At 53.3% G+C, this 55,942-nt stretch carries 54 protein-coding genes (1 of these 54 only partly in view); 30 read left to right on the forward strand and 24 right to left on the reverse strand.

The annotated features are described in order from the left end of the window. Positions 1-163 carry the 3' portion of a DUF4278 domain-containing protein gene (locus tag DYY88_RS07605; RefSeq protein ID WP_084607151.1) on the forward strand. Its footprint begins 14 nt before the window's first position, so only the last 163 of its 177 coding nucleotides appear in the window; its start codon lies off the left edge, out of view; the stop codon is at positions 161-163. Positions 164-305: 142 nt separating this feature from the next. After that, the gene (locus DYY88_RS07610) at positions 306-485 is read left to right on the forward strand and encodes a DUF4278 domain-containing protein (protein WP_084607259.1); all 180 of its coding nucleotides are present in this window, start codon (positions 306-308) and stop codon (positions 483-485) included. A 235-nt stretch (positions 486-720) separates the two neighbouring features. Here DYY88_RS07610 and DYY88_RS24045 read toward each other — a convergent pair whose 3' ends face one another. The 5 genes from DYY88_RS24045 to nthA (DYY88_RS07630) form a co-directional block, all read right to left on the reverse strand. Next, positions 721-882 carry a hypothetical protein gene (locus tag DYY88_RS24045; protein WP_160299596.1) on the reverse strand — a complete coding sequence of 54 codons (162 nt, stop codon included), beginning with the start codon at positions 880-882 and terminating at the stop codon, positions 721-723. An 856-nt stretch (positions 883-1,738) separates the two neighbouring features. Further along, positions 1,739-2,077: a nitrile hydratase accessory protein gene (locus DYY88_RS07615; protein WP_052288598.1), complete on the reverse strand. Its 339-nt coding sequence runs from the start codon at positions 2,075-2,077 to the stop codon at positions 1,739-1,741. Positions 2,078-2,082: 5 nt separating this feature from the next. After that, positions 2,083-2,451, reverse strand: coding sequence for an SH3-like domain-containing protein (locus DYY88_RS24795; protein ID WP_052288597.1), 369 nt, complete (start codon positions 2,449-2,451; stop codon positions 2,083-2,085). 7 nt (positions 2,452-2,458) lie between these two features. Further along, positions 2,459-2,764 (reverse strand): SH3-like domain-containing protein, encoded by a 306-nt coding sequence (locus DYY88_RS24800; protein ID WP_084607150.1) that lies wholly within the window; start codon positions 2,762-2,764, stop codon positions 2,459-2,461. An 11-nt stretch (positions 2,765-2,775) separates the two neighbouring features. Further along, positions 2,776-3,393, reverse strand: a complete 618-nt coding sequence (gene nthA, locus DYY88_RS07630; RefSeq protein WP_039728644.1) for a nitrile hydratase subunit alpha — start codon at positions 3,391-3,393, stop codon at positions 2,776-2,778. Positions 3,394-3,547: 154 nt separating this feature from the next. On the opposite strand from nthA (DYY88_RS07630), the gene DYY88_RS07635 reads away from it, so the two are divergent. The 4 genes from DYY88_RS07635 to DYY88_RS07650 all read left to right on the forward strand — a co-directional run bounded on the left by DYY88_RS07635 (position 3,548) and on the right by DYY88_RS07650 (position 7,214). After that, positions 3,548-4,204 (forward strand): cysteine hydrolase family protein, encoded by a 657-nt coding sequence (locus tag DYY88_RS07635; protein WP_039728641.1) that lies wholly within the window; start codon positions 3,548-3,550, stop codon positions 4,202-4,204. Positions 4,205-4,513: 309 nt separating this feature from the next. After that, complete coding sequence (locus DYY88_RS07640) at positions 4,514-5,560, forward strand: ABC transporter substrate-binding protein (RefSeq protein WP_052288595.1); 1,047 nt, start codon at positions 4,514-4,516, stop codon at positions 5,558-5,560. Between the two features lies 1 nt (position 5,561). Next, positions 5,562-6,374, forward strand: coding sequence for an ABC transporter permease (locus tag DYY88_RS07645; RefSeq protein ID WP_052288594.1), 813 nt, complete (start codon positions 5,562-5,564; stop codon positions 6,372-6,374). 66 nt (positions 6,375-6,440) lie between these two features. Further along, positions 6,441-7,214 (forward strand): ABC transporter ATP-binding protein, encoded by a 774-nt coding sequence (locus DYY88_RS07650; protein ID WP_052288593.1) that lies wholly within the window; start codon positions 6,441-6,443, stop codon positions 7,212-7,214. A 9-nt stretch (positions 7,215-7,223) separates the two neighbouring features. Here the strand turns inward: DYY88_RS07650 and DYY88_RS07655 are convergent, their stop codons facing one another. Next, entirely contained in the window at positions 7,224-7,799 is a 576-nt protein-coding gene (locus tag DYY88_RS07655; protein WP_052288592.1) for an Lrp/AsnC family transcriptional regulator, read from the reverse strand. Between the two features lie 244 nt (positions 7,800-8,043). Between DYY88_RS07655 and DYY88_RS07660 the strand changes: the two genes are divergently transcribed. The 9 genes from DYY88_RS07660 to DYY88_RS07700 all read left to right on the forward strand — a co-directional run bounded on the left by DYY88_RS07660 (position 8,044) and on the right by DYY88_RS07700 (position 14,748). Beyond that, positions 8,044-9,000, forward strand: a complete 957-nt coding sequence (locus DYY88_RS07660) for a CobW family GTP-binding protein (RefSeq protein ID WP_039728639.1) — start codon at positions 8,044-8,046, stop codon at positions 8,998-9,000. Between the two features lie 30 nt (positions 9,001-9,030). Continuing rightward, on the forward strand, positions 9,031-9,540 hold the full coding sequence (locus tag DYY88_RS07665) for a DUF1097 domain-containing protein (protein WP_039728637.1): 510 nt from the start codon (positions 9,031-9,033) through the stop codon (positions 9,538-9,540). 94 nt (positions 9,541-9,634) lie between these two features. Continuing rightward, entirely contained in the window at positions 9,635-10,381 is a 747-nt protein-coding gene (gene nthB, locus DYY88_RS07670; protein WP_039728636.1) for a nitrile hydratase subunit beta, read from the forward strand. Between the two features lie 12 nt (positions 10,382-10,393). Continuing rightward, the gene (gene nthA / locus DYY88_RS07675; protein ID WP_039728635.1) at positions 10,394-11,017 is read left to right on the forward strand and encodes a nitrile hydratase subunit alpha; all 624 of its coding nucleotides are present in this window, start codon (positions 10,394-10,396) and stop codon (positions 11,015-11,017) included. A gap of 73 nt (positions 11,018-11,090) precedes the next feature. After that, complete coding sequence (locus DYY88_RS07680) at positions 11,091-11,447, forward strand: nitrile hydratase accessory protein (protein ID WP_039728634.1); 357 nt, start codon at positions 11,091-11,093, stop codon at positions 11,445-11,447. A 3-nt stretch (positions 11,448-11,450) separates the two neighbouring features. Further along, complete coding sequence (locus tag DYY88_RS07685) at positions 11,451-12,098, forward strand: HupE/UreJ family protein (RefSeq protein WP_039728633.1); 648 nt, start codon at positions 11,451-11,453, stop codon at positions 12,096-12,098. Between the two features lie 529 nt (positions 12,099-12,627). Further along, positions 12,628-12,879 carry a hypothetical protein gene (locus DYY88_RS07690; protein WP_039728632.1) on the forward strand — a complete coding sequence of 84 codons (252 nt, stop codon included), beginning with the start codon at positions 12,628-12,630 and terminating at the stop codon, positions 12,877-12,879. 354 nt (positions 12,880-13,233) lie between these two features. Then, entirely contained in the window at positions 13,234-14,442 is a 1,209-nt protein-coding gene (locus tag DYY88_RS07695; protein ID WP_163685985.1) for a phospholipase D-like domain-containing protein, read from the forward strand. A gap of 123 nt (positions 14,443-14,565) precedes the next feature. Then, positions 14,566-14,748 carry a CsbD family protein gene (locus tag DYY88_RS07700; RefSeq protein ID WP_039728631.1) on the forward strand — a complete coding sequence of 61 codons (183 nt, stop codon included), beginning with the start codon at positions 14,566-14,568 and terminating at the stop codon, positions 14,746-14,748. A gap of 572 nt (positions 14,749-15,320) precedes the next feature. Here DYY88_RS07700 and DYY88_RS07710 read toward each other — a convergent pair. The 5 genes from DYY88_RS07710 to DYY88_RS07730 form a co-directional block, all read right to left on the reverse strand. Continuing rightward, positions 15,321-16,364 (reverse strand): AI-2E family transporter, encoded by a 1,044-nt coding sequence (locus tag DYY88_RS07710; protein WP_044151370.1) that lies wholly within the window; start codon positions 16,362-16,364, stop codon positions 15,321-15,323. A 105-nt stretch (positions 16,365-16,469) separates the two neighbouring features. Further along, positions 16,470-17,012, reverse strand: coding sequence for a DUF421 domain-containing protein (locus DYY88_RS07715; RefSeq protein ID WP_039728628.1), 543 nt, complete (start codon positions 17,010-17,012; stop codon positions 16,470-16,472). Positions 17,013-17,070: 58 nt separating this feature from the next. Continuing rightward, positions 17,071-18,831 (reverse strand): alpha-glucosidase, encoded by a 1,761-nt coding sequence (locus DYY88_RS07720; protein WP_039728626.1) that lies wholly within the window; start codon positions 18,829-18,831, stop codon positions 17,071-17,073. 21 nt (positions 18,832-18,852) lie between these two features. Beyond that, complete coding sequence (locus DYY88_RS07725) at positions 18,853-21,345, reverse strand: phosphoketolase family protein (protein WP_044151369.1); 2,493 nt, start codon at positions 21,343-21,345, stop codon at positions 18,853-18,855. A gap of 62 nt (positions 21,346-21,407) precedes the next feature. Continuing rightward, on the reverse strand, positions 21,408-21,806 hold the full coding sequence (locus tag DYY88_RS07730) for a hypothetical protein (protein ID WP_039728625.1): 399 nt from the start codon (positions 21,804-21,806) through the stop codon (positions 21,408-21,410). Positions 21,807-22,567: 761 nt separating this feature from the next. On the opposite strand from DYY88_RS07730, the gene DYY88_RS07735 reads away from it, so the two are divergent. Together DYY88_RS07735 and DYY88_RS07740 are read left to right on the forward strand one after the other, a co-directional pair. Continuing rightward, complete coding sequence (locus DYY88_RS07735) at positions 22,568-23,731, forward strand: baeRF7 domain-containing protein (RefSeq protein ID WP_039728624.1); 1,164 nt, start codon at positions 22,568-22,570, stop codon at positions 23,729-23,731. Positions 23,732-24,002: 271 nt separating this feature from the next. Continuing rightward, positions 24,003-24,425: a BON domain-containing protein gene (locus tag DYY88_RS07740; RefSeq protein WP_130199366.1), complete on the forward strand. Its 423-nt coding sequence runs from the start codon at positions 24,003-24,005 to the stop codon at positions 24,423-24,425. A 456-nt stretch (positions 24,426-24,881) separates the two neighbouring features. Here the strand turns inward: DYY88_RS07740 and DYY88_RS07745 are convergent, their stop codons facing one another. After that, the gene (locus DYY88_RS07745) at positions 24,882-25,136 is read right to left on the reverse strand and encodes a response regulator (RefSeq protein ID WP_367889290.1); all 255 of its coding nucleotides are present in this window, start codon (positions 25,134-25,136) and stop codon (positions 24,882-24,884) included. 305 nt (positions 25,137-25,441) lie between these two features. Here DYY88_RS07745 and DYY88_RS07750 point away from each other — a divergent pair, with 305 nt between their 5' ends. Then, positions 25,442-25,624 (forward strand): CsbD family protein, encoded by a 183-nt coding sequence (locus tag DYY88_RS07750; RefSeq protein ID WP_039728623.1) that lies wholly within the window; start codon positions 25,442-25,444, stop codon positions 25,622-25,624. 227 nt (positions 25,625-25,851) lie between these two features. Then, the gene (locus DYY88_RS07755; protein WP_039728622.1) at positions 25,852-26,655 is read left to right on the forward strand and encodes an SDR family NAD(P)-dependent oxidoreductase; all 804 of its coding nucleotides are present in this window, start codon (positions 25,852-25,854) and stop codon (positions 26,653-26,655) included. 102 nt (positions 26,656-26,757) lie between these two features. Here DYY88_RS07755 and DYY88_RS07760 read toward each other — a convergent pair whose 3' ends face one another. Continuing rightward, positions 26,758-27,474 carry a phosphatase PAP2 family protein gene (locus DYY88_RS07760; RefSeq protein ID WP_201279065.1) on the reverse strand — a complete coding sequence of 239 codons (717 nt, stop codon included), beginning with the start codon at positions 27,472-27,474 and terminating at the stop codon, positions 26,758-26,760. A 246-nt stretch (positions 27,475-27,720) separates the two neighbouring features. Here DYY88_RS07760 and DYY88_RS24050 point away from each other — a divergent pair, with 246 nt between their 5' ends. The 6 genes from DYY88_RS24050 to DYY88_RS07785 all read left to right on the forward strand — a co-directional run bounded on the left by DYY88_RS24050 (position 27,721) and on the right by DYY88_RS07785 (position 33,174). Further along, positions 27,721-27,882: a hypothetical protein gene (locus tag DYY88_RS24050; protein WP_160299594.1), complete on the forward strand. Its 162-nt coding sequence runs from the start codon at positions 27,721-27,723 to the stop codon at positions 27,880-27,882. An 11-nt stretch (positions 27,883-27,893) separates the two neighbouring features. Beyond that, positions 27,894-29,237: an MFS transporter gene (locus DYY88_RS07765; protein ID WP_039728621.1), complete on the forward strand. Its 1,344-nt coding sequence runs from the start codon at positions 27,894-27,896 to the stop codon at positions 29,235-29,237. A gap of 289 nt (positions 29,238-29,526) precedes the next feature. Beyond that, positions 29,527-29,832 carry a DUF1816 domain-containing protein gene (locus DYY88_RS07770; RefSeq protein WP_163685983.1) on the forward strand — a complete coding sequence of 102 codons (306 nt, stop codon included), beginning with the start codon at positions 29,527-29,529 and terminating at the stop codon, positions 29,830-29,832. A 266-nt stretch (positions 29,833-30,098) separates the two neighbouring features. After that, complete coding sequence (locus DYY88_RS07775) at positions 30,099-30,881, forward strand: hypothetical protein (RefSeq protein ID WP_039728619.1); 783 nt, start codon at positions 30,099-30,101, stop codon at positions 30,879-30,881. A gap of 167 nt (positions 30,882-31,048) precedes the next feature. Further along, the gene (locus DYY88_RS07780; RefSeq protein ID WP_039728618.1) at positions 31,049-31,450 is read left to right on the forward strand and encodes a rhodanese-like domain-containing protein; all 402 of its coding nucleotides are present in this window, start codon (positions 31,049-31,051) and stop codon (positions 31,448-31,450) included. Positions 31,451-31,656: 206 nt separating this feature from the next. Further along, positions 31,657-33,174, forward strand: a complete 1,518-nt coding sequence (locus tag DYY88_RS07785; RefSeq protein ID WP_039728617.1) for a GMC oxidoreductase — start codon at positions 31,657-31,659, stop codon at positions 33,172-33,174. Positions 33,175-33,693: 519 nt separating this feature from the next. On the opposite strand, the gene DYY88_RS07790 is transcribed toward DYY88_RS07785, so the two are convergent. Further along, on the reverse strand, positions 33,694-33,969 hold the full coding sequence (locus DYY88_RS07790) for a GlsB/YeaQ/YmgE family stress response membrane protein (RefSeq protein WP_039728616.1): 276 nt from the start codon (positions 33,967-33,969) through the stop codon (positions 33,694-33,696). Positions 33,970-34,413: 444 nt separating this feature from the next. Here DYY88_RS07790 and DYY88_RS07795 point away from each other — a divergent pair, with 444 nt between their 5' ends. Together DYY88_RS07795 and DYY88_RS07800 are read left to right on the forward strand one after the other, a co-directional pair. Further along, complete coding sequence (locus DYY88_RS07795; protein WP_242517587.1) at positions 34,414-34,986, forward strand: GAF domain-containing protein; 573 nt, start codon at positions 34,414-34,416, stop codon at positions 34,984-34,986. Positions 34,987-34,988: 2 nt separating this feature from the next. After that, a complete protein-coding gene (locus tag DYY88_RS07800; protein ID WP_039728615.1) occupies positions 34,989-35,729 on the forward strand; it encodes a DUF3891 family protein in 741 nt (246 codons plus the stop codon). 42 nt (positions 35,730-35,771) lie between these two features. On the opposite strand, the gene DYY88_RS24645 is transcribed toward DYY88_RS07800, so the two are convergent. The 8 genes from DYY88_RS24645 to DYY88_RS07840 all read right to left on the reverse strand — a co-directional run bounded on the left by DYY88_RS24645 (position 35,772) and on the right by DYY88_RS07840 (position 45,996). Next, entirely contained in the window at positions 35,772-36,158 is a 387-nt protein-coding gene (locus tag DYY88_RS24645) for an ATP-binding cassette domain-containing protein (protein ID WP_052288587.1), read from the reverse strand. Positions 36,159-36,306: 148 nt separating this feature from the next. Then, positions 36,307-37,389, reverse strand: a complete 1,083-nt coding sequence (locus tag DYY88_RS07810) for a DUF3616 domain-containing protein (RefSeq protein ID WP_039730305.1) — start codon at positions 37,387-37,389, stop codon at positions 36,307-36,309. Positions 37,390-37,446: 57 nt separating this feature from the next. Next, positions 37,447-38,850, reverse strand: coding sequence for an MBL fold metallo-hydrolase (locus DYY88_RS07815; protein ID WP_039730304.1), 1,404 nt, complete (start codon positions 38,848-38,850; stop codon positions 37,447-37,449). A gap of 347 nt (positions 38,851-39,197) precedes the next feature. Beyond that, positions 39,198-42,290 carry a hypothetical protein gene (locus DYY88_RS07820; RefSeq protein ID WP_039728614.1) on the reverse strand — a complete coding sequence of 1,031 codons (3,093 nt, stop codon included), beginning with the start codon at positions 42,288-42,290 and terminating at the stop codon, positions 39,198-39,200. 557 nt (positions 42,291-42,847) lie between these two features. Further along, the gene (gvpU, locus tag DYY88_RS07825) at positions 42,848-43,309 is read right to left on the reverse strand and encodes a gas vesicle accessory protein GvpU (protein ID WP_130199367.1); all 462 of its coding nucleotides are present in this window, start codon (positions 43,307-43,309) and stop codon (positions 42,848-42,850) included. A gap of 76 nt (positions 43,310-43,385) precedes the next feature. Further along, positions 43,386-43,892, reverse strand: coding sequence for a universal stress protein (locus DYY88_RS07830; RefSeq protein WP_039728612.1), 507 nt, complete (start codon positions 43,890-43,892; stop codon positions 43,386-43,388). Between the two features lie 47 nt (positions 43,893-43,939). Continuing rightward, positions 43,940-44,155, reverse strand: a complete 216-nt coding sequence (locus tag DYY88_RS07835; RefSeq protein ID WP_039728610.1) for a hypothetical protein — start codon at positions 44,153-44,155, stop codon at positions 43,940-43,942. A 302-nt stretch (positions 44,156-44,457) separates the two neighbouring features. Beyond that, positions 44,458-45,996, reverse strand: a complete 1,539-nt coding sequence (locus tag DYY88_RS07840) for an FAD-dependent oxidoreductase (RefSeq protein ID WP_039728609.1) — start codon at positions 45,994-45,996, stop codon at positions 44,458-44,460. A 636-nt stretch (positions 45,997-46,632) separates the two neighbouring features. Between DYY88_RS07840 and DYY88_RS07845 the strand changes: the two genes are divergently transcribed. Both DYY88_RS07845 and DYY88_RS07850 read left to right on the forward strand, forming a co-directional pair. Beyond that, positions 46,633-47,349 (forward strand): response regulator, encoded by a 717-nt coding sequence (locus DYY88_RS07845; RefSeq protein WP_039730303.1) that lies wholly within the window; start codon positions 46,633-46,635, stop codon positions 47,347-47,349. Positions 47,350-47,555: 206 nt separating this feature from the next. Beyond that, a complete protein-coding gene (locus DYY88_RS07850; RefSeq protein ID WP_039728605.1) occupies positions 47,556-47,777 on the forward strand; it encodes a hypothetical protein in 222 nt (73 codons plus the stop codon). A 54-nt stretch (positions 47,778-47,831) separates the two neighbouring features. Here DYY88_RS07850 and DYY88_RS07855 read toward each other — a convergent pair whose 3' ends face one another. Beyond that, a complete protein-coding gene (locus DYY88_RS07855) occupies positions 47,832-53,261 on the reverse strand; it encodes a PAS domain-containing protein (RefSeq protein ID WP_052288586.1) in 5,430 nt (1,809 codons plus the stop codon). Positions 53,262-54,027: 766 nt separating this feature from the next. On the opposite strand from DYY88_RS07855, the gene DYY88_RS07860 reads away from it, so the two are divergent. Then, positions 54,028-55,095, forward strand: coding sequence for an IS4 family transposase (locus DYY88_RS07860; RefSeq protein ID WP_039726301.1), 1,068 nt, complete (start codon positions 54,028-54,030; stop codon positions 55,093-55,095). Between the two features lie 44 nt (positions 55,096-55,139). Here the strand turns inward: DYY88_RS07860 and DYY88_RS07865 are convergent, their stop codons facing one another. Then, positions 55,140-55,541: a phage holin family protein gene (locus DYY88_RS07865; protein WP_039728604.1), complete on the reverse strand. Its 402-nt coding sequence runs from the start codon at positions 55,539-55,541 to the stop codon at positions 55,140-55,142. Positions 55,542-55,942 lie beyond the last annotated feature (401 nt).

Here is a 55,942-nt window from a genome sequence, read left to right on the forward strand (position 1 = left end):
CCTCGGCCAATCCTATGAAGCTTCCAACCCCGCGATCGCGGCTACCGACACAGGCGAAACCCTGACCTTCCGGGGTAAGTCTTACAGCCAAAAGCAATTCAATGTTGCCCTGCGTCAACCCACCGAAGAACTGACCTATCGTGGCGTTCGCTATCACCGCTAAAGCACCGCGCACAACCCGTTACATCGCCTAGTGCTTAACTTGCTTAACTTGCCTGGTGCAAAGCCGCCCGGCCCTCGAAACTAAACACATCAAGCCGGTACTCGCCCGGCTAATCACCCTCAACTTAACCGGAACCCAGATCATGAGACTTTCCTTCCTCGGCCAATCCTACGAAGCTTCCACTCCTGCGATCGAAGCCACCGAAATGAGTGAAACTGCCACCTTCCTCGGCAAACCTTACGCCCGGAAACAGTACAACGTCAGCCAGCGTCAACAACCGGCTGCCGAACTGACTTATCGCGGCGTGCGCTACACCGCTTAAGCTCAAAATTTTTCTCCTCCTGCTCAACGCAAACCAGACAACCCTCGCCCCTTTACTGTGATCAGTGAAGGGGTATTTTTTCTGCGCCTCCCAGATTGGTAAAACTCGGGTGTTAATCATGAACGACGGCTGCGCTATGGCCCAGCCGAATGAAGCGAAAACTTTGGGTATCAAGATAGGCGCTCTGGTGTTCCCGAGCCAGGAGCTGAAGGATGGAGGGACGGTTGCGACTGGGTCAAAAACTGGGCGAGGCGATCGCCCCCGCCACCAGCTTCGACCGCACCGCCAGATATAGCGCCGCGTAGATAGCTCCGGACATCCCCATGCTGCGGAACAAGGGGCTTAGTATCTGTTTAGCGTCAGGCTTCCCTAAATCTCCCTTAACAAGGCTATCCATTAGGCATAAGTAGTCAAAACTATGCCAGCAAGGAATTCTAGACTCCGCTTGGGCGACTCAAACCTCACCGCCTGCGGCACCTCTCCTTCCCAAGGCTACTAAGTACACACATCTCGGTTACTCCCTCCCATGCTAGATTTGCCCCCCTTTATCCCCCCAATTCTGGGGGGAGACCGGAGTTCCAAGTCCCCAAAAGTTGGGGGATTTAGGTGGCTAGATCACTGGCTGGTCATTACGGACAGCTTGTGTGTACGTAGTAGCCTTCCCAAGGAGAGGTTTATTCGCATCCTGGGAAAAATTTAGCCCGAATCTGACAGGGTTTCCGATGCCTCTCCTTGTCAAGGAAAGGTTAGGTGAGGTTCTACAGCCCGTAAAACTGCCGCAACCGATTTCTGAAACCGCTGTCCGACAACGGATATAGCAACTTATGCCTAATGGATAGCTTAACAAGGGGGACTTCGAGCCGGGATATTCTGAGCCCCCTTGGCAAGGGGGCAGCGACAGCGGGGAATCTCAAACTCCGCTAAACAGATACGGGGCTGAAGCCCCTTGCCTGTTGGCACCTTACTGCGGACTGCTATACCACTGCAGTGGAGCTAGCGACGCATGGCCGCTAATCTCCTGAATTACGCGCAACGGCACTCCCGCATTGGATCGGTTTTGGGAAAGACTTGATATTGCGCAGTTCTAGATGGAAGAAGGTGAAAACCGAGAACCTGAATGAGGGTAAATCTGCCTGAATGAGAACACATGAGTAGAGAGCCTGGAGGCTTGCGGCTCACCCATGGAGGCCACGATCCCGATTGACAGAGTCAAGAAATAACCTTTTGGATGTCGTGATCTACAGTTCGTGGTGTTAATGACGATGCTCTGTTTGTTGTTCTGCGACTAACTCGTGAATTTTTTGCTCGATCGCCTGCTCGTCCAGCAGTCCTTTATCGGCCAGTAATTTTTCACAAGCCATCACCCACTGTTCGTAATAAGTCATTGCGCCAGGATTTTCTTGTTCTGTAGTGGCGATCGCCGCTGCCAGATATTCCGTCCATTCTGGCCAGGTGCAGTGCTCCAGCGTCGCTAGCTGATTCACGATGGCGAAAGCCGTAGCTTCCCACGGTGCCTTAAATACAGGCTCCGCTGTCTGGCTGAGCGTGACCGGACGGGAGGTGGTGGAATCAAGATCTGGGATTGGTTGCATGGGCTTTAGGTCGCGTCTAAATGATCGTCAAACAGGTCGAGATAGAGGCCATCCTGGGCCGCGGCTTCTGGTCCCCAAAGTTCCTGCGCCGCAAAGCGCACGCTGTAAACGTATTGAGGTTTGGTTTCCAGCCGCTGGCCTACCGTGTCTGGAAAGACATAAACTCCATGCACCTTAGTGACAGTGCCAATTTTCCCGCGCACATAGCGGGGTAAGCGAGTATAGGTGATGGGATGGATGACCTTCGCTCGGACTTTATCCCCTGTCTGAAACCGAGGCGGATGGTCGCCGACGCCACGACAGTCAACGCCCTGCTGCAGAAGGGCTTGAGCTTGGGCAACACTCATACATTCATTACTGGTTTCAATCGCCATATCGTGACTACTCTCCTTGTGCCAGCTCAGCCATCCGTTGCTCAATTTCTGCGGGGGTGACCAGGTTGTGTTCAGTAATCAAGAGTTCCAAGGCATAGAGCCACCGCTCGTAGTAGGCAGAACTGAGATAGTCTCCGGGTGGCATCCGTTCTGAGGCATGGCGGGTTTCATCGACTGGAAAAAAATGGCAAAAGGTGGCAAAGCTCATGGCAAAGACCTTCGCTTCCCATTCTGTATGAAAGACAGGTTCATCCGGTTCGATGGGAATCGGGCCCATGCCGTGCATGCCACCCATGTCGTGGGGACCGTTCATGATGCATCCTCCTAAGCTGCAAGGGTGGAAGGTGGCTCGGGAGGCTGAACCTGCGCTGTGCCAATCATGGCGTTGCGGGTCACTAAACCAGCTAAAGCCGCTTCGGACAGTCCCTCGGTTCCCGCCGGTCGTTCTGGCAGGACCAGGTATCGCAAGTCGGCATTGCTGTCCCACACTCGAATTTCGACGTCATCGGGAATGTCTAACCCAAATTCTTGCAGGACCTTGCGCGGTTCGATGACGGCCCGCGATCGGTAGGCAAAGGACTTATACCAGGTGGGGGGTAAACCCAAAATGGCCCAGGGATAGCAGGAACAGAGGGTACAAACAATCAAATTATGGACTTGAGGCGTATTTTCCACCACGATCATGTGCTCGCTAGAGAACCCGGTGAGGTTGAGTTCCGCGATCGCACTCGTACCGTCGGTTAGCAACCGCTGCTTATAGTCAGGGTCGACCCAGGCTTTGGCCACAATACGAGCCCCGTTATGCGGGCCGATTCGATGCTCATAGGCATCAATGATCGTATCAAGCGTAGCCGGATCGACGATGCCTTTTTCGACGAGCAATGACTCAATCGCTTTGACGCGAAGAGCAATATCAGACTCTGGACGGTGAGTATGGACCATGACCTCGCAAAAAGAAACGTACGTTAATCGAAAAATTAGCGGACAAGAATTGTCTGATTAAAGCTAGACGTTTATTGATAAATGGCACATGAAATACGATAAAAAATTGGAGTAGAATTCCAAACTAAAGCAACTAGAATTTCCACGAAAAATTATGACAACAATTAAAACATACACCCATCCATTTGAGCTTCCTATAGAGCAAACAGCTCTGCTCATTATTGACATGCAAAATGACTTCTGTCATCCCGACGGCTTTAATGCCAGTCAGCTTAATCTTAACTTGAAATCAATAGAAGCCATCATTCCCTCAATTCAGACTTTGCTTAATTGGTCTCGAAGCTTAGGGTTGATGGTTGTTTTTACCCGTGAAAGTCATTCACCCGATTTGTCTGATGTCACCTCTAGTAAACAACGACGATATACCAATGCCGGTTCGCCAATTGGCCAGCTCGGCAAGATGGGACGATTTTTAGTTCGGGGAGAAAAAGGCGTTGAAATTATTGATGAACTGGAGCCTCTACCCCATGAAATACAACTAGATAAACCAGCCCATTCTTGTTTTGTCAACACCCAACTTGACCATAAGCTCCGCAGTCAAAATATCACTCACCTTCTCATTACGGGGGTCACCACTCAATGCTGTGTGTTGGCAACCTACCGCCATGCGAGTGATCTGGGCTATCACTGCCTGTTGTTAGATGACTGCTGTGCGGCGTTCGAGCGTGCCGACCATGACGCGACTGTTCGTATCCTGCAATCAGAAGGAGGCGTATTAGGTTGGGTTGCGCATTCCTCAATGCTTTACTAGGCCTCGCTTCCCCCTCTGGACCAAACGCTATACAATCACTCCACTGAGAGGAAAATCTCAGTAATCGGCAGCCAAGGTTGCGCAATCCGCAGTTGATTGGCGTTTTGTTTGCTCATAAAGCAATTGTCTGTAGTATTTCTTGCGTAAGTTGTACCCTTCACTACAAAACTCCTGAGCGGATGCCTTTACTCTCAAAGCCAGCTAGTTGCGATGTCTATGCCTGACGAGAGTTCGGCGTTTGAGGATGGCGACCAGCCGTTATTCCTGTGAGTCTCGTTAACCTTATTGGCGATCGAGGTGTGTGTTCCTATGCTGTCGAAGCGGTTTTTTGTTCTGTCTGTATTGGGTACTTTCTTTCTGGGAGCCTGTGGCGCGTCGCCACCCGAAGAAACTACTGAAACGCCCTCACCTGAAAGTGCTGAAACAGTGCCTTCAGATGAATTGATTCCAGTCAAAGCGGGGCATCTAGTGGCTCTAGATATGGCTCCGCTGTTCGTAGGGGTCGAATCGGGTTGTTTTGAGCAGCATGGGTTGGCGGTTGAGACCGTGTTTTTCACCAATCCCGGCGATAACAATGCTGCATTGGCTGGCAGCCAGATCGACTTCAGTACTAATCCTTTCACCTTGCCGTTCTTTGCCGCCAATAGTGGTGTCCCCATCAAAACGGTCGCAGCCGCCGGGGGATGGGGGGTGATGCAGGTGATTATCGACAGTGAATATGGAGTTGAGTCCATCGCCGACCTGAGCACCTTCGTGGCCGAAAATCCTGACCAGCCGTTGAAAATTGCCACCCTGCGGGGTGACACGCTGGAGTTGATTTTGGTGGACGGCTTTGAACAAGCTGGCATTGACCCCGCCGCCTTTGAAATGGTCTATTTCGACGATCTGCTGGCAATGGTTGATGCCTTTCGGTTAGGCGAGGTGGACATTCTGAGTCACATCAAGCCTTACACCACACAGTTTGTCGTCGCTGGTGATGCCAATGCGATTACCGACAACGCTGAGGTCTGGTCACCGACCACGCCGAACACCGTGGTGAGCGTGCTGGAGAAAACCCTCAACGAGCGTCCTGAGGTGGTGAAAGCTTACATTCAAGGGCTGCAATGTGCGGCTGAGATTATTAATACCGATCCAGAACAAGCCATTGAGCTCCTCGCGGGGGGCAACTATTACCGGGTTGAGGATGACGTGTTGTTGACTGCTTTCAATACTCAACCGTTCCCCATTACCTTTACTCCAGATTTGGAGGCGGTACAAACTGTGGTCGACAAGATGGTGCAGCTCGACTATATCCAGGCGGATGTACCCGCTCAGGACATCTTTGATGTTTCGATTGTGAAAGAGCTAGAGAAGTAGCATGGTGAAGGGCAACTCTGGCTGGTCAAGTGCTATTTCGCGATCGCTGCTACCGATGCTTTGCGGCTTCGTGTCTTGTGCCGTTTTTGTGGGCATTTGGGAAGCGATTGGGGCTAATCCCGAAAACCCCATTGCTCAGGTTTTGCCGCCACCCTCCAAGTTTCTGCCAGTCCTCTTTGAAAGCGACTTCAAAATTGGCCTGGGGTCGCAGTCGGCATCCATTTATCAGTCAGTCACCGTTACCCTGATTCGGGTCATTTTAGGCATGACGGTGGCGTTTGTCGGGTCAATTATATGTGGTTTGCTCATTAGCCTTTCAAAGTGGTCAGAGCTGTTTATTCTGCCGATTTTGGGCCTGATTGCGCCCATTGCGCCTATTGCCTGGGTGCCCCTGGCTTTAGTGGTATTTGGGGTCAGCAATCTGACGGCAGTTTTCATTGTCTTTATGGGGGTCTTTTTTACCCTGACGATCGCGACCGTAGCGGAAATTAAAAGAATCCCCGAAAACCTATTAATCACAGCCGAAAATCTCGGGGGCGGCAATTTTGCTCGCTGGCGGTTTGTCATTATTCCCGCTGTCTTACCGGGGGTGTTTACCCTGCTGAGACTGAACTTTATTGCGGCTTGGATGGCCGTATTAGCGGCTGAAATGACGGGCCTGCGGGATGGCCTGGGCACCGTGGTCATGACTGGACGCAATCTCTTCAACAGCAACCTGATTTTGTTGGGGATTTGCATTATTGGCATTACCGGCTTTGCAGTTGATCGAATGCTGTTGCTGATCCAAAAGAAGTTTTTCTGGTGGCAAATTTAACCGATGAGCAGCCATTCCTCAGTCCATCACGGAAGTTACCAGCCGCCGGTTCTGGCCTGTCAGAATGTGGCAAAAGCTTTTGGGAATCATCCCAAGTCTGCTTTCACAGCCCTAGCCGGCATCAATCTGGACGTGGCCCGGGGAGATTTTGTCACGATTCTGGGTCGTTCGGGCGGTGGTAAGTCAACTCTACTGAAGCTGCTGGGTGGTTTCATCCCTCCCACCTCAGGACAGGTGTTATTTCATGGCGTACCGTTGCGAGGCATCACCCCCAAAATCGGCATGGTGTTTCAGGAAAATACCCTGTATCCCTGGTTAACCGTTGAGCAAAATATCGGGTTTGGCTTCAAAGTCCGAGGCCAGCAAAAACGTCAGTATGCGCTGCGAGTTGAAGCGGTCATGGAACATGTCGGTTTGACTCCAGCGCGGCATTTTTACCCGCACCAGCTTTCGGGAGGCATGAAACAACGGGTTTCGATTGCGCGATCGCTGGCGATTCAGCCCGATGTGCTACTGCTGGATGAACCCTTCTCAGCGCTGGATATTCAACTGCGGCGACGGTTACAGAAATTTTTGCTGAATATTTGGCAAGAAACCGAGGAAGCGACGATGGTACTGGTCACCCACGATGTGGAAGAAGCGATATTGCTGGGCCAGAAGCTCATAGTGGTGGGTGGGCACCCCGGACAAATTCTTGAAGCGATCGATATTTCGGCTTCGGTATTTAGCGATCGGTATGACCGACAGTTTTTAGATCTTCAACAACATCTGGAAGGGGTCGTTGGTGAAGAAGGCGACATCAGAGAAAATCTTTCTCCATTAGCAGTGCTTCAGGGTTAGAACAAGGAACTATTCCTGACTAACACGGGCGGGGTATTGGGCTTTATAAATTTTCAGGATATTCCTGGATTTTAAGTCTGTGACAACCTCTTTTTGTTTTAGCCAGTTGATGAATGCGAGTAGGTCTTCATTATCTTTATAAATGTATTCCAGCATGATATCGAATTCGCCAGTGACAGCAGACAGGTAACTAATACTTTCCATATCAGTCAATTGGTCGAGGGTCGTCTCGAAAAAGGCAGGCTTAACTTTGATTTCTATGTAGGCTACCTGTTCATGTCTGACTTTGCCAGTGTTGATGAAAGCACTGATAGTAATGACTCCATCATCTAACAGTCGCTTCATTCGGTATCTAACCGTTGCCTCGGGAGCATTAATTGAACGAGCGATGTCTCGGTAGGGAATTCTGCCGTTATGTTGTAAAAGTTCAATGATTTTCAGGTCAAGACTATCAATTTCAGGATTGTCTAGAGTCTCTGTGGTCGTATTGACTGGGATTGTCATTGCAATGTTTTTGGGGATTTTGAGAGCTAGTATAACAGGCCCCTTTACTTGGCACAGCGCATACTCTTTAGCGACTGACATATGCATCTGAGATAAATCAAAAGAACAAGTGATATATGCCCTTTTGTGTTTTCAAATATACGGTTTCAAGACTGACTTTGAATTAAATTTTTTAGGGTGAGTCGTTGAGCTGATTAGCCAGAGGAATCGTTGATTTTATTCATTTCCTGATTCCTTTCTTTCGAATTATCTTTTCTGATGAAAATTTTTGTGTTAATTAGATTGGTGACATTAAGGCTAGGCGAGTTTTGGTGGAGGTTGATTTTTGCAGAATCTGATTCCAACGACGGTATTGACTGGATATTTAGGGGCGGGTAAAACCACGCTACTAAACTATATTTTGACGGCCCAGCATGGTAAGCGAATCGCCGTTATTGTCAACGAGTTCGGGGAAGTTGGCATCGATAATCAGTTAGTGATTGATGCTGACGAAGAAATCTTTGAAATGAATAATGGCTGCATCTGCTGCACCGTGCGAACTGATCTGATTCGCATTGTCACTACCTTGATGGAGCGTTCTGAAGATTTCGACTACCTCATGATCGAGACGACGGGGCTAGCCGATCCGGCCCCGGTGATTCAATCCTTTTTTATGGATGAGGTGATGCGATCGCGGCTGATGTTAGACGCCATTGTTACCGTCGTCGATGCCAAATACATTTGGGAGCACTGGGACAGTAGCGAAGCCCAGGAGCAAATCGCGTTTGCCGATGTGATTTTGCTGAATAAGGTCGATCTGGTATCGCCCCCCATTCTGGAAGAGTTGGAGCAACGCATTCGCAGCATGAATGCGATCGCGAAAATTCACCAGACTCAGCACTGCCAAGTGTCTCTCGATGCCGTGCTGGGCGTCGGAGCCTTCGACTTGAAAAATGCCCTCAGTGTCGATCCTGAGTTTCTCGACGAAGAGGCCCACGACCACGACGAAACCGTTTCCTCAATCTCGATTCAGGAACCCGGGGTGGTCAATGGCGACCAATTTAATCGCTGGCTCTACCAGCTCGTGCAGGCCCGTGGGCCTGATCTCTTTCGCATGAAAGGCATTCTCGACATGGATCATGCCAGCCGCCGCTTTGTGTTTCAAGGAGTCCACATGACCCTGGATGGTCGGCCTGGACGCCCCTGGCAACCTGGCGAAACCCGGCGTAATGAGCTGGTCTTTATTGGCCGTGATTTGGACAAAGCGGAACTGCAGCGTGGTTTTAGCGAGTGCCTGATGTAACCCCAACATAAATTCAGAACGGAATTTGCCATGAAACAATCCGAAGCTTTAACGATCAGCATCGGCGTACTCGGTGGTGTCGATGTTTTCTTGACCGCAACGGTCATTCCGGTGCCGGTGTGGGTCACGTTTACCGCCTGGGCCTCTTTCTTTATTGTCGGCGGTGGCGTCCGGGGCTTTGTTAAGTCCATTTCCTGCAACATCACTGGCATTATCATTGCTGCCCTCTCGTTGCTAGCCATCGACTTGATTGGTCCGAGTCCCCTGGTGGCGGCCATTTGTGTCGGCATCGGGAGTGCCGGCATGGTGCAGGCCTCGAAATTACCCTTTACCCACGGCATTACCCCAGCGATTGTGTGGGGATTTTCACAAACCGTGGGGACAGTGGCGGTGACGGGATTGCCAGTGACCGCCGCCCTGCCCAACAACCCGGTACTCATTGCGATCGCCGCCATGATTCTGGGCAATCTCTTCGGCTATCTGTCCGAAGCTTGGGGCAAGGCCATGACCACCTCTGCCGTCGCCGCGACGAGCGAGTAAATCATCGGGAAACATCCACAGTTAACCCGATCGCTGATGCCATCGTCAGCTCACTTCTCCATTTTTTCAATCAGACCAAGGAGCGATAACGCCGATGAAACTCCAGCACAATCTGGGGGGTTTAGAAGGGCTAGACCCCGTCAATACCGAGACTCAAGTCTTTGTTGAACCCTGGGAACAGCGCATTTTTGGCATTCACACCGCCATGATGGCCCTCAGCAATCACCTGGGGGACTCGTTGCCCGACTATGCGATCGAGGAAGTCCCGACTGAGTTCAAAAGCTTCTGGACGTGGGGCCACCTGCGCATGGGGGCCGAAGGCATGCACCCCTTTGACTACTTCCGCTTGCGCTATTACGAAAAGTGGCTGGGGGGGATTTCGGGCTTCTTTGTCTCCGAGGGCTACATCACCCAAGAAGAGTTAGATGCGCGCACGGCGGCCTTTTTGGAAGATAGCGAACAGGCGGCAGCGCCTTTGCCGACGGGGGGCGACCCGGCCATTGATGCGCAAGTGCTGAAATACCTGCAAAAGGGCGATTCACCCAAGCGGCCCTTGCCAGCACCGCCCAAATTTAGTGTGGGCGATCGCGTCCGGGTGAAAAACGTCTCACCGGGTGAACACAGTCGCCTGCCCGGTCATCTCAAAGGCCACACGGCGGAAGTCGTCTTGGTTTATGAGGGCGCGTTCACCTATTTTTTCAAGACTGAAGATGGCATTGGTGTCCCGATGCCGGTGTACAGCCTGGCCTTCAAGAATGAAGAGATTTGGCCCGAATCGTTGACTGAGCCGAATTCGCTCTACTACAACGACATTTTTGAAGTGTATTTAGAAGCCGTTTAAGGGGAAAGCCTAATGCCTAGTAACTATCCAGGATTTAAGTACGGAGCCGATCGCGAAACCGTTAGCGCGGCTAAAGTCAAAGCCCTTGAGTCATTGTTGATTGAAAAGGGCGTGATCACGGGCGACACCGTGAATAGCATTCTCGGCTATTTTGAAACGGAAATGGGGCCGTTTAACGGAGCCAAACTAGTCGCGCGGGCTTGGGTTGACCCCGAGTTTAAGGCCCGGCTGCTGGCCGATTGTAATGCCGCTTGCGAGGAAATGGATTTCCCGGAGGGCATGTCTGGGGCCGAAGGTGAGCACATGCGCATTGTGGAAAACACGCCTGAAGTCCACAACATCATTGTTTGTACGTTGTGTTCTTGTTATCCCTGGCCCACGTTAGGTCTGCCGCCTTACTGGTTTAAGGATCCGACCTTTCGCGCCCGAGTCGTGCGAGAACCGCGCAAGGTTTTGTCCGAATTTGGCGTCGAGCTAGACGACTCTGTTGAGGTGCGGGTGTGGGACAGCAGCGCCCAGATTCGCTGGTGGGTGTTGCCCATGCGTCCTGAAGGCACTGAAGGCATGAGTGAAGCGGAACTCGCTGGACTCTTGACGCCGGAAGCCATGATGGGGGTCGCCACCGTTAAGGTTTAAGTCACTGCAGATGCGGAGTCGAGGGGCTGCCCTCAGCCCAGACTCCGCCTATGGATAGCGAGAAACACCAACGATGTTTACCAAATTCGAGCATTTTGCGGCGACCAGTTTAATGGGAGATCCCGAAGAAGCGCCGCCGCGCAAGGATGGTCACCTACATTTTGATCGCGATTGGGAAAAGATGGCGTTTGGCGTCGCGATCGCCCTTTCCAAGCAGGGCTATTACGAGTGGGAGGACTTTCGCCAAACCCTCATGGCCACCATCAAGGAATGGGAAAACACCCATGAGTTGAATGACCCGGAATGGGACTACTACCAATGCTGGGTGGCCGCTTTAGAGAAAGTCGCGGTCGCCTCGGGTGTGGTGAAAGCCGGTGAACTGGAAACGCAAATGGCTCAACTATTGAACTGTAAGAATTCGGAGACCTGATTGATGAACCGTAACCCTCATTTCACCCCGATGACCAAACTCGGAATCGCCGGAGTTGTTGGCCTGAGCAGCTTAGCCCTGGCAGTTCCGGCATTAGCGCATCATCCCTTTGGCGGGAGCACGCCGACCACTGCGATCGCCGCCTTTTTATCGGGCTTAGGCCACCCCGTAATTGGCTTAGATCACTTGGCGTTTGTCATCATTGTTGGTCTGCTGGCCGCCGTCATGGGGTTGGGATTGATGATTCCGATCGCCTTTACCGTGGCTGCACTCGTGGGGACTGGACTGCATCTGATGGGCCTCAACTTACCCTTGCCAGAAGTGATCATCTCGGCTTCAGTCTTGTTGTTTGGCGTTTTTCTGGCGCTCAAGCAGCAGCCCTCGACTTATTTAGTCATGGGGCTGACCGCGATCTCGGGGCTGTTTCATGGCTATGCCTATGGGGAGGCCATTGTCGGAGCGAATATGGGGCCGCTGTTCGCTTACCTCCTGGGCTTTGCTTCCATTCAAATGGTGATTGGTTTAGCCGCCTACACCATTGCCAAACGGTTGCAGCCTCAGACTGAAACGGGTGCTCTCAGCCTGCGGTTTGCTGGCTTTACGTTCGCTGGCATCGGGCTGGCATTCCTTTCGGGCGTGATTTTGGCGTAGCGCAGGGGGACGCCTGGGCTGTAATTGATCAGAAAGTCTTGCCACACGTCCTTCATGCTCAAAAGTATTAGCTAGGTGGGTCTTCTAATCGGAATCTAGCTTTTAGGGGCGATGTGTCGCCTGACGGGGAAGGATTTTGATCGCCGCGATCGCCCCCTGACACCCAAGCCATGACTCATGTACGTGTTTAGCGTCGATTTAAGCAGCGCGATTTTGCCGCACCATGGCTTGGGCGACTTGTTCGATGAACGAGTCGCCTCGTTGTTGNNNCCTATCAGCGCGATAGTCACTACCTTAAGCCTCCTTTTCTCTGCTGGGAGGAATGACAACCGAACACAGACGCTAAACACGTACTGACTCATCGAGTCATGGCTTTTTTTATGACCGATGAAATGAGCGATGTTTGAATATCGCCATCAGATGCCAAAGAACACGGTCAAGACGGCAAAGATCACCCCCAGGTGGGAGGTGGCGATCGCTGACGAATGATACTTTCAGCTCATAGGAACAAAATATTCAGGTTTTATTGATGGCTAGTTCATCTCCTTTAGAAGGTGTCATCCTCGTCGATTGTGCCAAAGCAAACATTGAAAACGGTGTAGAAACGGCTGCGGTGCAGTGCGGCTATGGCACCGATGTCGCGGCATTTCAAACTGCCCTGAAATCAGCTTGTGCTGACATGAACATTGAGCTGAAAGAATTTGCTGACCTCTCCGTTGATAAGCGGGTGAATCATCGCAACGGCATTGAAGTTTATCCAGATACTCCCTCGGATCTCTAACATTCTGCGCTGAGCACCAATTTCTCATCCCGATTCCCTATGACAGACAATGCTATTAGCGTCCCCTTCGACTCTGCTCAGAGGATGCTGGCTGAGCAGAGTCGAAGTCGGCAATAAATAGTATTGAAGTATTTACTGAAAGATTGGTGTCAGGCCACTTTAGAGCTCTGAGCCTCCAGCTGGAACAGCTTTGGTTCGCATCCGTGACATGCGGCGTTACGTTCTGATCGCATGGTCAAAACTGGCTTTGAAACAGTTCACTTAATACTTCTGAATATGATTGTTGTTCCGGCCTGGGGAATCTTCCTTTTTGTCCTTTTCACGATAGTTTTTATTATCTTCTCCTGGCTGTACTTGGCAGGCACTTTTCAGCGGCAGCGACCGTATCATTTAACCGGCATCGGCGCTAGCGAATCCCACTTTCTCACCACGATCGCGAGCATGTCTGATTCGCTGATCACTGCTGGCTATCCCCTCGCCTTTTGGTCCGATATTGATACCATTCAGGCAGCTCGCCTAGAACTCATCGACCAGGCCCAAACGCTGATTCAGTTTGAGACTTTTAAAATGTCTCCGGGCAAGCGTGCGAAGGATTTTGCTGATGCGTTGTGTCGGCAAGCGATCGCGGGAGTCACGGTGCAAGTTTTAGCCGATAGCTATGGGGCGAAAGAACTGCCCGCTAGCTATTGGCAACGGCTGCAGAATGCGGGCGTACAGGTGCTCTTTTTTAATCCATTCTCAGGGCGATCGCCGCTAGATTATTTACGCCGCAATCACCGCAAACTCCTCATCGTTGATCAAACCATTGCCATGGTTGGAGGAGCGGGCATTTCTGACCTTTGGGATGGCAAAGATGGCAAATCTGAACAACCCTGGTACGACTTTGAAATCAAATGGCAAGGTGATGCCGTCGGTATGCTCACCGGATTTTTCTGGCAGCATTGGTTGACCGCTGGCGGTCACGTTGACCTAAACCAGCATCACCCTGGTCGCTCCCAAGCCGCCACACCATCGCCCGTGCTGATCACCCCTGGGGAAGAACCCAGCACCGGCGATTCGCCGATTCGCAGCTTATTTCAACTCTGCATTACGTCCGCTCAGCGGCGATTATGGCTGGCGAGTCCCTATTTACTGCCCGACCAAATCACCTGCGAAATGCTCGACCAAGCCTGCCGCCAAGGCGTGGATGTGCGCATTTTGACGATGGGGCCTAAAAGCGATAAAGCCTACGTTTATTACACGTCTCGCCAGCGCTATGGGCCGCTACTACGCAGCCAAATCCAGATTCATGAATATCAGCCCAGTATGATGCACGGCAAAATTGTACTGATTGATGATGACTGGGTCAGTTTTGGCAGTGCCAATCTCGATCCACGCAGTTTCTTTCACAATGATGAGCTCAATCTCTGCACCAACAATGCTCAACTCATTTCCCAAGTCGCGGCGTTTTTTGAATCTGGGTTTGAGCAAAGTGAGGTAGTGCAACTAGGACCTTGGCAACGGCGGCCTTGGCAAGAGAAATTAATCGGTCGTTTGGGCAATTTTTTCTACTGGCAACTATAACTTGATAGAGATAATCGATCAGCAAAACTCTACCTTTGTGGCCGCAGTCGTCTGCCTGTAGCAGGAATGCAATTAGCCTCATTATTCCTAGACTGTAAAGGTAGTCTTTAAGGACAAAACTATATGGGTATTGAAGAACGGGTAGAAGCCACCGCTAAGAATGTTGAAGGTAAAGCGCAAGAAGCTATTGGCGAAGTTACTGGCGATCCTAAAGATAAGGCAGAAGGCCGCGCCAAGCAGGTTGAAGCCGAAACTGAGCATGCCAAAGAGGATGTCAAAGACAATCTCAAGCAGCAAATTGACTAATCTAGCAGCTGCCTTCCAGACGATTGTTTGGAGTTGCTAAAACAACGCAACATAGCACGCTATTAAGGTGGTCAATGGCCACCTTTTTATTTGAAAAGTTTCACGCCCGCGATAGATACTTGAGCTTGCTAGTTTGATTTCAGTAAGCTTGAGTTATAAAACGCACTGTGAAACTTAGAAATTCATTCTTTTTTTGCTGTTTCACAATCAACGGAAATTATGCTAGTCAAACATCAGAAAGACCACACCCTTATTCAGGTAACGGATACTCAAGAACTCATCGATCCCTTTCAGAAGAGCATTCAGGGACGAGAAAAAGCGGGAGAAGAAGTGCAACCCACTCAAGCATTTGAGAAATCGACACTAATTTTTCCCTCGGGTGAGCCTTTACCACAATGTTGGACAGATCCAGAATATCAGTCGAACTAAAACGCTGATATTGGAAACTAATTTCTCCGCAGGAGTGTCGCGATCGCGACACTCCTGCGGAGTTAGGAGGCTGAAGTCATCCAATATCGATATCGGGCAACGAGCGATCGCCGGTCACATCATCTACCAGTAGCGCTCACCCATTACTCCGAACTGCCCAGCATGATGGCAATGGGCCGACTGGATTCAAATTCGTTAGCGAACAGGACGATCGCGGCGGTCATCGGGACGCCAATAAACGCGCCGGGAATGCCCCATACCCAGCCCCAAAAGACGATGGAGAGCAGCGCCACAAAGGGCGACAGCTTCAGGTACTTGCCCTGCAGCTTGGGATCGACAAAATTGCCGAGAATGGTTTGGATGATGGCTAAGCCGATCAGCGTTGCTGCCCCGATCCCGGGACCTTGGAATAGAGTCGCAACCAGGGCCGGGACGATCGCGGCAACAATGGATCCCAACGTCGGAATAAAGTTCAAAATGAAGGCGAGCAGCCCCCAGGTAAAGGCTAAGCCCACCCCCAAAATGATGCACCAGCCCCAGGTGAGGAGACCGGTCATCAAACTAGTCAACGCGACCACTAAGAAATAGCGGCGCAGCTTGGAGCCCATGCTGTCAACGGCGTGGACGATGTGCTGGCCAGCCTGATCAGGGAATGCTCGCAGGGTGCGATCGCGATAGTCGTTCACCTCCAGCAGCAACAGTGCCAAAAACGACGCCACCAGCACGAGTAGGCTGACGGCTTTGAGCAAAGACTGGACACCACCGATCGCTTGCTGAAACAGTTGCGAAATTGCCCCGTCCGATTGACTGCCACTGCCGGTAGGCAGACCGTAGCTCGCCAGCCAGGCTTGAGCCGAGTTGATCAAGGACTGGAGGCGATCGCCATATTCTGGCAGTCTGGGTTCGATGAGTTCCAGACTGAGTTCGGCGGCGCCAACAAAGAGGCCCAGAATCCCTGCCAGCACTAGCAATACACCGATCATCGCCACCCACTTCGGCACATGTTGGGCTAAGCGCGTCTGCAGGGGTTCAGCCAGGACCGCAATAAAGAAGGCAAAGGCCAGGGGCATGGTCACTGGACGTGTGATCTGCAGGGCGTACACGCTCAAGAGCACGGTGATGATGATCAAGAGGATGGGCACGAGTTGCCCGGTGGCTTTGGTGAGTTTGGTCTGGTCGAGCGGCATCGTTCGGGTCCGTAAGGGGTAGCAGGGTGGTTGGGTGATTGGGTGGATATGCTCGGGCGTCCCGCCTGTTGTCGCTGGGGCAAGGTGGCAGGGTGACAGGGTGGCTTAGGACGAGAGGGCATTGGCGCGATGTGCAAGGCGGCGGTAGCCTTGTACGTCGGCCATGGCGGTGTCGGGTCCCGGTGTGGGAGAAAGAATCACGCTGAAGCTGCCATCGGTTTCGAGGACGACGGCGTGGACGGCAGCGAGGGCGGTGACGCCTTGGGCTCGGATGGCGGCCTTGATTTCACCTTCAGTAACCCGTTCTTGTTTGAGGGCATCGACCAAAAATTCGCCCTCGAATAGCAGCAGTTGCGGCTCGCCTTTGACTAATTGCTGAATGAGGGGCGTGCGGACGGAGAACCACGTCAAGAGAAACTGCAGCGCCACCAGGACGGCAATGCCCAAGAGACCTTGCAACAGCGACGTATTGAGGGAGAGTACCGTGGTGGCCAAAATCGAGCCATACGCAACGGTGACAATGAAGTCAAAGGCATTCCATTTGGACAGGGTGCGCTTACCCGAAAAGCGGATCAGCACCACGACGGCGAGATAGGACAAGCTGCCGATTAGCAGAGTATGGGATAGGGCAGTCAGGCTATTAAACACGGTTTAGTCAGTCAGGGTAGAACGTCTGGAGGGCAGCAAGGTGGGGCGATCGCGGACATCACTCAGACTCAAGATCGCGCGCCATGCTGGCGAAGAAGACCCCGTAGGCAGGTAACACGACCTCGTCGCCATCTAAGCTGAAGTCAAAGTTGAGGTGACTCACGACTTGGTAATCGGAAAACTCGCTCAAGCTGTAGTGGGCGGGTTTATCACCCATGTTGAAAATGCAAAGAATGTGTTGCTCGGCATAATATCGACTGAATGCCAGGATGGTGTCTTTGGTTTCCAGCAGATCGAGGTGTCCGGCTTCGATCGCAGGCTGGTTTTTACGCCAGTGCAGCATCCGTCGCCAGGTATTCAACAGCGAACTGGCGTCGCAATGCTGAGCTTGCACAGACCGCTCTAAATGCTCGTCAGGAATCGGTAACCAGGGTTTTTCGCCAGCGGTAAAGCCGCCGCAAGGAGGCTGTGAGGTCCACGGCATAGGGGTCCGCGAGCCATCGCGACCGACCACATCGGGATAGAGAGCTTGACCAAAGGGGTCTTTGATTTCGTCGGGCGCAATGTCACCCGGGATGTCGGCGATCGGGAGTCCCAATTCGTCTCCCTGCCATAAGCAAAACGCCCCCGGCAACGACAGCAGCAGCGCCACCATCATGTGGTAGAACGCCTCGGGATAGGGATTGCCGTTGGCGTCTTTGCCGGTCCAACGACAGTGCAGGCGGCCGTAATCGTGATTGCCGACAATCCAGCAGGTGCCGCCGTCGGGAAAGCAGTTGGTGACCTTGCGGAGCATGCCGCGCATCAGCTCAGCAGTCATCGGTTGATCGACCAAAAGACCGCTGTGGTAGGCCAGGTGCAGGCGATCGCAGCCCCGCGTGTATTGTCCGGCGAGCTCAATGGAGTCTTCGCACAGGGTGGTCTCGCCCAGGGTCACAACGCCCGGATATTGATTCACCAGTTCGCGAATGGGACGGATGCGCTCCAGGGTCTCAGGGCGATTGAAACTGTATTTGAGGACTTGCTTATTCAGGGGATTACCCTTGGGCACCCCATCTGGCAGGTCGGCATCCTCCGGTCGTTGGGGATTATCCCGCAGTTGCGGGTCGTGCAAAAAGAAATTCACCGCATCAATGCGCAGTCCATCCACCCCCCGGTCGAGCCAGAACGTGGCCCGCTCCAGAATGGCGTCGAGCACATCATCGTTGTGCCAATTTAAATCGGGCTGACTTTTCAGAAAGCTATAGAGGTAATACTGTTCGCGTTGGGGCTCCCATTCCCAGGCGCACTCGCCGGTAAAGGAGGAGAGCCAGTTGTTGGGGGGCGAACCATCGGGTTTAGGATCGGCCCACACATACCAGTCGGCTTTGGCGTTGTCACGGCTCGACCGACTTGCTTGAAACCAAGGATGCTGATTGGAGGTATGGTTCCACACCTGGTCGATGATGACCTTGAGTTTCATCGTGTGGGCGATGTCTAGCAGACATTGAAAGTCTTCCATAGTGCCAAACTCATCCCCGATCGCGCGCATATCGGTGATGTCATAGCCCAAATCATCCATTGGCGACTCGTATATCGGCGTCAGCCAGATGGCATCCACCCCCAAACTGATAATGTAGTCGAGCTTTTCGACCACGCCGTTAAGATCACCCTGACCATCGCCATTCGTATCAAAAAAACTCCAGGGCGAAATTTGATAAATGACGGCATTTTGCCACCACTCACCGTTTTGGGTGGCGTGATGATCATCTTCCCATTGCCAATCGCGGCGGTTAATGGTGGGTGTCCGCCACCACGTTTTGTTGGCAACTTGTACCATGGCGGGTCTCCTTCTCTATGTTCAAATCAAAATTCCGTGGGGCGCAGTGCGTCCGTGCAGAGCATCGCACTCTGGCGGGCTGAACCACTCCTCTAGCAAGGCTCCGGTAATCTGGGCGACTTCCGCCACAATGTGTGCCCAGGTGCAGCGGTTGATGAATAACATGCCGTCTTTGTCGAGGGTGCCGCCCTGATTCACAAAGCCGAGGCAGCGGGTTTGCCGAAAGCCCGTGTGCAAGGACTGCAAGGTGCCCAGCATCGGGGCCGGTCGCGTATGGGTGACGAAAATGCGGGCCAAGACGTTGGCGGGATACAGCGACTGCACCGTCTCAGCGGCGGTGACGTGGGCCAGTTCGCCCGCATCGCGGGGAATGCGGAAGCGACCGGGCTCCAGCATATAAACGACAGAGTGGGGCAGCTGGCGATCGCGCATCCGTTGCGACGCCTTCAGCACTTCCTCTAGCTGATAGCTGCCGATCGCCGTCAAAATCAACTCGGCGCGATCTGGTTCGTATCCCGCCCAATCTAGACGCAGCGCCCCCTGGTCAAGCAGCTGAGCCGTTTCTTCGGGCGTCAACAGGTCCGCCACGTCGCGCTTCGGCACCACCATCGACCAAAACTGGCCGTGGGTTTGATAGGCCTGGTGGGTCAGCGCCCGGGCGGAGTTATAGTCCGCCGCAAACAGGACGCGAGACACGTCGCTGGCCTCGTTCAGCATGGCCTCCGCCATCATGGGGTCCTGGTGGGACTGTTCATTTTTGCCGTTTTCCCAGGTGTGAGAGGTCAGCACCAGGGGAATCGAGAGCCAGCCGTTGTCGATGCCCAGCTCCTGGCGGTGCTTGGTGAAAATAATTTCCTGGCGCATCGCCCCGTGCATCTTGGCGGCAAAGGCTTCGTAGCTGGCGATCAGGCTGATGCCGCCTTTGTTGGCGAGGGCAGCGCAGGCGATCGCTTCCTCATTTAACGCCGTAATCACGGCCCCATCCAGGGTTTCGGGAATGCCGTCTTCGGGCTCTGTCACCCGAAACTTGAGATAGTCCAGCGTTTGCTGCAGTCGGTTGGACTTCATCTCGTCGGGATTGCCCACCCGTGGCCGCAGTTGGGGATTGGCCTTGACCGTCGCCAGGAATTGGGCATCCACCGCTTGCATGGGTTGGGCCGTCTGCCAGGTGTCGGGATTGGCGCGATCGCCCGCAATTGATCGATACTCCGGCTCTGGCACTTCGGACAGACTGACCTGACGATGCACCAGGGGATGATCTTTCTCTTGGGGACGCTGCTGCTGCTCGTGAGTTTGCAGTTGCGCGATCGCGCTTTCCAATTCCGCTAGCGGCACCCACAGCTTACGGGTGTGCTCATTGAAAAGCTGGGCCATTTCCGCATCTTGATGGGGATTGCCGCCCAGGGGCAGATTGTGGGCCAGATTTTCCCCCGCGTTAAAGAAGCCTGCGCCCTTGTCCGCGACCGCAATGCCGTAGGGGAGATTGGCGGGATAGGTCGCTTCATCCAGGGCGATCGCTTCGGTTTCCGCTGCTAGCCGCGTTTCCATTTCCAAAATTAGCCAGACAAACGCCGCCGGATCGCGCCCGTCAATCACAATCGGGTCGAAATGGTTCAGCTCCAAATGCTGCTGAAACCACTCGGTGCCGCCCTTTTGCGCCATGGTGCTGCGCTGATCGATGCGGCGACCGTTGTTGATCATGATGGGCAGGGCGTTGCCGCAGTCTTGGTCGCGCCACCAGCGGGGTACCCAGTCGCTGCCGCGCTGCTCCTCAAACGCACCATCGCTGAGGAAGGTGACCAGCGTTTCCCCCGGCAGCGGCATGTGAACGTACTCCAACTGGGCAAAGCCGAGGTAGCCGCCCTCCGCGATGCCCCCCGCCGTGTGGGGATTGACGTGACTGCCCAGGGGCGAAGCTTGCTTACCCTGGTCGTTGAGTTGGTAGGAGTAAAAGTCCTGCACGTAGCGGGTCAGCCCTGCGTCCGTCAGCTTGGACTCGCCGTCGTGCTGGCGGTAGCGCTCAGCATGGACGCCCAGCAGATTATCCACCAGCAGATTGACCGAATCGATCGCCGACACACAATGCCCCTGCCCCATCAGCCAACTGCGAGTCTCCGCCGTGATCGCGTTCGCCCCCAAATACCCCACATAAGCGGGCACCATATTGAGAGAGCCGCCCGTGTGGCCTTCGGGCTTGGTCTTGAAATCTTCGGCTTGCAGGTCGCGGCCGTCGGTATACACGGCGTTGGCATACACCTCATGCACCACGAGCCACATGCCCGCATTGGCCACTCGATCCAGGGCATATAGCTGGTCAAATAATCGCTCTCGCCAGTCTTCGCCGTGCTCTAGCACTAAACGATCGGCCAGCTCAAACACGCGCATCTGGGTGACGAGATCGTGCTCGATCGCGCCATACCCCGCTGCCCAGCGATTGGCCAGGGGATAGCGATCGCGATATTGCTCCGCCCAGTCAGCCGTGCGGTACGTTTCGGGAAGCGTAGTCTGTGGCATAGCAATGGAGGGATATCAACAAACGAAAGAGAGGGGACTTAGTGAATAGCGACACAACCGGCTCATGGAGTCCGACTGGCCGCCTGTGAATTCGCGGCTTGAAAATCGGTACAGTCACTCGCTTCGGGGGTGAGCACCTGCACCGGATTGACCGCACAGGGCAGAAACCGATTGGCATTGAAGTACTGACAATGGCGGCAGGGTAAATCGGGGTTTAAAAGTGACGATAATGGCTTGCCGGTTTGGCCACGGGTAGGCGGCGCTAACGACGGCTTTGATTGACGCAGGCTGAGCAGCAGCAAAACCAGGCTGCTTAACAATACGAGGAACCCAATGGACGCAGACCAGCCATCATTGGCCACTGAAGAGGGTGGCTCAACCGGCTCCGGGCGCGAAATTTCGGAGGGAATTTGGGTGAAGTAATAGTAGTGAGAAAATAAGGGGGAATTCGGCTGACTCATAGTCAAATTTCAGGAATAACAACGCGGATCTTCTAAAGAACGAAACTCAACCTTTGCTGACTAAATCGAGTAACTAAATTGAGTAAGGATCATAAAACTGCAAAAGATTAAGAGAATCTAATATCAAGTAACTGTTGATGACTCTGTTCGCTTCACTAAAAAGCAGATCTGTAAATACATAGGGATCACCGCATGCCGCCCTCGTATTCGCAATTGATAAACCTCATCCAGATTCAGAAGTGGAGTATTAGCATCTGCTCGAACCTCACCGCCTGCGGCACCTCTCCTCCTGTACCTGTTTAGCGTCAACACGCTCATTCAGAACTGAATCCCCTCCTGGGAGGGACAAAGGGGTGGGTCGGCCCTGTGCTCAAGGGGGTAAACCCACCCCGCCCTGCTGGCACCCCTCCAGTGGAGGGGATCTTGCGGAACGCTAAACACATACCTCCTTCTCAAGGAGAGGTTTAATAAGACTCTGGCTGCTCTCCTTGAGAAGAAGAGGCTAGGAGAGGTTTTCCCGAATCTGCAAAACTCCAGTTTTCAAATTGGACTTAGTTTAAATAGCGAACGCAAAAGAAATCTAGACTGACTTTGCGAATCGAAAAATCCGAATATTTAGCTAATCAGCTTTGCTAGAAGCTTAAGGATTCCTAACAGAGAACGAATCTACCTTGTGGCGTAAACAAACGCTCCAAAAGATAGAAGTCAACACCATGGGCAACTCGCTAATTTAGGAAGTAGAGAAGCACGTCAAAGAATTTATGCAATTACTTTCCCAATCAGAATTTAAACGGTTGAGTCAGTCAGCGAGCGACTATTCCACCTCAATATTTCTGCCGACTCATAAAGCAGGGCCTGAGATCCAGCAAGATTCCATTCGTCTCAAAAACTTGTTGAATGAGGCGCAAGAAGCTTTAACGGCGGCCGGGCTAGACTCCGCATCGGCGAAGCAAATGCTGACCCCCGGCTTTGAGCTGCTGGACAATCAGATGTTTTGGCGGCACCAAAGCCACGGTTTGGCGCTGTTTTTTACGCCCGAGTCAATGCAGTATTACCGCTTGCCGCTGCCGTTCGAGTCTCTGGTTAGCGTCGGCGATCGCTTTCACCTCAAGCCCTTGCTGCCGCTCTTCTTTAGCGATCGCTATTTCTACATTCTGGCGTTGAGCCAGAATCAGGTGCGGCTGTTTCAATCCACGCGCTATCGCATCAGCGAAGTCGAGCTAGAAGGCGTGCCCACTAGCTTGGCAGAGGCCCTGAAATATGACGATCCGGAAGCCCAACTCCAGTATCACTCCGGTGGGGGCGATGGCAGCACGCCTACTTATCACGGCCAAGGCACCAGCGGCACCGATGACAAAGACGCGATCCGGCGCTTTTTGGCCAAGGTGAGCAAAGGGCTGCATCCCTATCTCAACGAAGAGTCCGCACCTTTAGTGCTAGCCTCGGTGGAGTACTTGCAGCCGATCTATCACGACGTCAGCGATTATCCCCATCTAATGGCTGAGGGCATCACCCAAAATCCTGATGTGGCGGACCCAGAAGATCTCCGCCAGGCGGCTTGGGAGCACGTATCAACGCTAATTGAGCAGTCTCATCAAGCAGCGCTGGAGCAATATCACTCCCTTGCGGGTACTGGCAAAGCCAGCGATCGCCTGCCCGAACTGCTCAAAGCGGCCTGTCGCGGCCAGGTAGATACGCTGTTCACCAAAACTAACAGCCACTGCTGGGGGCAGTTTGATCGCCAATCTGGACAGCTCGAACAACACCCGCAGCCCCAACCTGATGATGAAGATCTGCTCGATCTGGCTGCCGTCCAAACTTTTTTGCAAGGGGGCGATGTGTACTTGCTGAACGAGGCCGACATGCCCACCGACGCCCCGGTCGCTGCCGTCTATCGCTACGGTATTCCGGCGGAAGTAGGGTAGGCGCCCGCGAGATACCAGCGCCGCGTAACGGGGTGGGCAACATCGCGCAAAATTCCGCGATCGCCTCACCTCGTTTTTATTTTCTCCCTCGCGTTGAATCGGTCTCGTTTAGCGACCATGCCGGTCTTCTTCATCTGCTAGCCCAGCCATGTGATCTCACTGAAGGGGCAGACCGGCCAACGGCGATGCTGACTCAACCCGGGGGCGATCACAGGTGGACCCAGCCCATCCGTGCCTTTTATCAGGGCACGCGCCAGCGCACTCCTGAACTATGCAGAACAAGGTAGATACCCTTATGAACTGGCAACACAATATTGTTTTCAACGACTGTGAATACGAACCGGCCAATGAGAATCGGACCTACAGTCGCATGAAGCCAGGGCTGACCGATACCTACGATCGCGAACTCCGCGAAAAGGCCAGCATTCGAGGCAATCCGGTGCCGCCTGATTGTATGGGCGTTGAGGGGGAGTACGATCCCTTTGGGTTGGCCAAACGAGTGGCTAAAGCGTTAGACGAGCAACCCCAGACCGCCGATATCAATACGCTCACCCTGAGACAAAAAGGCAACACCATCGTCTATGTAGGCCAGGTGTCGAATCAGCAAGCCTTGGATGCTGTGGTGGCGACGACTCAGCAAGTGGATGGCACCCATGCAGTGGCCACTGATCAGGTTAATGTGGCATCGTCGTGATCGGTCTACGGCTAATCGGTGACTCTTTAGCGCTGTGACCGGACTTTAGACGACTGAGCTTGGTGGGCGATCGCTTCAGCCAGAGAGTGGCTGGAAAATCGTATCCCCGATCGCTGAGGGGCAATCATGTCAGCTTCCGATGGGACTCTCAGACCACTCGGCCGCTAAACTGCAATCATCATCAAGGACCCGGTCCCTGGCTGAGTCTATTTTTAGAGCCATGGTCTATGAAGCCCCCGCTACGCTCCAAACGATAAAAAAAATGTGATGTCCTTATTCAGACTGAGGCACCCGGTCCCTGCTGAGTGACTCGGTACCCAAAGGTCACAACCAAGGGACCAGGTGCCTGGAGCGATCGGATGGGGGTATTTTCAGGGCAATTCTCTGAAGTAGGACTACCAAACCCGTTTCTCCCCACCCCCCAGTTCTAAACACCTAATTCCCAAAACCCATCCCTCATGCCTGAGTTAAGCGATAGATCGCGCTCTCCAGGGCGTCCAGAACCACAGGCTTGGACATGTGTCGTTGAAAACCAGCGTCGATCGCGGCTTCGATATCGCTTTGGGAAGCGTAGCCCGAGATAGCGATCGCGGGCACATTGCCCCCGGTCTCGGCGGGGCGCGATCGCACTTCGCGCATCAGGTCATAGCCATTCATATCGGGTAGGCCAATGTCGCTGAGCATGACGTCGATGGTTTCGCTCTCCAGGATTTCTCAGGCAGCGGTGGCAGGCGACACTGCTAAGCGATCGCCCACAGGAGCAATCAGCTCTTAGCGAGAAGACAATTCAACCCAAAGTTAGTTTGAGATTTCTCAAAGACTATAAATCTCAAAACATGATCACAACCTCTTCGAATCTTTCTGGCACCAATGAGAAGCCCTCAATTAAGACTGTTCATGGATTAAAAACGCTAGAAGACTGATTTTTATTTTTCCGAAATGTTCCTGTTGGCTGATGATGTCGATCAGTTCTTTTTTCTAAGCTAAATCCATGTCGAAAATATGAGGAATATCACATGGGTATTCAAGAAAGAGTTGAAGCAACTGCCAAGAATCTAGAAGGCAAAGCAAGAGAAGCCGTCGGTGAAGCTACAGGCGACCAATCTACAAAAGCTGAAGGTAAAGCTCAACAAGGCGAAGCTAAGGTCGAGCACGCGAAGGAAGACGTGAAAGACCAGGCTAAGAAAGCGATCGACTAATCGCAGAGAGTCTTGTAAAAGGAGCAGAAAAACTGCTCCTTTTTTTGTTGATATGGTTGTCACTCCGTACTGAAGATAGACGAAGTGACCTGCCAAATGTGAGCGATCGGTCAATCGAATGATTGCTCAAAATATTGTTTAAATTGCCGACTGAAAGCAAGGCATGAGCATAACCATAGTCTGGCTAAACCAGACTACCGTTAGAACCGCAAAGTGGGAGATAAATCATGGAATTAGGAATTAACAATAAAGTCGCTGTAATCACTGGCGGCGACTCGGGTATTGGGCGAGCCACGGCAAAATTGCTGGCAGATGAAGGGGTGAAAATCGCGCTGCTGGACAAAACGACCGAGCAGTTGCAAGCAACGGTAGCGGATATCAATAAAATCGGTGAAGCCTATCCCGTTCAGGCGGATCTGCGCAACTTGGATGAAGTCAAGGCGGCTAAAGATCAGGTTCTAGAAAAGTATGGCACGGTGGATATTTTGGTGAATTGTGCTGGCATTACTGGCGCCACGGGCGACTTTTTAGACATTAGTGATGAGGAGTGGCACGAGACCTTAGAAGTTGATTTGATGGCGGCGGTAAGAATGTGCCGCACCTTCATTCCCGTTATGCGAGATTCGGGCTGGGGCCGGGTGGTCTTAGTCGCTTCCGAAGATGCCGTCCAGCCCTACACCGACGAAATGCCCTATTGTGCGGCCAAAGCTGGCGTGTTGAATTTTGCCAAGAACCTGTCGAAAGCTTACGCCGAAGATGGTGTATTGGTGAATTCTGTTGCTCCTGCTTTTATCGCCACGCCGATGACCGATGCCATGATGGACCAGCGGGCGGAAAAAATGGACACCAGCAAGGAGGAGGCGATCGCGACTTTCTTGAAAGAAAAACGCCCACATTTGGAGTTACAGCGTCGCGGCAAAGCCCAGGAAGTGGCCGCCGTCATCACCTTTCTGTGTTCCCAACAATCTAGCTATGTGGTGGGAGCCAACTACCGCGTCGATGGCGGATCGGTCGCCAGCATTAGCTTGTAATTCATCGCGGGGGGATGGTTGCCCTGTTCGGTGGGGTGCGATCGCTGCTGGGGCTAACCGTTCAGCCCCAATCGGGAATAATGATCTCCCGCGCCGCGCTGACTACAGCTTCAGGCGGTGTAGGGTCGTCACCACCGTCAGCAGCCACAGCAGCCCGATCGCGATGCCCACCACTACGTCACTGGGCCAGTGGGCGCCCAAGACTAGCCGCGAACTGATAATCAGGCCGATGTAGCCGATCGCTGCGATCGCGATCAGGCTGCGCTCGACCCAATTGCGCGTCGCCCGCCCCCATAGGTAGGCGAGCAGACCATACACGGTGATCACCACCACGGTATGCCCCGAGGGAAACGAGTGTAGTCCAGAGGCCGCGACGCCATCGGCAATCAGGCCGGGGCGATCGCGGTTCCAATAGCCCCAGCCAATCCACACCAGGGCAAACTGCAAGCTGTAGGCGGCCAGCATGGTGGCCACTAGCAAGGGCTGCGATCGCGCCACCATAATGCCGACAAAGATCCCGACGACGGGCAACATGCCGAGCAGATTTCCCGGTGATTCCCAAGTAATCGAACGGGCAAAATTGAGCGGCAGTTGCTCCGCCACGACGGGGAGCCAGCGGGCGTCCCAGGCTTGCAGTCCCTGATCGACTTGCGTTTTTGCGGCAATGGTCATGGCAAAAGTCAGCAAGGCGCAGATACCCAACCCCAGAGCCAGCGTTCCAGCCCACTGTTGCCAAACGGGACTCGGAATTTTTCGACTATCGTGCCAAAAGCGATACCATCCCCGCTTGAGGATTTGCAGGCTAGTCCAACGGTTCATCAATCTGACCAGGCAATGGGGCAAAAGAGGGCAACTCGTGTCGTGAGCCGCGATGGTGTGTCGTAGTGTACGGTGCTCCCTGGCCTCTGACCTGTCCCCAGAGATAGACCTTTGGGGGTGACTTGCCGCCCCTCCTAGCAGGATGCCTCAGACGGATGATGTCGGGAGCCGCCGTTGCCACCACGATAAAACTGTGATTTCTCTGAGCCGAAATTGCACTGTACTGCTGAACTACAGGGTCTACGAATGAAAGACCGTCCTCCTAAGAGTCGTCCCAGCAATGTCATTGCCTATGTCGCGCTCGGCATTGTCAGCTTGATTGGCCTCTTTTTATTGGGGCAAACCCTCAAATCGTTTGAGTCAGAGAGCCAGCGATCGCACCCCCGCATCGCGGTCAATCGGACGTGACCCCAGACCGCATGACCATTGAATCGTCAAAATTTCGCCGATTGGCCCACATGAATTTGGGATTTTGGGGCATGCAGGTTGGCAATGGTCTACAAACGGCTAACGCTAGCGCCATTTTCGAAGGGTTGGGTGCTGAACCGAGTCAGTTGCCAATCTTGTGGTTGGGCGCTCCCTTGGTGGGACTGGTGGCGCAGCCGATTGTGGGACAGTTGAGCGATCGCACCTGGAATCGCTGGGGGCGTCGCCAACCCTACTTTCTCGCCGGAGCCCTGGTCGGCACTGTAACCCTCATCGCGTTGCCGTTATCAACCCAGTTGTGGCACGCGATTGCCCTGTTTTGGCTATTGCAACTTGGCTTAAATATCGCTATTGCGCCTGCCCGTTCCTTCGTTGGCGATCTCCTGCCTCCTGCTGAGCGCACCTTGGGCTATGCCGTTCAGGGCTTTTGTGTGGGCCTGGGCACGATTGTCGCGTCGGGGCTACCCTGGCTGCTGCAACGTATCGGTCACTTATCATCCGTCGCCGAATCGGGAACGCCCCCCGCCATTGTCGGGGCTTACATCGCCGGAGCCGGATTGCTGCTAGGCGGCACGCTCTGGACCTTCTGGCAAATCGACGAGCCGCCCCCGCCCGACGAAGCCGAATCGACTGACACCCCCGACGCCCGAACTCCGCCCTGGCAGGCAATCGCTCGCGCCCTCGGCACGATGCCCCCGATGATGCGCCAGCTGATTAGCGTGCAAACCTTTACCTGGGCGGGCATCTACTGCACCTTTTTATATCTGCCGACCGCGATCGCCTTCAACGTGTTTGAGGCCCCCAATCGCCAGTCTTCCAGTTACGTCCACGGCATTGAGTGGGCGGGGGTCTGCATTGCGGCGTACAACTTGGTGTGTTTAGGAGTTTCGTTTGGTCTGCCTGCCCTGACCCGGCGCTGGGGCCGCGTCACCGTTCACGCCACCTGTCTACTGACTGGGGCCGCTGGGCTGATCTCCCTGGGCTGGATTCACAACCAATACCTCGTTTTGCTCCCCATGGTCGGAGTCGGCATCGCCTGGGCCAGTATTTTGTCCATTCCCTATGCCTTGCTGATGGACGAATTGTCGGAAGCCAACAGCGGCGTCTACATGGGGATCTTCAACGGCTTCGTCACTCTGCCCCAACTGGTCATGTCCTTAGGCTTCGGGTGGATTATGACCACATTGCTGCACGGCGATCGCCTCTGGGCGTTGATGCTGGGGGGCAGTTTTCTGGGCGTGGCGGCCTTGCTGACGTTACGGATATCAACGGGAATCGCCAGCGACGAACCCCGCGAAGTCAGGAGGCGCGATCGCCTGGCAGCCGCTGAAGACTAGCGACAGTTCTCTCTGGGGGAAGATGTCGCGATCAGGCCAGGCCATTTACAGTGCAATTAATTAATTGTCGTTCCCACCAGTCCTAGCGCGGGAAGATCCGTGAGCCCGCACATCGCGACAACCTTGCGACTGCGCCCGCATCGGTTCAGGACTTCTCCCAAGTCAGCCGGTGGAGCGATTCTCAGACTTCGATTTTGCTCATTTATGTGGTGTTGAGGCAGCAGCAGATGTTTCCCAAGGGGCTAGCTTAGGACATCTGCGAGTAAAGCAAGTTCGAGGCCTTCCCGTAGTGACCTACCCACAATATCGAGGCCGCATCATGAACGCTTTCTTTCAAGTAATTTTCGATTGGCTCAGCTCATTCTTTGGGTTCTTAAAGCCCGGTCCAGATCAGGCTTGGTGGGTTCGAATTAAAACAGAAAATCCCGAATATACTTACTATTTTGGACCGTTTGAAAATCGCGAGATCGCCCATTCTAAGCAACCCGGCTTCATCGAAGATTTGCGGGCCGAGAATGCTGTCGTTTCTCACTGCACAGTAGAACAATGTGCTCCCCCTCGACCGACCATTCAGGGACATCATCAGCCCGTCTGATGCCGTTATAATTCACTGCTCTCATCCTCCTCGGGTGCATCCCAGTTTCGTTACCCTCACCCTAAATCCCTCTCCCAGGATTGGGGACTTGTCCGGCCCCCCTTCTCCCAGTTTTGGGAGAAGGGGTTGGGGGATGTAGAGCCTTGCTCTTCCCGCAGGGTGGGCCAATTTTCAAAAGTGGGATGCACCCTCATCCTCAGAGAAAAATCAAAGGAATATCGCCGCGCTCAAAGCGCTGCTTTTGTGTCGAATTCAATATATTTTGTATGGCTACTGGTACTCAACCAAAATCGGATTTGGAAGTCTTAGAGCAGGGAAATCTCTACTTTCTCTACCGACCTAAAGTGGAGCAAGAAACGGTTCATTCAACCGAGGATATTCAGCGAATTCATATGGTTATCGGTCCTCACGGTCGCCAATGGTTTCGGCTGATCACACTGGGCAAAAAATCATTACCCGATTTGCAGACCGACAACCAACAAGGTTGGTGTTTTGTGGAAACGGTTACGGACTCGGCCAAAGCCCTGGAGGCGGGCCTGCGTCGCGAAGTGTACGAAACTAAAACTCGGGGCGATCGCACCCAGCCTGCCGTCCGTCCTGTGGGTGAGGGTGTGTACCAACTCGTTGTGGATGATGACGGTCAAACCCGTTTGGTGTACGCGCTGGAACTGCCCCATGACTTGGGTCCTGCCCAACAAGCGCTGAATATTAATCAGACGGGCAACTACGTAATCAGCATCAAAAATCCTGAACAGCCCTCTCCCGAGGGACTCGGATTTCAGCAAGGCGATCGCACTGCCGACTTTCCTCAAGATTTGCAGGATGAGTTCCGCGAGCGCACATTTATCGCCGCGAATCCTCCCCACTTTTTAGACTATGTGGGTGCAGAAATTTTGCTGATCAGCACGGCATCTGAAGATGCCCAAAATATCGGGGGTCAGCTGCAGCCGCAAGCGGAAGATGAGACGACCTCAGAAGCCATTAATAAACTGCGGATGCGCAAAACTCGCCATCCTTTAGAACCTTTGCTCACCGGAGAGTTAACGTAAAGAGCACAATTGCTGATGATTTTTAAGGCTTGAATTTGACCGCTCAACTGTGAATTTATGGCTAGAGTTTGCCCAAGCGATCGCCGTCAAGCTTACGCCAAAAGAGGGATGTAAGACCTGGTCGATATCAATCACACTCATGATTGTAAATAATCCTATTTAATTCTATGGTCGGCCTTCCCGATGCCATCAGTGCGACTCAAGAACTGGCAACCGAACTCTCCCCCGCCCCCGTAACCTTTAATCGCGTGTCGTCAGCAAAGGCACTCAAACGGCGGCTGGACTGGGGAAAACCAGATTTAACCATTATTGATGTGCGCGATCGCCGCAGCTTTAATCAAGAACGGATCACCGGCGCAATTTTGGTGTCGCTAGATGCGCTCGTTCATCAAGTAAAAAACACCCTCGAAACGAGTCGGGATATCTACATATATGGCACCGACGACGGGGATATCATCAATGCGGCCTCTCAACTCGATGCGGCAGGCTTTCATCGGGTCGCCATCCTAGAAGGGGGATTGCAAGAATGGAAATTAGCTCAAGGTCCTACTGAGGGACGGGCTGCGTAAAGGCTGGGCGATCGCTGACTACCCTACGGTCTCTTCCCGCTTGGCTATCTGCTCGGCATTCATCGGTATGGCACATTCACCCAGGTGCACCATCTTTCATTGCTCAATTATTCGACGTTGAAGGCTTCTCCTGCTCTGACGCTCTAAGCTGGTCGCTTCCTGTTAGTCCCCAATCACTGTTTTTCACGTCTCCTAATCGTCTATTTATGGCTTCTCACTACGACATCATCATTATCGGCTCAGGGGCGGGAGGCGGTACCTTGGCCTATGCGCTAGCACCTACCGGTAAACAGATTTTGCTCATTGAGCGGGGCGATTACTTACCTCGGGAAAAAGCCAATTGGGACCCGGACGCGATTTTTACCGAAGGGCGCTACCAAACCCAGGAAAGCTGGTTAGATGCCCACCTGCAGCCATTTAGTCCTGAGGCTTATTACGTTGTTGGGGGCAATACCAAACTCTATGGCGCGGCGCTACAACGAATGCGAGCAGCCGACTTTGGCGATGTGCACCATGCTGAAGGGCGGTCTCCAGCATGGCCCCTGACATATGAGGAATTCGAGCCCTACTACACCCGAGCCGAAAGCCTTTTCAAAATTCACGGTCAACGGGGCGAAGACCCCACAGAGCCGCCGATGTCAGCCGAGTATCCGTTTCCCGCCTTCCCCCATGAGCCGAGAATTCAAACCGTCGCGGATCAACTGGCGGAGCAAGGACTGCATCCTCTGCATTTGACGCTAGCCCTCGATCTCCACGTTACTGACCCGAGTCACAGTCCTTGCATTCGGTGTGATACCTGCGATCCCTACCCTTGTCTCGTTAATGCCAAGTGCGATGCCCAAGTGACCTGTGTCGACCCGGCCCTTGCGTTTGATAATGTCACCCTGTTAACGAAGACTGAGGTGACTCGCCTGCTGACATCGGCAACGGGCGATCGCATCGACCAAGTCGAAATCCAAACGCACCAGGGCACCGAGTATCTGTCGGCGGATACGGTGGTGGTGTCGTGTGGGGCCATCAACTCAGCTGCGCTGCTGTTGCGCTCAGCCAACGAGGCCCATCCCAACGGGTTAGCCAACTCGTCTGATCAGGTGGGGCGCAACCTGATGAAGCACAATCATTCAGCTTTAATTGCGATCTCGCCCACCCCCAATCCGACCGTTTTTCAAAAGACCCTGGCCATCCATGATTACTACTTTGGCGGGCCAAACCAAGACTATCCCCTCGGGCAGATTCAACTTACGGGCAAAGCCAAATGGCAGCGCTTGCAAAAGATGGCCCCGACGGAGTTGCCCCAGCCCTGGCTAGAGTATCTGTCGCATCACTCGGTGGACTGGTGGATTACGACGGAAGATCTGCCTGATCCCAATAATCGCGTGACGCTGACCCCAGAAGGCCGCATTCAAGTTCACTTTACGCCCAATAATCTCAAGCCCCATCAAGAATTGATTCAACTTTTAGAGCAACACCTTAAGCCCTTGGGGTTTTACTTGTTTTGGCACAAAACGATGGATACGGCTGTGGCCTGGCATCAAATCGGCACCTGCCGCATGGGACCAGACCCGGCAAACAATGTGCTAGATGTCCATTGCCGTAGCCATGATGTCGAAAATCTATACGTCGTGGATGCGAGCTGTTTGCCATCCATGGGAGCCATGAATCCCACATTATCTATTATTGCCAATGCCCTAAGAGTCGCCGATCACTTAAAATCCACGTTCTAAATTCGCCTAAAGCACATAAAACCACGTCTAAGTTGCAAACTGGAGTTGTGCTGCCACCTCAAAACCTCACCTAGCCTCTCCTTGGCAAGGAGAGGAATCAGACTGTTATTGAGCCTCTCCTTGAGAAGGAGAGGTGCCGCAGGCGGTGAGGTCGAACAATCTCAAAACTCCACTGCTGAACCTAGATGAGGCTTCTTTGTCTAGCCATTAGGATCGATGGGTTGAATCCGCTACATTTCATTTTTTTTTCGAACCATCTAACGCAAATAATACGATGAGGTGAATCACTCCGTTCAAGGGGAGAAAGCGCGATCGCCCCATTTTACTTCTTAGCTGGAATGCTCCCATCATGCCAAGCGGCATCGCAATAAAAAACAGTGCCAACTAAAGCGTTAGCACTGCTGAAATGGCTGTTGAAATATGTTTGCAAAGAGACGTGAAAACCAGCGAATCTATCTGAGAAATCCACCTAAATGGAGATAGACATGCTTCAATCTGTCCTGTTCTAACTGATCACTATTAAGTCGCTTTAGCAAACTGCTGCCAGATAAAGATAGCGATGAGGGCACCAACGACGGACAAAATAATCCCCAAAATATTGAGACCAGCCGACGTAATAGTAAGACTACCAGTGGTAATCAAAGTCGCGATGGTGCCGCCGACAAAGGACCCGACAATCCCTAAAATTAGGGCACTCAGCCAACCGCCGCGTTGATGACCCGGATAAATGGCTTTAGCGATCGCGCCGACAATAATGCCGACCACTACCCAGATGATAATCCCAAGTAAAGACATACTTTGCTCCTAAGCAATAAATGAGTACATCTAGCATCGAAATTTTTCATCTAATTGGCATCTATCGTCTGGGATAAGAAAACTAGTCATAGGGGAGGATGTTTAGATCCCTAAACGCTAGAAGTACCCAAATCATGCCGATCATCTTTAAGATTTATAAAGACAAATAGAGCCGGAATGGTTCTATTTTTTCTGCCGACGTTTGCGACTTCAAATGGTTTTTATACCAATCGTCCATGACGTAACGGCATCATCCCCATCGATGAAAAGTGGCGTTGTAGGGTGCATTGCTCCGCGAATGCACCGCTGTTATTAGAGCAATTTAACCGATTGATCGTTCTTACAAAAACTCACTCCTTAGTCAGAGGAATCGACCTCGATAAACCCTTTACGGTGAGAAAACAAGCATTCACTAATGCTTAGCCGGAATGAAAAATCGAAACTGTGAATTCTCAAGTTAGCCAATCACAGAGTTCTCACGCTCAGCCCACTAATTTTTTAAACCAGTTGTGTGTCGGACAATCGTTAGACGCCACTTTAGAAAAGATGTTGCCTTGGCTGGGAGACCAGTTGCAGTGCGATCGCGTATTTCTGTACGTGCGATCGCCGGATACTCAACGAGGGCGCGTGCCGTTTTGTTGGGTCCGCCGGCCTGAGATGCCCAAGATTTATGATCCCGACTGGAAGTATGAACCAGCCGATTTGCCTCAGCGGGATCCGATGTTTGCCGCAGCCCTCAAAGCTCAGCCCAGTCTTTTCATTGAGGATGTAGAAACGGCAAATCCGCGTCAGGTGAATCGCGACTTTGAGCAGCAAAACTTTAGCCATCGGGCGTTGATTCATGGGCACCTGTGCATTGAGCGAAAGCTGTGGGGCGTTTTACAGCCTTGTGTATTTGACCATCCTCGCCAATGGAGCCAGCGCGATCGCCACCTCATCGAACAAGTCGTCGGCTGGCTCGCACCGCTGACCAGAGAGTACGTTGACTGTTATGCCCCCCAACCTGAGCACTGCTGACCATGATCGTTAACCTTCAATCAGACGGCTGGGAAATCATTTACCACCGCGCCCATGCCTTGCTGGCGGCGCAAATTGCCGGTCATTGGCAAACGGACCAGACCACCAATCGACGATACGAAACCGTCGCCGCTATTTCGCACCATGATGATCTGGAAAAAGAGTGGGAAGGGGACCAGCTGACCGAGGCAGGTGCCCCGCTAGATTTCACCCTAGAGCGAGAAAATTCGCTCTCACAGCTCCGTCGCTTAGCAGACGAGGCGCTTTATCGAGGGCGATGGGTCGCATTACTCATTTCGATGCATCTCTGTTTTCTCAATCAAAGCAAGCAGAATACCGACGCCGACATCGCCGCCTTTATCAAAGAGCAATACCAGCGGCAGCAGCAATGGCGTCACGACCTCAACGTGAGTAAGGACGAGGCGATCGCGGCTTACGATTTTATGCGCTGGTGCGATCGGCTCTCGCTAATCCTGTGTCAGCATCAAGTGCCCGCGGGAGGCCGCAAACTCGAAATCATTACGGACTACGAGGGCCAAAGCTACACGATTTTTCAATCTCCGTCCGACAGCCTGGCGATCGAACCCTGGCCATTCATAACCGACGAATGCTGTGTGTCGGTCGATGCCTGTTATCTCGATCAGCTCCAGTTTGACTCCAATGACGCACTCAAGCAGGCCTTACAGAAAGCTCCGCGCCACGTCATCACCTGGTCCTTTAGCCGTGCTAGCAGTGCTCGTTGATATTAATCCCCTTTTTTTTGAGCTAGCCGCGGCCGCCGAGCCTCAAGCGCCCAGGTAGGCTTTCATCACCTGGTCATCCTGCTGCATTTCTTTACCAGTGCCGGATTGTACCACTCGCCCAGTTTCCAGCAAATAGGCGCGATCGGCGACCGCCAAGGCCAAGCTGGCCATCTGATCTACTAGCAGAATGGTCATGCCCTCATCCCGCAGTTCCGCCAGGGTGGCGAAGAGGTCGGTGACGAGCTTGGGGGCCAGCCCCAGAGAGGGTTCATCCAGCAGTAGCAGTTGAGGCCCCAGCACCAGGGCGCGCACTGTTTGCACCGCTGATTCGGCAAATTCAAAGTGAGAACGGACGATCGCGGCACCGGCTGCCGGGGCTCCAACCACCGTTGTATTAAGAACTGACACGCCAGTGGCCACTTTAACCATTCTCCTGCGATCGCTGGCAAGTAGACGAAAGGTAGTGTCACGCGGCGTATATTCCCCGCCCAGGTTGGCATTGAGGAACGAGCCCCGAACCGCTTAACGGCTTGTGTCGTTGGGGTACCTGACCGCTTGAGTTATCTCGGCGTTATGTTTAGTCGTCGGGTAGGCGGAAGATATCGGCAAAGACGGACTTTTTGCTGGCGCGGCGATCGCGGGCAGGCGAGTCGTACACCACCATCAACCCGTTTTCATAATTTAGGCAGGGCATCAGCGTGAGCCCTTCGGCGTGGTCGGAGCCAATAGTGAACGGGAGGTCGAAAAGGACGTGGAGCTTGCCAGACTCCTGGCTCCAAATCGTATCGTTGCTGTGGTCGAGGGCGTCTTCAAACCGGAACATCTGCATGGCGCCTTCGAGGTCCATGGTGGGGCCTGCGAGTACCAGCAGGTCGCCGTCGTGCAGACACAGCTCGCGAATGCCCTGGCCATTCAAATCGAGGAAGTGTTTGCGATAGGGCTTACCATCGTCCAGTTCCTTGAGGGTCAGGGTGCCGGGATCGGTTTCCTCCACTTCGATTTCGAGGATGATGGCCCAGCCCCGCAGCACGGGTCCGCGTAGTCCTAAGAAAATGCGATCGCCGCTCACCGCAATTCCTTCAATATCCAAACCATTATCTTTGGACGGCAGGTTGATGCTGAGCACGGGGCCGAGATGTTCATCATCGGCGAGCGCTTCCATCAAGACGTTATGGCCCTCCACTTTGCGGAGGCTGGCCGCTGTTAGGGTGCGGGCTTCGTCTCCATCATCCCTGGCATAGGTCGGCACGATTTCACCATTGAGCACGGGCAGTCGAGCCAACAGCGATCGGTTAGGGTCGCGATCGATATCGGCGAGCCGTTCAATATCTTTTTGGGGCTTGTCGCCTTCTGGCTTGTCTCGTTTGAGACTGTGGGAACCCACCACCCACAGATAACCGTCGGCATAGTCGAGCCCTTCAATGTCGATTTCAGAATCGTGGTCAAACAGCTCGATGAAGTCTTTCAGGTGAACGGTTTGATGATCGCCAAACACGCCGTCCCCCATGGGGGTCAACCGTTCCAGTGTGATGAATTCATCGGACCCCAGCCAGAGATGACCGTCGGGGGTGCGAGCAACGGCGGACAGTTCTTCTAGCAGATCGTCGGACTTGCTTTGAAATTTGAGCAGGGCGCGGCTGAGGAGAAAGGCGTTGGGCATGGTTTTGGATGGATAAGTTGGCAGGGTGGTTTGGCCGGGCAATTTTCACGCCCCTCTCTAACTCGCCACGGCGGGTTGTTCGACCGGGAAGTTCGATGACTTCCAAGCGCTCCAGGAACCGGGAATGTTGATCACCGACGCAAAGCCGTGCCGTTGCAGTAGGCTCGCGGCAATGGAGGCACGATAGCCGCTACCGCAATAGGTCGCTACCGTTTGGGTGGGGTCGAGATGCGACAGGTTTTCGGCTAAATGGGGCAAGTAAATATGCCGAGCACCGGGCACAGCCCCACTCAGATATTCCTGGTCACTGCGCACGTCCAGAATGGTGAAATCGTCCTGTTCGAGGTGCTCGTGGAGTTCCTGCACGGGCATTTGGGTGATGCGCTGCAGGGGCAGTCCGGCGGTTTGCCAACTGGTCATGCCGCCATGAAGGTAGCCCAAAATGTTGTCGTAGCCAATGCGGAACAGGTGTTCGCTCACCTGGCGTAAGGCGTCTGGCCCTTCGGTAATTAGTAGAAGAGACTGATCGGGGTCAATCATCCAGCCCACCCAGGAGGGAAAGGCGGATCCCAGACCGATATTGATGGCTCCGGGAAGGTGACCGCCGCCAAAAGCCAGCAGCGATCGCGTGTCAATCACCAGGGTATCCGCCGCATCCATCTGGCGTTGAAAGGCTTCGACTGAGAGGGATTGGGGCGTCTGAAGACAGCCTTGCAAGGGGGCTCCGGCAGCGTTCACTTGTTTCAGCCGGACATAGTGGCGGGGCGGCTCGGGCATATCGCTAAGCAACCACTCCACAAATTCGTCGGGGCTGCGGTCTTGAAACGCCGGGTTAAAGAGGCGCTCGTTTCCGATGGTGCTCTGGGTGCGATCGCCGATGGACTTACCACAGGCGGATCCGGCACCGTGACAGGGATAGATTTCGAGGCGATCGCCCAGCGGAATCAGTTGCTCAAACAGTGATGCGTAAAGCTGACGCGCCAGGGGCTTCTTCGTATCTTCGCCTAGCAGATCGGGCCGACCGACATCCAGATTAAAGACAAAATCGCCGGTAAAAATGGCGAAGGGCTGCTCCCCCTGCTTTGTATCCGACAGCAGCAGACTGATGTGTTCGGGGGTATGACCGGGTGTGTGGAGGGCTTCGAGGGTGATGTTGCCCAGGGTGATGGTGTCACCGGAGGTCAGCGGCTGATAGTCAAACTGGTAGTCGTCGCTGCGACCGCCCAAAACGGGGATATCCAGGCTGGCCTGCAGCTCCCGCGCGCCCGAGACAAAGTCGGCATGGATGTGGGTTTCGATCGCGTGGGTCAGCCGCAGTCCGAGCTGCCTGGCCCGGTGCAAATAGACCTCAATATCCCGGCGCGGATCGATGACGGCGGCGACTCCGGCGGCATCATCGCCGACGATGTAGGAGAGTTGGGCTAAACCGGGAGATTTAATTTGCTCTAAAACGAGACTCATCGTTGATTCCTTGTCGTTACTTTTGGCATCAGCGTGGGGGGTAATCATTTGTGGGTCTCAGGCTGCGACCCTGAGACCTCACCGCCTGCGGCACCTCTCCTTGCCAAGGAGAGGTTTATTTACGGGCTGATGCAAGATTTCTCTACGGGCTGATGCAAGATTTCTCACGCATTTGGCAGAGCTTCCGGTCCCTCTCCTTACGAAGGAGAGGCTAGGTGAGGTTCTCCAGCCCTTAAAACTGCCAAACCCTTACAAAAATACTGGCGGTCTTGGGAAAGGCTGAGCTTTCAGGTGACCGAGTGGGGCAGGCGATCGCTACAGCTAGCGATCGCCCGATTTTTTACCGATTAGCCAAGGACAGCTAAGCTGCCAGCAGCGGCGGCACAAATGCCCGAAACCGTCGCGGTGCCAAAGATCCACCAGGCGGCAGAAGCTGCTGTCTTGCGGGTATCTTCGACCTGTTGCTGGGCCTCGTGCTTCAGCTCTACCAGGCGATTTTCTACCGCTTGCTCTAGCTGCTCAGCTTTGCGCAGAGCGGTGTCGCGTACTTCTTCCACCTGGGCAATGACGTGGTTCGCATCGGCCTCGGAAATCGAGTCGTGGGAACTCATCAGCGCCACGAGGGTGCCGCGATCGACCTGATTCAGCCGCACCCGCAGCGATTCCAACCCGGCTTGCGGATCATCCATCAGCTGTTGCAGGTCATGGCGAATGCCGTAGTAGTTCAGCTCGGGGCGTCCCAGGGAATTCAGATAGGTCCGCACGCGAGCCAGAATGCTGCGCACGATGGATTTGATGCGCTCTTGCACGTTGCGGATCTGAGCCACGATTTGATTACGCACTTCCAGCACGCGATCGACGGCAGCGGCGGCTTCTTCGCGAGTCATGTCATCGCGCTGAGCCAGCAGCGCCACGACGGTGTCGCGGTCAATCATCGATAGCCGAGTTTGCAAGTGATCGGCTCCTAGACGCGGATCATCCAGCAACAGCTTGAGATCGCGCTTGATGCCAGCCGGATTGAGAGCGGCTTTGTCAGTGTTGCGCAGATAGTCTTCCAGTGCGGCTTCGAAGGAGACCACCTGAGCTTGTACCCGGCGAGCGGCCCGTTGGGGCATCCGCAGCAGGTCGCGAATGGTCGCCAAAATGTCGTCAATGATTTGATTGACTTCAGCTTCGGTGAGGTCGTCGCGCTGACTGAGCAACTGCACGAGCGTGTCGCGATCCATCTCAGAGAGGCGGTGACGCATGGCCTGTAGACCCGATTGTGGGTCATTCATCATGAGCTGAAGGTCGCGACGAATGCCGTCAGGGTTGAGTTCAGGCTTACCCGTTTCGCGCAGATAATTCGCGATCGCGCTGGTGGCTTCGTCATACTTCGCTCGGGCCTGGGCCGTCAATGCCGCTGGCGCATTAATGGATTGATACCAGGTCTTTTCAACCTCGTCGATGGTGCGGTTGATCTCAGCTTCCGACAAATCTTGCCGCTGGTTGAGCAACTGTACCAGGGTGTCGCGATCGAACTGGGCAAACCGCTGGCGGAGGCGATGAATCCCGGCATCGGGCTCATGCAGCAGCGTCTGCAAATCGGCCTTGATGCCGTCGGGATTCAGCTCTGCTTTGTTCGTGTTCTCCAGATAGTGGCGCAGCGATTGCCATTGATTATCCACTCGCGCTTTGGCCGCCGATTGCACACCTTCAGCATCGGCACGAATTTTGTTCATCTCGTTTTCGAAGTGGCTGGCGAGGCGCTGCACCTCTTCGGTCGAGAGATCATTACGGTTGTTGAGAGCCTGAGCAAAGGCTTCATACCCAAAGGGGGCAAAGCGATCGCGATAGTCCTCCGCGTCCGCGTAGGGATCTTCAACCAGGCTGTGGAAGGCCTGAGTGCCCATGTCAGACAGCAGTTCGCTGCGGGGCGTACGACCCAAAAAGGTGTAGAGCTGCACTTGCAGATCTTTGGCAGCTTCCAAACGATACCGCTCAGATACTTCGCCCAAGGCTTGACGCCGCACCGATTCCAGCAGATCGGCTGTGTGGGCGATTTCGGCTTTAGTTAATAGATTCCGAGAATCCAAAATATCGGCAAAGTAGGTCCGATCCAGATCCATGAGTTCTTGCCGCATCAATCCCGGATCGGCAAACGGGTCGTAGATGACATCCCAAAATTCGCTTTTGAGCTGTCTGGCGTTGAGCTGCCAGGGATAGGCGTTGAGCAAGTACGTTTCCACGTCGGCTTTGACCACGCTGTAGCGATCGCTGCCACTGACTTTACTGGACAACGTATCGACTTGACTGCCGAGCTGATTTTGGGCTTGCTTGAGCCGCTGGGCGACCTTTTCCACGTCTAGATCTGACAAATCTACCCGTCCCATGAGCACCGCCATCAGGGTACTCAGCCCCTGGCCGAGAGGACCGCCGCCCTGCTGGGTCTTGCGCTGCTCGCGATATTCCGCCAGCAGTTCATCCAGGCGGTTACCCAATTCTTCTGATACCAGCTCTTGGGGATTCGCCGACTTCAGGTAATCCACTAGCTCCGCAACAGAGTCGTTGCTGGAACCGCTACCCAAGGTCTTGCGCCAGGTGCTGTAGAGACGTTGGGCAATGCGATCGGCTTCTTTGCGAGACAGGTCGGTGCGGCTGCTTACAAGCTTGCCAAAGGTGTCAGGACCAAGCTGTTCTAAGGTTTCGCGATCGGCGATCGCGGTCAAATTTGACTCTTGAATCAGGCGCTCAAACTCCGCTTCGAGTCCAGCCGTATCGATAGTTGGCGAACTGAGGTTTGTCAGGTAGTCCTGGATGGTTTCCTTCAGGTCTTCGCCATCCCACCCTGCTGTGAGTTCCTTGCGCACAGCGGCCGCGGTCGCTTCGGCGGTTTGCACTACCTGATTGCTGGCGGCTTTGGCCCCAATCGCTCCCGTCGCTGCACTCACCAACGATTGAAAGCTGGAGGTGGCCGTTTTCACCACCGACCCAATCAGTGACCCCACCGTGGTGGAGCTAAACCAAAACATCAGGCAAAAGTAGGTACCCCAGACTACGAGTCCGGTGATGGCCCCCAGCAACAAGCTGTTGTACAGGCTCAACTTGACCGCTAAGTAGCAGGCACAGAACAGCGCCAAGCTGACCGTCACCAAGGTCCACAGGCCAAACGCCGTACCAATTTTCTTGCCGCCACTGCCTGACTGATTCGAAGTGGAGCTAGAAGATGAATGGCCGAGATATGAAATGCCTGCGGCCACTGATAAATTCGTCAGCAACAGATGGAAGCCAAAGGTCAAAATAATGCCAGATAGCAAGGCAATAAAAAATTGCGGCCCTGAGAAAATCAGAGCAGCTTCTTCAGGCGTGTCAACCCCTGGACCAGATAGTTGGCCCAGTAAACTTAGTTGGCCTAATAAACTTAGGCTGCCAGTGAAATGGCTAGCAAGATATTCAATCATTATGGTTTTCCTTTCTAAAAAATCAACGGCCCAAGGAGTTTGATGTGAGACGAGCGATCGCCGCCTCATGGCGACCTGAAGCTCTAGTCACTTAAATTGATGAAGTTCCTATTGCCGCTCCTGAAAAGCTGACTACTCAGTGACATTTGCACCCCAACCCAGTTCAGGAGAACAGCACTAACAGCATGACGATGACAACCAGAATCTATGCTGCTTGAGATGCCAATCTAATTATTTCAATTCCGCTATTCGACTCCATTTAATAGGGTTTTCGCCTACAAGACATCTAGCGTGAGGAATACCCTAAAAGAAAGATTTTATTTTTATCTCAGTGTGAATATATTTCACAAGTAGCTATTTTTCGATTGCGTATTATTGGAAATTTTGTTTGCCAGAAATCCTAATCATCTAAAACCAAAATTCCCATAGGAATAGCAGTTATTACGAATAAGAGTAAACTCTCTCGCTAGATAGATTTTTTAAAGAGGGTGTCTGCGAAACAGCATTGAATCAGAGCTAAAACCATCTACTTGATTGCCTCTGCCCTGCTCTCAAATTCAGGCGGTAATTTGTTTGGGAGAGCTGTACATCTCGCCCAGACAAAAGCCAGACACACTATCAATGTCTCCCCGCCAAAGCGTACTGCCCAGCGACGGCATCCCTTTTCCTTCAGAAGGGTAAAGCTTAGCGTCTCGTAGATGGATGAATCGAGGAAAAGTAGCTTTTTCAGCCGTGCTTTTGATGATGGGTTCTTTGAGCTCGGTCAAAAAGTCTTCTAGCAAAGACTTCATCTCGTCGTCGGCCTTAGTTTCACGAATGCCTTGCGTCAGTTGTTCAAAATAAGCTTCTTGACTGATGACGAACCCTGTAACTAAAAGACCGTCTAGGTTCAAGGTGATACCCAACTCAATGCTGGTTTTTTCAGGAACGAGAGCCAGGGCCTGAAGCAAGCGATCGCTTTCTAGTGGAGCCCGAGCTGCTCGACTTTTCATCGATTCTGAGACTGCTGATGAAGCCATTGTGATGCTATCTTCCTAACAACAAAAGCACAGAACTGCAGCCCCCAATATTTACGCTCATCGGAGTCCGCCATAACTACTGAGGAATGAGTAGAACTGCGCTGGGTGCATTGTGCACAACGTGATTGCTGACACTGCCAAGGAGAAACTCTTCGATCCCTGAGCGGTCATGGCGGCCTACCACGATCAAATCAGCCTCAATATTTTTTGCGGCTTCACAAATGCGATCGCCTGCTTGACCGACCTGCACATCAGTACTCACGTGGCGAATGTCAGCCGCTTCGGCCTTTCGCTGAAACTGCCCGAGCCAATCCTGCGCGATCTGCAATTCTTCCTGCGCGACGACATCGGCGGCTGGAGCAGTGATGGGAGCGCTGGTCGTCGGCACCATCGTGCTAGGCCAAGGATACGCAACACCAGATGAACCGATGCCACTCCCGGCGACGGCATCATTTTGACGGGCAATACAGTGCAGCACCATCAACTGGGCATTGTACTTTTTGGCGATATCCAGCCCTGCCGCAAAAACATCATCAGCTCGGGGGGTGCGATCGAGCGCAAGTAAAATTTGGTTGAAAGACATCCTTCGGTTCTCCTCGCTTGAGTCATCAATAGGCTCAGCATTGAGAACTAACGTCCTTCATGGGCACGCGATTGCATGTTGGCCTCGCGATTTTGGTCGTGCTGCCGTTCATGAGTCATGCCTTCCCGCGCTGACTCTTCTACACCATCTCTAGAAGGCATGGCGGTTTCGGCTTTCGAGCGGCTTTCCATGGTGGCTTCGCGCTGTTGTTGATGCTGGCGCTCAGTCGTCGCCGATTCACGGGCTTGTTTATCAATATCCATAACTTGTCCTTAAAATTATTCGGCAAATTAGCGTCCTGATTTTGTTATAGAAAATCCAGGTCAAAGTTTCGTCCGGCGTTGGGTCGATCTTGGTGACATGGCCGTCAACCGTTTGGAGTATTGGGAGGTGAAATTGCCGTTGCCTTAGCATTGCCTGGAAACTAGCCCTCAACTAGCCCTCATTGATCACTCTAGGTACCCAGTCCCTCCCGGAAACCCCAATTGCTTAGGACAATTGGATCTCGGGCTGTCGCACTTCGGCCCCAGGACACGGCAACCATCACATTACTTGAGGCATGGCATTATCGAGTCGCGGCTGGCGTCGGTTTAGCCTCCAGGCAATTCACCGCCGGACCGTGCAAGATCTTGCCGTCGGGGTCAAAGCGGGAGCCATGACAGGGACAATCCCAGCTTCTTTCGGCGGCATTCCAATCGACGATGCAGCCCAGATGAGGGCATACTGCCGAGACTTGGTGGAGTTTGCCATGTTCGTCACGATGGGCCGCGACCTTTTTGCCACCCGCCGTGACCAGGCGTCCTTCTCCCGGCTTCACCTTCTCGGGACTGTCAAACAGGCCCTTAAAGCGATCGCCGAACCAGCGGGTGCCGACATCCAGATTGTTTTTGATGGAAGCTTGAGAGACAAAAGGCGTGGGCCGAGTTGATTCGTACAGCTTGGCCCAGGGATTGTCGCGTCCCAACACGCGATCGGCCAAAATCATCGCCGCTACGTTGGAGTTGCTCATGCCCCACAGACTAAAGCCCGTCGCCACAAAGGTGTGCTGATTGAGTGGGGTCAACGGGCCGATGTAGGGCAAGCCGTCAAACGAAACAAAGTCCTGACTCGACCAGTAATAGTCCACAGATTCAATGCCAAAGAGCGATTTGGCATCAGCGGCTAGTCGTTCAAACCGTTCTTCGGTATCGTCGGCTTCTCCCACTTTGTGACCTTCACCCCCAATCAGGAGCAAGGTACCGCCGTCATCCGTGGGCGTGGTGCGAATGGAGCGATACGTTTCGCCAGTGCCAATAAACATGCCGTCGGGGGCGATCGCCGGATCAATGCGTGCCCCAATCAAGTAGGAGCGCTTCGGAAAGGTCTTGGCGAAATACAGCCCCTGGTCAAGGATGGGCAAATTGGTGGTGACGATGACGTCGGTGGCGGTCACCGTCGCTCCCGACTCAGTCTGCACCCGGCACGGATCCTCACCATCAACGTTGCGGACGCGGCTGTGCTCAAAAACGTAACTGCCGTCGCCGTGAATCTTGTCCGCCAGACACAAGATGTATTTGCGGGGATGGAACTGGGCCTGATGGCTAAATTTCACTGCGCCTCGCACCGCGAAAGGCAATGGCGTCTCGGTGACATAGGTGGCCGGTAGTCCCAAGTCGAAAGCCGCCTCGGCTTCCGCCTCGACCTGTTCCAGCATCTCGGCATCGGTGGCAAACGTATAGGCATCCTGGGGCTCAAAGTCACAATCAATGTGCTCATCGCGCACCAAAGCGGCCACCTGCTCGATCGCCGCTTGGTTGGATGCGCCATAGGCACTTGCCTGTTCACGCCCTAGCGAATTCATGAGGCTGGCGTATTTCAACTGGTGGAGCGAGGTGAGCTTAGCGGTCGTGTGTCCAGAGACGCCTTCCGCGACGCGATCGGCCTCTAAAACGGCGACTGTTTTGCCCGCTTGCTTGAGCAGCATTGCCGTCGTGATGCCCGCCAGCCCAGCGCCGACGATCGCCACATCGACTGACAAGTCCTCGACGATGGGCGGATAGCTCGATTGCAAAGTGGAGGCAATCCAAAATGATTGATGTTCTTTGAGAGATGCCGATTGAGACATGGAAAGGGAAACCTCAGTGATAAGCCTTAATTTCATAAAGCTTGAACGACGGCAATCAGACATCCCTCAACAGAAATATTTCAGTGTTTTTGATTTCCTTAAAGTCGTTGTTTTATTTTCCCCATCAAGGCAGATGACTCTGCTAATAGCTACTAGCCAGTGCAGTATTAAGATTGCTAAAAAGCGCATCTCCGTACCGCAAGAGAGGCTTTACACAGGGATATTTTTACGTTTGCAATTAGCCCATCAAATCGACTCAGGCAAGTAGCGATATCGCTGACTTTCTATTGCTGAAAAGCGGCAACAAAAGCGTATTCAAATAAATCTGAGGCATTGACGTTAACCGGCTTTGCACAGGTATACGTAAGTTTACAGAAGTTCAAGAATTAAGGGTTGAAAAGGTCGCCGCAGCACTGGGCCGCTCGAATTTAATCCTGCTATATGGAGGCTCAAATCCCTTGCCGATTGGGGGGCTGAGACGGTGTACCTCTCACGATAGAGGAGTGTATTTCAGAAATGTCTATCATTCGCAACATGCGTCATTCTTAAGAGTCCGGGAACGTACTAACACAGCAAAACAAATTTATGCCTTTAGGAAGAATAGATTTTGCCTGCTGCCCCATTTGGATGATCACTATGTCACCTCTAAAGATTGTTCTCATCGAAGATCATGAATTGACTCGCATGGGATTAAAAGTCGCTTTTCAGCAGCAACCGAACTTTAACTTGGTTGGTGAATCTGGCACTGGGCTTGGCGGTTTAAGCCTGCTCAACCAATATCAACCTGACGTCGCGATTGTGGACATTGGTTTGCCTGATATCGATGGCATTGAGCTGATCCGCCGATTTCGAAAAATGAACGCTGACCAGGAAACGTTTTCGACCAAGATTCTCATGCTGACAATGAATGACAGTGAAGACGCCGTAATGGAAGCTTTTACGGCGGGAGCTGATTCTTATTGCATGAAGCAGGCCGATATTCAAGAACTCATTGTGGCAGTGAATGAAACTCATGCCGGTTATCCTTATATTGATCCGGCGATCGCGAGTATTGTGCTACAGCATCTACGGCGGACTCCGGTTTCTGTACCCGAAGACCAGGGGTTGACGGTATCGATTAATGCCATCAACACGGAATATCAGCAACTTCTGGACAACTTTCCGCTGACAGAACGTGAATTAGAAATTTTGGAAATGATTGTCGAAGGCTATCGCAACGCAGAAATTGCGGAACGCTCACACATTACGATTGGCACGGTCAAAACTCATGTGCGCAACATCTTGAATAAGTTGGGCGTTGACGATCGCACCAAAGCAGCCGTCTGGGCGCTCAGAGCAGGCTTAGTGAACTAAGAAATATGTTGCGACATCAGCATATTTATGGGATTGGACTGGATTTAGGTAAATCCAGTCTTCAATTTGATTGGTTTGGTTCACAGTTGGATTAATTGACTTTTGAATAATCGGCCACTGGAAAGATGGATTAAGCTTTCCCTAGATAGAGGACTATTGGCTAATGCAAGCAGATAATGCTTAATCATTAATTCTGTGAAAGCCCCATGTTTGATGTTGTGAAATCGACCGTTAAATCTTTAATGCTGGAAGACCAAATCCTTGAAAAGGCTTACCAGCTGTACTTGAAAAGTCCATCGACTGAGCTACCCTCAATTAGTTTGAAACGCTTGGCTGATCAGACTGGTGAGAGCAGCTTAAAGTGTCGGAATGCCATTGTTGAAGCTAATCGCATGGGGCATTTTCCTAATTGCGAGCTGCATCCTTAATTAGTGGTTCGTCAACAATGCCATTGTTGGCACTGCATTAAGTCACCAATGAAGTTAAGGACGCAGTTCAGCGATCACCTGGGCTAGTTGGTCGAGGTCAAAGGGCTTGGCCAGGTGGCGCTGAAATCCCTGGCTGAGGGCCTTGCGGCGCTCTTCATCACGGACGTAGGCGGTGAGGGCGATCACGGGGATGTGCGCCAGGTCGGAGTCCAGCGATCGCACGTGGCGAATCAAGGTGTAGCCATCCATCTCGGGCATACCGATATCGCAAATCAAGATGTTGGGGCTAATCGTGATCAAATTGTCTAAGGCTGCAGCGGCCCGATCAAAGGTCGCGACCTCGGCCCCGAGATTTTCCAGAGATACCGTCAGCAGGTCTAGCGTGTCGGGGTTATCGTCAACCACGCAGATGCGTAGTCCGGTCAGGTCAATGTCGTCACTGGTAATGGCGGCGGGCGATCGCGAGGACGTGGGGGTCGGCGATAAGAGTGGCAGTTTGACCGTAAACGTGGCTCCCTGTTTTTCCCCAGGACTGGTAGCAGTGATTGTGCCGCCATGGGCTTCGATGAGATAGCGCACGATCGCCAAGCCCAGTCCCAGACCGCCGTACTGTCGCGTGACCGAGGTATCTTCCTGACGAAATGACTCAAAAATGTGGGGCAAAAAGTCGGCATCGATGCCCATCCCCGTATCCGTCACTTGAATGTGGGCCCAGCGCTCCACCTGCATCAGGCGAATCTCCACCTGTCCCCCTTCGGGCGTGAATTTTACGGCGTTGGTGAGCAAGTTCCACACCACTTGTTGCAAGCGCCCCTCGTCTCCCCGCACCTGACCGATGGCTGGAAAATCGGTCTGGATGGTGATGTTTTTGGCCTCGGCAGCGGACTGTACCGTTTCGATCGCGGCCTCAATCACAAACGCCAGATCAACGGTGGTCATTTCTAGTTTCAGTTTGCCCCGCAAAATTCGGGCAACGTCCAACAAATCGTCGATCAACTGGGTTTGGAGCTTGGCGTTGCGCTCGATGGTTTCCAGGGCTCGGGCGGTGACTTCGGCACTCATCGTTTTGGTGCGCAGCAGACTAGCCCAGCCCAAGATCGGGTTGAGGGGCGATCGCAACTCGTGGGAGAGAATTGCCAAAAATTCATCCTTAATGCGGTTGGCATTTTCCGCTGCTTCGCGAGCTGCTTGTTCTCGTTCTAAGAGCTGCGCCCGCTCGATTTCCGCCTGTTTGCGATCGGTAATGTCAATGGCCACTAGGACAGCATGGCTGGGCTGAGGGGGCGTACTGGATTGGTCAAAAAATACTTGCTTCCGCACCGATAGCCACTTCACCTCTCCCGCGGGGGTCAAAACGCGATGATCTTGCGCGAACCAACCGGCTCCGGCGGGGTCCATCAACGCCTGAATCGAGCGCTCCAGTTGGGCGCGATCGTCGGGGTGAAAGGTGTCGTAAAACTGCTCGCGGGAAATGACTGGCTGTTCCGGCGGCAAGCCGTAGAGCACAGCGGCCTCAGGGGACAACGTGACCTGATTGGTGGCGTAGTTGATTTGGGCGAGGCCAAAGCCCGCCACCTGCATCCCCAGCTGCAATAGACCTTCCGAGGCTTGTAGCTGCCGTTGGGCCTGTTTGCGATCGCTCACATCCAGAATGAAGGCAACCGTTTCTCGCTGTTCCTCACCCACCAGGCTATACGCCAACAGCACCGGCACCCGGCGGCCATCCTTACGGATGTACTCCTTTTCGTAGGGGGTACAAGCGCCCCGTTCACGGGCTTCGGCAACATGCTCCGCATCCAGGGACGTATATTCCGGTGGCGTGATGTCGTCCCACCGAATGCGGCCAGCCTGCAAGTCGTCGCGGCTGTATCCCACAATCCGCAAAAATTCGTCGTTAGCCCCGGTCACACCGCCGTCAATATCGCCATACAAAATGCCGACGACATTTGAGGCCACAAACCCTTGCAGGCGGGCTTCGTTGGCGGCGAGTTCTGCCTGGGCCTGCTGGCGTTCAGCCTCTAGTCGGGTGCGATCGCTAATGTCGACGGCAGCGCCAGTTAGCCCCACAACCTGGTGGGTGCTATTCCGAATCGGGTCGATGGTCAAATCGTAATATCGGGTTTCCGCTCCTACCGTGACCTGCACTTCTTCTCGCAGGCCGACACCGGTATCCAGCACCTGCTGCTTTAGCTGGGCTAAGTGATGCCCGGAATCTTGAGACAGCAGATCTTCGTCTCGCTGACCGACAAATTCATCGGCAACGTAGGGCCAACTGGGATTGTAAACCCAGGTATAACGAAGCTCGTGGTCTTGGGTGAATAGGGTGATGGGGGCACTTTTGAGCGCCACATCGAGCCGGTTAGTGGCCTGTTGCAGCGCCAATTCGGTCTCCTGGAGATCGGTGATGTCGGTATTGGTGCCAAACCAGCGCACGACCTCACCCTGGGCATTGTGCACGGGCACCGCCCGCGAGAGAAACCAGCGATACTGCCCATCTTGGCCCCGCAGGGGAAAGGTATCTTCCCAAACTGTGCCGGTATTGAAACAGTGGCGAAGGTGCTTAACGACTCGATTTACATGGTCGGGATGATGCACCTGTCGCCACCCCCAACCCTGCATCTCCTCTAGTGTGGTGCCGGTGTAGTCAAACCAGCGCTGGTTGTACCAAAAAATCCAGCCGGTGGGGTCAGCCATCCAGGCAAATTGAGAAATATTGTCGGCCAGGGTGCGGAACCGTTCTTCACTTTCCTGCAGTTCTCGCTCAGCCTGTTTGCGATCGCTAATATCCGCTAACGCCCCGTGAAAGGCGACCGGATTGTCATGCTCGTCGTATTCCACCTGGCCCCGCGCAATTACCCAGCGCTCATGAACACCGCCGCTACTGACCCGAAACTCTTCGGCGTAGGGTTCACCAGTCTGAATGGCCTGCTTGATCGCGGCTGACACATGGGATTGATCGTCGGGATGGATAGCAGCCAAAAACGTCTCTAGCGGGAGTCCTAAGGTGGCCTCGTCGGGTTCCACCCCAAACAGGTGAGCAAAGCTCCGGCTGGTGAAGACTTGATTTTCTGGGATCCGCCAACTCCAGGTATAGATCGAGCCCGCTGCCAGGGCTGATTCGAGTTGGATGTGAGCTTCCCGCAGCTCTTGCTCGGCTTGTTTGCGATCGCTGATATCCATATCGACGCCAGTCATGGCTACGGGCCGACCGCTGTCGTCATAAAACACCCGCCCTAGCCCCAACGCCCAGCGCACTGTGCCATCAGGCTTGATAAAGCGAAACTCAATGTTGTACTCTGCGCCTTCCTCAATCGCCTGACGAATGCGGGTCTGGACGAAGGGCTGATCGTTGGGGTGAACCATGGCCATCACGGTGTCGAGCTGACCATTAAAGCTGCCGGGTTCCATGCCAAACATCTGCTGCAAATTATCGGACCAGTAGACCTCTTGGGTAAGCAGATTGAGATCCCACATCCCGATGCCAGCCGCCTGCATGGCCAGATTGAGCCGTTCTTGATTTTGGTGCAGGGCCACCTCGGTTTGCTTCAGGGGGCTGACATCCATGGTCGAGCCCACCACCCGAATGAGCTGGCCTTGGTCATCGTGCACTAAGCAACTACGATCCCACACGTGGACCCAATGTCCAGCTTTGTGACGCAGGCGATAGGCTGACTCTTTTAACTCCGGCTTCGATCGCTGGCTCCCTTTGATCGAGAGGGCTTGGGCCGGCGTCAGCAGCCGCGCCTGGTCATCGGGATGCATTTGTTCAAACCACCATTCCGCCGTGGCTGGCACCTCGTCGGGGTGCCAGCCCAAGAGCTCGACCAGGTGCTCAGACCGATACATTTCATTGGTCTCGGCATTCCAGTCGTAGATCAGGCTATCGACGGCCCGTAACACCAGTTGCAGCCGCTCTTCTAGCCGCTTTTGCTGCTCAATATCGGTGATGGTGCCAATCCAGCCGGTGATATTTCCTGTCGCATCGTGGGTGGGAATACCGCGATTGATAAACCAGCGATAGACGCCATCGTGACGGCGAATGCGGTGCTCGATTTCAAACCCTTCGCCCCCGGTGATGGCTTGTTGCCACTGGGTCAGGGTGCGATCGCGATCGGCTGGGTGCAGCGCCTCACCAGCCGCCAAATCAAACGATGCCGCTTCGGTCAACCCGGTGTAGTCGTACCAACGCGAATTCCAGTAGTTCACCGCGCCAGTCGGATCGGCCCGCCATACCATCTGGGGCATAGCTTCAGCGAGCTCTTGATAGCGTTGCTGGCTCGCTTTGACAGCAGCTTCGGCTTGTTTTTGGGGCGAGAGGTCAATGGCAAAGGCGACGTGCTCATCCGGATTATCGTGCGATCGCGTGGCGCTAATCCACACCGGCACTTGCGTCCCATCAGGGCGGAGAAGGGCTTTTTCTTCGGGAGGGAGAAAACCGTGCTGGCGCAGGTATGCCATCGCCGGTTCAATGCGATCCACATATTCCGGCGGACAAAAATCGCGCCAGTTCATGCCGTCGCGCTCAAAGTCTTCGCGGGTGACGCCATGGAGGGCCAGCATGGCATCATTAACCAGACGGACAGCCCCGTTGGCGGTACCAATGCCAATGCCAATCGGGGCGGTATTGAGTAGCTGTTGCAAATAGCTTTGCTGCTGCCGCAGACTGGCGACAGTTTCGTTGAGCTCAAATTCGAGCTGTTTGCGCTGGGTGATGTCGCGCCACGAGGCGACAAAGCCGTCATTCAGCTTATTGGCGCGCAGATCAAAGGCCCGACTCAGCCGCCGACCGTTAAACTCGTCCTCATAAACCAAAGACTCCTTGAGTAACGGCTCGCCGGTCTCGACCAGGCGGCAGTACTCATCAAACAAGCCGGATTCGCGGTGAGCGGGTAGCACTTCACATAAGCCGCAACCCACCTGGGCGTCTCGCGGCATTTGATTGATGACACAGGCAGCCTGATTGAGATACTCGATGCGAAAATCTGTGATCTGTCCAGCGTCATCGCGTATCGCGGTAAAGATGCCAAAGCAGTCCAGCAGGTTTTCAACAGAGGTTTGAAACTGGATTTCTTGCTGCTTAAGTTCTTGCTTGAGAGTGGCATTTTCGATCGCCGTTCGCAACGATTCGCTCAGGGTCTCAGCGGTTACTTGATCTCGCACCAAATAGTCGGCGGCCCCAGCCCGACCAGCTTGCAGCGCGAGGCGAGTATCTGCGTCTCCAATCACCAAAATCGGTGGACAGGCATCGCCTAATTGCGATCGCACTTGCGTCACCGTGCCTAGATCGCCAAGGGGTAGCGGTGGCACATCTAGGATGATGCCATCCAGCTCAAATTCTCCATTATCTGGTAAACAATCAATGCCGTGCAGCGCTTCAATTACCGGGTATGACGAGTGGAGTCCTTGATGCAGTAACTGCCGATATCGTTCGACACCTTCCGCCAGCTCGCCAATGACTAAAATCCTTAACTTGTGACCTGACATGGCGTTCCCAAATCTCCATTCCCAGCCTCTTGGCATAGTGCGTGCAACGCACGTTTACGAGTCAAGCGGCCTTTCCGATAAACTTGACTCGGCAGCACAAATCTGGTCAGAAACCACAGTGAGAATTGAACGATGTCCAGCCATCTAAGTTCTAGTTCATCAGCAAGTAACCGGATGTCATTAGGCATAGCCTTCACGAACTACCGGCTGACAGATTCCCCAAAATTTTAATCGTTCTATAGGCCACAGAGTCTCTATCTCAAGATAGAAGCTTAGTTCTACCCTGAATCGGCTGGAGTCAGTTGCTTAGAATTAGTGTTAACAGAATGTCAATAAAGTTTTGACTGACTTTTTTTGACTGACTTTCTTGCAGACCTATGGGGTTGAATTATTGTGGTAAGGCGAATTAGGTCATCTTTAACATCATCTGTTTAAGGAAATCACGTTGACTTTTATCTTAGACAAAGAACCTGTATCTTTAGTGCGGTCGTTAGATTTGAACGCGAAGCATTGATTCATTAATCATTGAATAAAAAAGGGGCACATACTTATGCGCCCCCAAAGTACAGGGACAAAACTATGGCGGTGAAAGCTGCAAGCTAACCGTGGTCGGGATTTGACAAATCGAGGAGCGAGGCGNNNCAACCAAAGTACAGGGACAAAACTATGGCGGTGAAAGCTGCAAGCTAACCGTGGTCGGGATTTGACAAATCGAGGAGCGAGGCGGTGAGCTAGAAGTTACCACACCGCTAACGTCTACCACCTCATGACCGAGATTACCCGAATTCAAGCCGCTTTGCGTCCCCACTTGTCTTGGCATGGAGCCCGACTCACCTTCCTAGCACTGTTCCTCGTGGCGCTGTTTCGCGTCGAAACCGTCAATTTAGAGAGGCTCGCCTCGGTCTTTGCCAATCGGGCGCAGAGTGCCTCAAACCATAAGCGTTTGACCCGCTTCTTTCGTAAGTTTGTCATTGACTTTGAGGAAATTGCTCAGGCTGTCGTGAGTTGGAGTCAAATTCCTGAGCCTTGGACGCTGAGCCTCGACCGCACCAACTGGTCCTTCGGCACGGTTAATTTCAACATCCTGATGCTGGGTATTGTCCACGAGGGCGTCGCCTTTCCGGTGATGTGGACGATGCTGGATAAACGCGGCAACAGCAATAGTGACGAGCGGATGGATTTGCTCGAACGCTTCGAGCGCGTCTTCCCCAACGCCCAGATTCGCTGTCTGACAGGAGACCGAGAATTCGTGGGTCGAGAGTGGTGTAGCTTCTTGCTGGTGCCGGATGCCATCCCGTTTCGGCTCCGACTGCGTCACAGTGACCGCATTAGCTCGCGCTCCGGGAAGCAGCGCCAAACAGGGGAGCGAGTCTTTGCCAATTTGAAGGTCGGCGAGCAGCGCCATCTCTCTGGCAAGCGCTGGGTCTGGGGTCGTCGGGTCTACATCGTCGCCACCCGGTTGGAAGATGGCGAACTGCTCATTCTCGCGACTGGTCATCAGCCTCAAACCGCCTTCGCCGATTATCGTTTGCGGTGGGGCATTGAGACGCTGTTTGCGACCTTGAAAACACGGGGCTTCAATCTCGAATCGACTCATTTCTGCCACGCCGAACGGCTTAGCAAGTTGATAGCGCTGTTGGCTTTGGCCTTCTGCTGGGCCATGCTCACCGGTCTTTGGCAACACCAGCAACACCCCATTCCACTAAAAGCTCATGGGCGTAGAGCGAAGAGTTTGTTCCGCTACGGTTGTGACTTTCTCAGGCGCACTTTCTCGGACTTCTCCCTGCGGCGTTCTGAATTTAATCAGGCTCTAAAACTTTTGTCCTTGTACTGAGATGCGCCCCACTCATAGCATCTAAAGCCAAATGGCCTTATGACTTACGACTGTGAAGGATTTTCGGCACTCAAGTCAGAACTATCACGCATGAAAGCTGGTGCATGGTTGGTGAGATAGTTGCTCAGCGCTGTGCTGACAAAGGACAGTACGATGGGGCCAAGCACGAAGCCTAAAATTCCCTTCACATAAAAACCGGGAACCGCGAGGGAAGAGAGCCAGAAGCATAAGCCATTCACCACGATCGCAAATAAGCCAAAGCTCAAGATCGTGATCGGAATCGAAATGGTTTGCAAAATCGGCTTAATAAAGGCGTTGACTAAACCGACTGAAGCCGCTGCGATCGCGGCAGCTGCGATCGTCTCAATCCTGACACCGGGCACAACCAAATCCACGACCAGCAAACTGAGCGCAGTGGCTAATCCTGACAAAAAAATGCTCCACATAGTCATTCTCCTACTTGCAAAAAATGAAATAATTCCCAGTCAATGACGAATAGCATTAGGCAAAATCTCAACACCGATTTCTCTCAGCCCACCCCGCATACGATGCTTTAGAGATGTTCAGAGTAGGGATTAACGGGTGGTGAATTAATGCCGAACAGTATTCGTTTGCCTCACTTCGGCTATTGCATTCATAACGCGAGTGAGTCAAATCAACAGAGCTGGCAAATTAGTCAATGTCGCTACTTTAAGCTTCTAAACCTATCCTTGGCGTCTACTTTGAGGCGGATTTTTCCCTAGATTAGTGTTTGATCCGTCTACAGCCTTTTCCAGTCTCGTGAGATACACTTAGTATGTTTTGGAATTTGCTAAGAGACAGGGATGAAAGCTTACTCTATCGAGTT

The sequence above is a fragment of the Leptolyngbya iicbica LK genome (assembly GCF_004212215.1).
GTDB classification, from domain to species: Bacteria; Cyanobacteriota; Cyanobacteriia; order Phormidesmidales; family Phormidesmidaceae; genus Halomicronema; species Halomicronema iicbica.

Coding starts and splice junctions, on each gene's coding strand:
- DYY88_RS07610 (WP_084607259.1), top strand. CDS start 306: ATGAGACTTTCCTTCCTCGGCCAATCCTACGAAGCTTCCACTCCTGCG.
- DYY88_RS07680 (WP_039728634.1), top strand. CDS start 11,091: ATGTTTACCAAATTCGAGCATTTTGCGGCGACCAGTTTAATGGGAGAT.
- DYY88_RS07775 (WP_039728619.1), top strand. CDS start 30,099: ATGGCTACTGGTACTCAACCAAAATCGGATTTGGAAGTCTTAGAGCAG.
- DYY88_RS24045 (WP_160299596.1), bottom strand. CDS start 882: ATGGATAGCCTTGTTAAGGGAGATTTAGGGAAGCCTGACGCTAAACAG.
- DYY88_RS07785 (WP_039728617.1), top strand. CDS start 31,657: ATGGCTTCTCACTACGACATCATCATTATCGGCTCAGGGGCGGGAGGC.
- DYY88_RS07865 (WP_039728604.1), bottom strand. CDS start 55,541: ATGTGGAGCATTTTTTTGTCAGGATTAGCCACTGCGCTCAGTTTGCTG.
- DYY88_RS07860 (WP_039726301.1), top strand. CDS start 54,028: ATGACCGAGATTACCCGAATTCAAGCCGCTTTGCGTCCCCACTTGTCT.
- DYY88_RS07760 (WP_201279065.1), bottom strand. CDS start 27,474: ATGAACCGTTGGACTAGCCTGCAAATCCTCAAGCGGGGATGGTATCGC.
- DYY88_RS07645 (WP_052288594.1), top strand. CDS start 5,562: ATGGTGAAGGGCAACTCTGGCTGGTCAAGTGCTATTTCGCGATCGCTG.
- gvpU (WP_130199367.1), bottom strand. CDS start 43,309: ATGGCTTCATCAGCAGTCTCAGAATCGATGAAAAGTCGAGCAGCTCGG.
- DYY88_RS07615 (WP_052288598.1), bottom strand. CDS start 2,077: ATGCAACCAATCCCAGATCTTGATTCCACCACCTCCCGTCCGGTCACG.
- DYY88_RS07830 (WP_039728612.1), bottom strand. CDS start 43,892: ATGTCTTTCAACCAAATTTTACTTGCGCTCGATCGCACCCCCCGAGCT.
- DYY88_RS07840 (WP_039728609.1), bottom strand. CDS start 45,996: ATGTCTCAATCGGCATCTCTCAAAGAACATCAATCATTTTGGATTGCC.
- DYY88_RS24645 (WP_052288587.1), bottom strand. CDS start 36,158: ATGGTTAAAGTGGCCACTGGCGTGTCAGTTCTTAATACAACGGTGGTT.
- DYY88_RS07740 (WP_130199366.1), top strand. CDS start 24,003: ATGCAGAACAAGGTAGATACCCTTATGAACTGGCAACACAATATTGTT.
- DYY88_RS07690 (WP_039728632.1), top strand. CDS start 12,628: ATGGCTAGTTCATCTCCTTTAGAAGGTGTCATCCTCGTCGATTGTGCC.
- DYY88_RS07635 (WP_039728641.1), top strand. CDS start 3,548: ATGACAACAATTAAAACATACACCCATCCATTTGAGCTTCCTATAGAG.
- DYY88_RS24795 (WP_052288597.1), bottom strand. CDS start 2,451: ATGGCGATTGAAACCAGTAATGAATGTATGAGTGTTGCCCAAGCTCAA.
- DYY88_RS07665 (WP_039728637.1), top strand. CDS start 9,031: ATGAAACAATCCGAAGCTTTAACGATCAGCATCGGCGTACTCGGTGGT.
- DYY88_RS07815 (WP_039730304.1), bottom strand. CDS start 38,850: ATGAGTCTCGTTTTAGAGCAAATTAAATCTCCCGGTTTAGCCCAACTC.
- nthA (WP_039728644.1), bottom strand. CDS start 3,393: ATGGTCCATACTCACCGTCCAGAGTCTGATATTGCTCTTCGCGTCAAA.
- DYY88_RS07810 (WP_039730305.1), bottom strand. CDS start 37,389: ATGCCCAACGCCTTTCTCCTCAGCCGCGCCCTGCTCAAATTTCAAAGC.
- DYY88_RS24050 (WP_160299594.1), top strand. CDS start 27,721: ATGAAAGACCGTCCTCCTAAGAGTCGTCCCAGCAATGTCATTGCCTAT.
- DYY88_RS07720 (WP_039728626.1), bottom strand. CDS start 18,831: ATGGTACAAGTTGCCAACAAAACGTGGTGGCGGACACCCACCATTAAC.
- DYY88_RS07710 (WP_044151370.1), bottom strand. CDS start 16,364: ATGCCGCTCGACCAGACCAAACTCACCAAAGCCACCGGGCAACTCGTG.
- DYY88_RS07735 (WP_039728624.1), top strand. CDS start 22,568: ATGCAATTACTTTCCCAATCAGAATTTAAACGGTTGAGTCAGTCAGCG.
- DYY88_RS07820 (WP_039728614.1), bottom strand. CDS start 42,290: ATGATTGAATATCTTGCTAGCCATTTCACTGGCAGCCTAAGTTTATTA.
- DYY88_RS07755 (WP_039728622.1), top strand. CDS start 25,852: ATGGAATTAGGAATTAACAATAAAGTCGCTGTAATCACTGGCGGCGAC.
- DYY88_RS07655 (WP_052288592.1), bottom strand. CDS start 7,799: ATGTCAGTCGCTAAAGAGTATGCGCTGTGCCAAGTAAAGGGGCCTGTT.
- DYY88_RS07855 (WP_052288586.1), bottom strand. CDS start 53,261: ATGTCAGGTCACAAGTTAAGGATTTTAGTCATTGGCGAGCTGGCGGAA.
- nthA (WP_039728635.1), top strand. CDS start 10,394: ATGCCTAGTAACTATCCAGGATTTAAGTACGGAGCCGATCGCGAAACC.
- DYY88_RS07800 (WP_039728615.1), top strand. CDS start 34,989: ATGATCGTTAACCTTCAATCAGACGGCTGGGAAATCATTTACCACCGC.
- DYY88_RS07640 (WP_052288595.1), top strand. CDS start 4,514: ATGCTGTCGAAGCGGTTTTTTGTTCTGTCTGTATTGGGTACTTTCTTT.
- DYY88_RS07730 (WP_039728625.1), bottom strand. CDS start 21,806: ATGAGTCAGCCGAATTCCCCCTTATTTTCTCACTACTATTACTTCACC.
- DYY88_RS24800 (WP_084607150.1), bottom strand. CDS start 2,764: ATGAACGGTCCCCACGACATGGGTGGCATGCACGGCATGGGCCCGATT.
- DYY88_RS07835 (WP_039728610.1), bottom strand. CDS start 44,155: ATGGATATTGATAAACAAGCCCGTGAATCGGCGACGACTGAGCGCCAG.
- DYY88_RS07845 (WP_039730303.1), top strand. CDS start 46,633: ATGTCACCTCTAAAGATTGTTCTCATCGAAGATCATGAATTGACTCGC.
- DYY88_RS07850 (WP_039728605.1), top strand. CDS start 47,556: ATGTTTGATGTTGTGAAATCGACCGTTAAATCTTTAATGCTGGAAGAC.
- nthB (WP_039728636.1), top strand. CDS start 9,635: ATGAAACTCCAGCACAATCTGGGGGGTTTAGAAGGGCTAGACCCCGTC.
- DYY88_RS07725 (WP_044151369.1), bottom strand. CDS start 21,345: ATGCCACAGACTACGCTTCCCGAAACGTACCGCACGGCTGACTGGGCG.
- DYY88_RS07765 (WP_039728621.1), top strand. CDS start 27,894: ATGACCATTGAATCGTCAAAATTTCGCCGATTGGCCCACATGAATTTG.
- DYY88_RS07780 (WP_039728618.1), top strand. CDS start 31,049: ATGGTCGGCCTTCCCGATGCCATCAGTGCGACTCAAGAACTGGCAACC.
- DYY88_RS07685 (WP_039728633.1), top strand. CDS start 11,451: ATGAACCGTAACCCTCATTTCACCCCGATGACCAAACTCGGAATCGCC.
- DYY88_RS07700 (WP_039728631.1), top strand. CDS start 14,566: ATGGGTATTGAAGAACGGGTAGAAGCCACCGCTAAGAATGTTGAAGGT.
- DYY88_RS07750 (WP_039728623.1), top strand. CDS start 25,442: ATGGGTATTCAAGAAAGAGTTGAAGCAACTGCCAAGAATCTAGAAGGC.
- DYY88_RS07790 (WP_039728616.1), bottom strand. CDS start 33,969: ATGTCTTTACTTGGGATTATCATCTGGGTAGTGGTCGGCATTATTGTC.